This window comes from Flagellimonas aequoris, assembly GCF_003584165.1.
Lineage (GTDB): Bacteria > Bacteroidota > Bacteroidia > Flavobacteriales > Flavobacteriaceae > Flagellimonas > Flagellimonas aequoris.
The window spans coordinates 57,672-115,342 of the sequence record NZ_QXFJ01000023.1; the positions used below are offsets into that span (position 1 = coordinate 57,672).

The 57,671-nt window shown below is 44.3% G+C and carries 41 protein-coding genes and 1 tRNA gene (2 of these 42 cut by a window edge); 18 read left to right on the plus strand and 24 right to left on the minus strand.

The window, feature by feature from the left end; translation table 11 throughout:
• The 3 genes in view from D2U88_RS09010 to alaS are tightly spaced (each overlapping or abutting the next) and all read right to left on the minus strand, a layout consistent with a single transcriptional unit that may run on beyond the window.
• A protein-coding gene (locus tag D2U88_RS09010; RefSeq protein ID WP_119640023.1) for a DUF4230 domain-containing protein crosses the window boundary here: on the minus strand, positions 1-368 show its 5' portion. Its footprint begins 247 nt before the window's first position; the window shows 368 of its 615 coding nt (coding positions 1-368); it begins with the start codon at positions 366-368; the stop codon falls past the left edge of the window.
• Complete coding sequence (locus D2U88_RS09015; protein WP_119640024.1) at positions 369-1,349, minus strand: GSCFA domain-containing protein; 981 nt, start codon at positions 1,347-1,349, stop codon at positions 369-371.
• Positions 1,349-3,961: an alanine--tRNA ligase gene (alaS, locus tag D2U88_RS09020; RefSeq protein WP_119640025.1), complete on the minus strand. Its 2,613-nt coding sequence runs from the start codon at positions 3,959-3,961 to the stop codon at positions 1,349-1,351. Before alaS ends, D2U88_RS09015 begins: the two co-directional genes overlap by 1 nt.
• Before the next feature lie 102 nt (positions 3,962-4,063).
• On the opposite strand from alaS, the gene D2U88_RS09025 reads away from it, so the two are divergent.
• From D2U88_RS09025 to D2U88_RS09045, 5 genes are read left to right on the plus strand one after another with little or no spacing between them, the layout of a single operon-like run.
• The gene (locus D2U88_RS09025; protein ID WP_119640026.1) at positions 4,064-5,041 is read left to right on the plus strand and encodes a M23 family metallopeptidase; all 978 of its coding nucleotides are present in this window, start codon (positions 4,064-4,066) and stop codon (positions 5,039-5,041) included.
• On the plus strand, positions 5,041-5,370 hold the full coding sequence (locus tag D2U88_RS09030; protein WP_119640027.1) for a MerR family transcriptional regulator: 330 nt from the start codon (positions 5,041-5,043) through the stop codon (positions 5,368-5,370). Before D2U88_RS09025 ends, D2U88_RS09030 begins: the two co-directional genes overlap by 1 nt.
• Positions 5,371-5,390: 20 nt before the next feature.
• Positions 5,391-5,990 carry a LemA family protein gene (locus tag D2U88_RS09035; protein ID WP_119640028.1) on the plus strand — a complete coding sequence of 200 codons (600 nt, stop codon included), beginning with the start codon at positions 5,391-5,393 and terminating at the stop codon, positions 5,988-5,990.
• Between the two features lie 11 nt (positions 5,991-6,001).
• Positions 6,002-6,439 carry a TPM domain-containing protein gene (locus D2U88_RS09040; protein ID WP_119640029.1) on the plus strand — a complete coding sequence of 146 codons (438 nt, stop codon included), beginning with the start codon at positions 6,002-6,004 and terminating at the stop codon, positions 6,437-6,439.
• On the plus strand, positions 6,420-7,208 hold the full coding sequence (locus D2U88_RS09045; RefSeq protein ID WP_119640030.1) for a TPM domain-containing protein: 789 nt from the start codon (positions 6,420-6,422) through the stop codon (positions 7,206-7,208). Before D2U88_RS09040 ends, D2U88_RS09045 begins: the two co-directional genes overlap by 20 nt.
• Before the next feature lie 300 nt (positions 7,209-7,508).
• Here D2U88_RS09045 and D2U88_RS09050 read toward each other — a convergent pair whose 3' ends face one another.
• Together D2U88_RS09050 and D2U88_RS09055 are read right to left on the minus strand one after the other, a co-directional pair.
• Positions 7,509-7,871, minus strand: a complete 363-nt coding sequence (locus D2U88_RS09050; RefSeq protein ID WP_147378574.1) for a hypothetical protein — start codon at positions 7,869-7,871, stop codon at positions 7,509-7,511.
• Positions 7,872-8,280: 409 nt separating this feature from the next.
• On the minus strand, positions 8,281-11,070 hold the full coding sequence (locus tag D2U88_RS09055) for an outer membrane beta-barrel protein (protein WP_235855762.1): 2,790 nt from the start codon (positions 11,068-11,070) through the stop codon (positions 8,281-8,283).
• A 270-nt stretch (positions 11,071-11,340) separates the two neighbouring features.
• Between D2U88_RS09055 and D2U88_RS09060 the strand changes: the two genes are divergently transcribed.
• Positions 11,341-16,890, plus strand: coding sequence for an alpha-2-macroglobulin family protein (locus D2U88_RS09060; RefSeq protein ID WP_119640033.1), 5,550 nt, complete (start codon positions 11,341-11,343; stop codon positions 16,888-16,890).
• A gap of 10 nt (positions 16,891-16,900) precedes the next feature.
• Positions 16,901-19,273: a penicillin-binding protein 1C gene (gene pbpC / locus D2U88_RS09065; protein WP_119640034.1), complete on the plus strand. Its 2,373-nt coding sequence runs from the start codon at positions 16,901-16,903 to the stop codon at positions 19,271-19,273.
• Here pbpC and D2U88_RS09070 read toward each other — a convergent pair.
• Both D2U88_RS09070 and der read right to left on the minus strand, forming a co-directional pair.
• Complete coding sequence (locus tag D2U88_RS09070) at positions 19,270-20,844, minus strand: M61 family metallopeptidase (RefSeq protein WP_119640035.1); 1,575 nt, start codon at positions 20,842-20,844, stop codon at positions 19,270-19,272. The two genes, pbpC and D2U88_RS09070, sit on opposite strands and share 4 nt — an antisense overlap.
• A 53-nt stretch (positions 20,845-20,897) precedes the next feature.
• Positions 20,898-22,199, minus strand: a complete 1,302-nt coding sequence (gene der / locus D2U88_RS09075; RefSeq protein ID WP_119640036.1) for a ribosome biogenesis GTPase Der — start codon at positions 22,197-22,199, stop codon at positions 20,898-20,900.
• A 76-nt stretch (positions 22,200-22,275) separates the two neighbouring features.
• On the opposite strand from der, the gene D2U88_RS09080 reads away from it, so the two are divergent.
• On the plus strand, positions 22,276-22,779 hold the full coding sequence (locus tag D2U88_RS09080) for a GTP-binding protein (protein WP_119640037.1): 504 nt from the start codon (positions 22,276-22,278) through the stop codon (positions 22,777-22,779).
• 6 nt (positions 22,780-22,785) lie between these two features.
• Here D2U88_RS09080 and era read toward each other — a convergent pair whose 3' ends face one another.
• Positions 22,786-23,664, minus strand: a complete 879-nt coding sequence (gene era / locus D2U88_RS09085; RefSeq protein WP_119640038.1) for a GTPase Era — start codon at positions 23,662-23,664, stop codon at positions 22,786-22,788.
• The gene (locus tag D2U88_RS09090) at positions 23,657-25,018 is read right to left on the minus strand and encodes an alanine/glycine:cation symporter family protein (protein WP_119640039.1); all 1,362 of its coding nucleotides are present in this window, start codon (positions 25,016-25,018) and stop codon (positions 23,657-23,659) included. Before D2U88_RS09090 ends, era begins: the two co-directional genes overlap by 8 nt.
• 112 nt (positions 25,019-25,130) lie before the next feature.
• On the opposite strand from D2U88_RS09090, the gene D2U88_RS09095 reads away from it, so the two are divergent.
• The 8 genes from D2U88_RS09095 (at position 25,131) to D2U88_RS09130 (ending at position 35,957) form a co-directional block, all read left to right on the plus strand.
• A tRNA-Met gene (locus D2U88_RS09095) sits at positions 25,131-25,203 on the plus strand.
• Between the two features lie 197 nt (positions 25,204-25,400).
• A complete protein-coding gene (locus tag D2U88_RS09100) occupies positions 25,401-26,915 on the plus strand; it encodes a helix-turn-helix domain-containing protein (RefSeq protein WP_119640040.1) in 1,515 nt (504 codons plus the stop codon).
• Positions 26,916-26,987: 72 nt separating this feature from the next.
• The gene (locus D2U88_RS09105; protein ID WP_119640041.1) at positions 26,988-27,458 is read left to right on the plus strand and encodes a helix-turn-helix domain-containing protein; all 471 of its coding nucleotides are present in this window, start codon (positions 26,988-26,990) and stop codon (positions 27,456-27,458) included.
• A gap of 374 nt (positions 27,459-27,832) precedes the next feature.
• Positions 27,833-31,075, plus strand: coding sequence for a SusC/RagA family TonB-linked outer membrane protein (locus D2U88_RS09110; protein WP_119640042.1), 3,243 nt, complete (start codon positions 27,833-27,835; stop codon positions 31,073-31,075).
• A 30-nt stretch (positions 31,076-31,105) separates the two neighbouring features.
• Entirely contained in the window at positions 31,106-32,821 is a 1,716-nt protein-coding gene (locus D2U88_RS09115; protein WP_119640043.1) for a SusD/RagB family nutrient-binding outer membrane lipoprotein, read from the plus strand.
• A gap of 21 nt (positions 32,822-32,842) precedes the next feature.
• Positions 32,843-33,643: a hypothetical protein gene (locus D2U88_RS09120; protein ID WP_119640044.1), complete on the plus strand. Its 801-nt coding sequence runs from the start codon at positions 32,843-32,845 to the stop codon at positions 33,641-33,643.
• A 134-nt stretch (positions 33,644-33,777) separates the two neighbouring features.
• On the plus strand, positions 33,778-35,028 hold the full coding sequence (locus D2U88_RS09125) for an MFS transporter (RefSeq protein WP_235855763.1): 1,251 nt from the start codon (positions 33,778-33,780) through the stop codon (positions 35,026-35,028).
• Between the two features lie 83 nt (positions 35,029-35,111).
• Entirely contained in the window at positions 35,112-35,957 is an 846-nt protein-coding gene (locus D2U88_RS09130; RefSeq protein WP_235855764.1) for a glycoside hydrolase family 16 protein, read from the plus strand.
• Between the two features lies 1 nt (position 35,958).
• Here the strand turns inward: D2U88_RS09130 and D2U88_RS09135 are convergent, their stop codons facing one another.
• From D2U88_RS09135 to D2U88_RS09160, 6 genes are all read right to left on the minus strand, one after another.
• The gene (locus D2U88_RS09135; protein WP_119640047.1) at positions 35,959-36,141 is read right to left on the minus strand and encodes a CPXCG motif-containing cysteine-rich protein; all 183 of its coding nucleotides are present in this window, start codon (positions 36,139-36,141) and stop codon (positions 35,959-35,961) included.
• Positions 36,142-36,144: 3 nt separating this feature from the next.
• Complete coding sequence (locus D2U88_RS09140) at positions 36,145-37,470, minus strand: TolC family protein (RefSeq protein WP_119640048.1); 1,326 nt, start codon at positions 37,468-37,470, stop codon at positions 36,145-36,147.
• Positions 37,470-40,763, minus strand: a complete 3,294-nt coding sequence (locus tag D2U88_RS09145; protein ID WP_119640049.1) for an efflux RND transporter permease subunit — start codon at positions 40,761-40,763, stop codon at positions 37,470-37,472. The genes D2U88_RS09140 and D2U88_RS09145 overlap by 1 nt, the downstream gene beginning before the upstream one ends.
• Positions 40,760-41,896: an efflux RND transporter periplasmic adaptor subunit gene (locus D2U88_RS09150; RefSeq protein ID WP_119640050.1), complete on the minus strand. Its 1,137-nt coding sequence runs from the start codon at positions 41,894-41,896 to the stop codon at positions 40,760-40,762. Before D2U88_RS09150 ends, D2U88_RS09145 begins: the two co-directional genes overlap by 4 nt.
• 146 nt (positions 41,897-42,042) lie before the next feature.
• Positions 42,043-42,939 (minus strand): hypothetical protein, encoded by an 897-nt coding sequence (locus D2U88_RS09155; protein ID WP_119640051.1) that lies wholly within the window; start codon positions 42,937-42,939, stop codon positions 42,043-42,045.
• 137 nt (positions 42,940-43,076) lie between these two features.
• Positions 43,077-44,990, minus strand: a complete 1,914-nt coding sequence (locus D2U88_RS09160; RefSeq protein WP_119640052.1) for an ABC-F family ATP-binding cassette domain-containing protein — start codon at positions 44,988-44,990, stop codon at positions 43,077-43,079.
• 66 nt (positions 44,991-45,056) lie between these two features.
• On the opposite strand from D2U88_RS09160, the gene D2U88_RS09165 reads away from it, so the two are divergent.
• Complete coding sequence (locus D2U88_RS09165; RefSeq protein ID WP_119640053.1) at positions 45,057-45,458, plus strand: DUF983 domain-containing protein; 402 nt, start codon at positions 45,057-45,059, stop codon at positions 45,456-45,458.
• On the opposite strand, the gene D2U88_RS09170 is transcribed toward D2U88_RS09165, so the two are convergent.
• The 9 genes from D2U88_RS09170 to D2U88_RS09210 all read right to left on the minus strand — a co-directional run bounded on the left by D2U88_RS09170 (position 45,455) and on the right by D2U88_RS09210 (position 57,247).
• Positions 45,455-46,510: an NAD(P)/FAD-dependent oxidoreductase gene (locus tag D2U88_RS09170; protein ID WP_119640054.1), complete on the minus strand. Its 1,056-nt coding sequence runs from the start codon at positions 46,508-46,510 to the stop codon at positions 45,455-45,457. The two genes, D2U88_RS09165 and D2U88_RS09170, sit on opposite strands and share 4 nt — an antisense overlap.
• 119 nt (positions 46,511-46,629) lie before the next feature.
• Complete coding sequence (gene porN / locus D2U88_RS09175; protein WP_119640055.1) at positions 46,630-47,532, minus strand: type IX secretion system ring subunit PorN/GldN; 903 nt, start codon at positions 47,530-47,532, stop codon at positions 46,630-46,632.
• A gap of 26 nt (positions 47,533-47,558) precedes the next feature.
• Entirely contained in the window at positions 47,559-49,130 is a 1,572-nt protein-coding gene (gene porM / locus D2U88_RS09180) for a type IX secretion system motor protein PorM/GldM (protein WP_119640061.1), read from the minus strand.
• A 65-nt stretch (positions 49,131-49,195) separates the two neighbouring features.
• The gene (gene porL, locus D2U88_RS09185; RefSeq protein WP_119640063.1) at positions 49,196-49,852 is read right to left on the minus strand and encodes a type IX secretion system motor protein PorL/GldL; all 657 of its coding nucleotides are present in this window, start codon (positions 49,850-49,852) and stop codon (positions 49,196-49,198) included.
• A gap of 81 nt (positions 49,853-49,933) precedes the next feature.
• The gene (gene porK, locus D2U88_RS09190; RefSeq protein WP_119640066.1) at positions 49,934-51,310 is read right to left on the minus strand and encodes a T9SS ring complex lipoprotein PorK/GldK; all 1,377 of its coding nucleotides are present in this window, start codon (positions 51,308-51,310) and stop codon (positions 49,934-49,936) included.
• Positions 51,311-51,431: 121 nt separating this feature from the next.
• Positions 51,432-52,589 (minus strand): formimidoylglutamase, encoded by a 1,158-nt coding sequence (locus D2U88_RS09195; protein WP_119640068.1) that lies wholly within the window; start codon positions 52,587-52,589, stop codon positions 51,432-51,434.
• Position 52,590: 1 nt separating this feature from the next.
• Complete coding sequence (gene topA, locus D2U88_RS09200) at positions 52,591-55,074, minus strand: type I DNA topoisomerase (protein WP_119640070.1); 2,484 nt, start codon at positions 55,072-55,074, stop codon at positions 52,591-52,593.
• Positions 55,075-55,197: 123 nt separating this feature from the next.
• On the minus strand, positions 55,198-56,451 hold the full coding sequence (locus D2U88_RS09205; protein ID WP_119640072.1) for an LVIVD repeat-containing protein: 1,254 nt from the start codon (positions 56,449-56,451) through the stop codon (positions 55,198-55,200).
• A 67-nt stretch (positions 56,452-56,518) separates the two neighbouring features.
• The gene (locus tag D2U88_RS09210) at positions 56,519-57,247 is read right to left on the minus strand and encodes a hypothetical protein (RefSeq protein WP_119640074.1); all 729 of its coding nucleotides are present in this window, start codon (positions 57,245-57,247) and stop codon (positions 56,519-56,521) included.
• Positions 57,248-57,376: 129 nt separating this feature from the next.
• Here D2U88_RS09210 and miaB point away from each other — a divergent pair, with 129 nt between their 5' ends.
• Positions 57,377-57,671, plus strand: the beginning of a protein-coding gene (miaB, locus tag D2U88_RS09215) for a tRNA (N6-isopentenyl adenosine(37)-C2)-methylthiotransferase MiaB (protein ID WP_119640076.1). The gene runs 1,169 nt beyond the window's last position; 295 of the gene's 1,464 nt are visible here — the first part of the coding sequence; its start codon is at positions 57,377-57,379; its stop codon lies off the right edge, out of view.

Below are 57,671 nucleotides of genomic sequence, written 5' to 3' on the forward strand. Positions count from 1 at the left end.
TCAAAATCGGGGTTGATCTTGATCTCAGGTTCCGGAATGTTCGTAATCTTAACGGTCTTGTTCTCCTCATCCAGATCATAAGTGACCTGGGAAAGATCATATACTACCATTACCTCGGCATTTACCACCACCAAAGCTTTTTTCTGGGCCGTAACCAAAGGACCAAAAAGTTCGCGTGAATCTTTATAATTGTACACTTCCGCAAAATGCCCTTCCGTCACGACCAGCTTGGAAACGTTTTTGAGTTCCTGCTGGATAAGCATGGAATTCTCCTGCAAAATGGTCTTTTGCTCTCGGTCATCAGTACACGATCTATAGATCAAAACCGAAGCCAGGGCAATCACGGCGCCTATGAGTATTTTCTTCATTTATTCGAATTTCATGAAAGGATACCTTTCTTGAAGATACGTAATTTTTGTCCTGAGCGATTTTTTGAACTTCTGATGCGCCTCTGATCCTGGGTTAAAGGGTCGGTGTCGTAAACCTTTCCGAACGCTTTCGACTTCGTCCATAACAGGGTATTCTTCGGAAGAAATCCAGACCGCTTTGAACTTTTCCCAGATGTAATCCACAGCCAACGCATTGGGATGCAACAAATCTTCGGCATAAAAACGATAATCACGGAGTTCGTCCATCATGATCTCGTAAGCCGGAAAGTAGGACACACCTCTCGACTGCCCGCCCGTCCGGCAGGCGGGCGCTCGAGATGACACAATTTGATGCAATGCCGCAATCAGATGTGATTTGCTTTGTTGGTTTTCCACAAAACCGTCCTTCAGGTGCCTAACCGGGGAAATCGTAAAAATGAGTTTAGCGTTGGGATTTGTCTTGCCAATCAAACTGACCAGATTTTCCAAACTGGATTGGATGGCATCTACTGAAAGTAGTTTTTTAGTGAATTCCCTTTGGGGCACCTTGTGGCAGTTGGCCACTATTTTTTGGGAAGCATTATGCTCGTATACCCAAGCCGTACCCAGAGTGATGATGATGTGGGAAGCACTTTCCACCCATTGTCTGGTACGTCGCAACCTTTGGTTGAGCAGTTCCACCAAGGTTTTTTGGTCATCGGAACGCACCTCTGAATGTGCATCGAAACAACGCCAAATGCCTTCTTGACAAAACACTTCTTCCGGATGGTAAAAAGTACCTTCCAATGAACGTTTCACCAAATTTTCCAAAGCCAAAGGCTGGAATAACACTCCGAAAGGATTTTGGTATTGGGGAAACTGAAAGTACTCCAGCTTGCCCCCTATGTTTTCCACAAAACAAGAACCCAACAACAGCACTTTTCCCTGATAATCGATGGGATGATCTATTGGTTGTAAGGGTACTTTGGTCTGTAGTTCCATCAAGAAAGATATGCCTTCACTTTATCCAAAGCTTCTGGGATCCCGTCAGGGTTTTTACCCCCTGCGGTTGCAAAGAAAGGTTGGCCTCCACCACCGCCTTGAATGTATTTGCCCAATTCACGGACAATGGTACCAGCGTTCAGGTTTTTGGAAGCTACCAATTCTTTGGAAATATAACAGCTCAACAAGGCCTTGCCTTCACTTTCGGAAGCAAGCAATAGGAAGAGGTTATCCACTTGTCCTCCTATCTCAAAAGACAAATCCTTAATGCCGGCGGCATCCAAATCCACTTTTTTGGACAGGAACTGGATTCCATTGATTTCCTTCAATTCGGCTATTAGATTGTTTTTCAACCCTTTGGCCTTGTCCTTCAACAATTGCTCCACCTGCTTTTTGAGCGCGGTATTTTCATCCTGCAAACTAGCAACAGCCTTCACCGGATCTGGGGTATTGTGCAACAGGTCTTTGATCTCGAACAACATGCGGTTGTTCGTAAAGTAAAATTCCTTGACAGCATCGGAAGTGATGGCCTCAATCCTTCGGATACCTGCTGCCACGGCACCTTCGGACACAATCTTGAAATGCCAGATATCGCCCGTGTTCTTCACATGGGTACCCCCGCAAAGTTCAATGGATTGTCCAAACCGAATCGTACGTACGGTATCGCCGTATTTTTCGCCAAAAAGGGCCATGGCCCCATCTTCCATCGCTTGTTTGATGGGTACGTTCCGGTGTTCTTCCAAGGCCAAATGTCCATCGATACGAGCATTGACAAAGTTTTCCACTTTTCGCAACTCTTCAACAGATAATTTGGCAAAGTGTGAAAAATCGAAACGCAGGTATTTGGAATGTACCGCAGAGCCTTTTTGCTCCACGTGGGGACCCAGAATTTCTCGAAGGGCTTGGTGCAACAAATGCGTGGCGGTATGGTTGCAAGCTGTTCTCCAACGTTGCTTATGGTCCACTACCGCCTTGAAAGTCTCGTTTACATTATCAGGAAGTGATTCCGCAAAATGTACAATCTCGTTGTTTTCCCTTTTCGTATCCACAATATAGGTCACATCGCCGTTCGGGGCTTCCAAATAACCTTTGTCGCCCACTTGGCCTCCGCCTTCTGCATAAAATGGTGTTAGGTTGAACACCAATTGGTATTGATCCCCTTCTTTTTTGCTGGTTATCTTTCGGTATTTGACCAACTTCACATTAGCTTCAAGACTATCATAGCCGATGAATTCCTGTTCTGAATCCGTCATCAACACAGTCCAGTCATCCTTAGAAACCTCGGATGCAGCACGGGAACGGTCTTTTTGGGCCTTCAATGCCTTGTTAAAACCTTGCACATCCAACGTATATCCTTTTTCCTCCAAAATCAGGGAAGTCAAGTCGATAGGAAAACCGAAAGTATCATATAATTCGAAAGCTTTTTCGCCATCAATGGTCTTTCCTTTTGATGATGTAATGACCGAATCCAAAAGTACAAGACCTTGCTCCAACGTGCTCAAGAAAGAACTTTCCTCTTCCTTGATCACATTCTCTATCAGCTGTTTTTGCTCCTTCAACTCTGGGAAGGCAGTACCCATTTGTTCGCCCAATACCTTCACCAATCGATGGATAAAAGGTTGGTTGGTATCTAAAAAGGTAAAACCGTATCGGATGGCGCGTCTCAAGATCCTTCGGATGACGTAACCAGCTCCTGTATTGCTTGGCAATTGTCCATCAGCAATGGAAAACGAAACTGCGCGAACGTGATCGGCAATCACCCGAATGGCGATATCCGTTTTTTCATCCTTGCCGTATTTGTGTCCTGTAATGATCTCTATTTCACGGATCAATGGCGTGAATACATCGGTATCGTAATTGGATTGCACTCCCTGCAACACCATGCACAAACGCTCAAAGCCCATTCCCGTATCAATATGCTTTTCAGGGAGAGGTTCCAGACTTCCGTTGGCCTTCCGGTTGAACTGCATGAATACCAGGTTCCAGATTTCCACTACCTGCGGATGGTCCTGGTTCACCAAAGAAGCTCCCGGAATTTTTGCTTTCTCGGTCTTGGAACGAATGTCCACGTGGATTTCGGAACAAGGTCCGCAAGGTCCCTGATCGCCCATTTCCCAAAAATTGTCCTTTTTGTTCCCTTTGATGATACGGTCCTCGGGCACAATGGCTTTCCAAAGATCATAGGCTTCTTGATCCAATGGCAAGCCATCGTCCTCACTGCCCTCAAAAACAGAAACATATAGGCTATTCTTGTCTATGTTGTACACCTCAGTGAGCAATTCCCATGCCCACTGTATGGCTTCCTTTTTAAAATAATCCCCAATACTCCAGTTGCCCAACATCTCGAACATGGTGTGGTGGTAGGTATCCTTCCCCACTTCCTCCAAATCGTTGTGCTTGCCACTTACACGTAGACACTTTTGGGTATCGGCCAACCGTTTGTGCTTGGCCACGGAATTTCCCAAGAAATATTCCTTGAACTGGTTCATACCCGCATTGGTGAACATCAAGGTGGGATCATCCTTCATGACCATGGGGGCCGATGGAACGATCTTATGGTTCTTCTCTTTGAAAAAGTTTAAAAACTGGGCTCTAACTTCTTGGGATGTCATTGAATTCCTAGGGTTTTCTTAAATTTAACACTTAAAGCAAAACAATTTTTATATTTGTCTGTTTTGATAAAAGAGTGAGCAAAAATAGGATAAAATCCATTCATGTCTAAAGTTAAGTACTATTACGACCCGGACACCCTTTCCTATCGAAAGATCGAACCGAAGAAATCCAAAAGATACAGGAATGTCCTGCTATTTGTATTGGGTTCCGCCTTGTTCGGACTTCTTGGTCTTATCATCCTTTTGAACACCCGTTGGGTGAATACCCCCAAGGAACTTTCTTTGGAGCGTGAGGTTAGGAACTACGAATTGCAGTTCGATATTTTGAGCAAGAAGATGCAACAGATGGAGCAGGTTTTGGCCAATATCGAAGATCGCGATAACAATATTTATCGATTGTATTTTGAAGCCAATCCCATTCCCGAGGAGCAACGTAGGGCCGGATTCGGGGGAATCAACCGATATAAATCGCTGGAAGGCTTTAACAACTCGGAGATTATCATCGATGCCACCAAGCGGTTGGACATCATTCAAAAACAAATGGTGATTCAATCCAAATCTCTGGATGAAATCGCCAAATTGGCTGAAGAGAAGGAGAAATTATTAGCGGCCATTCCAGCCATTCAACCCATTAATAACGAAGACCTTACAAGGATGGCTTCCGGTTATGGTTGGCGTTCCGATCCTTTCACCAAGGCACGTAAAATGCACTGGGGCATGGACTTTACCGCACCAAGGGGTACTCCTATTTATGCCTCTGGAGACGGAAAGATCACTCGTGCCGACAACAAATCTTCGGGTTATGGCAAACATATCCGAATCGATCATGGTTACGGTTATATCTCCTTGTACGGTCACTTGAGCAAGTACAATGTTACCGTGGGCCAAAAGGTAAAACGTGGTGACCTCATTGGGTTTGTGGGCAGTACCGGGCGCTCCGAAGCACCGCATTTGCACTACGAAATCTTTAAGGACGGGGAACGCATCAACCCCATTAACTTCTACTACGGAAGTTTGACAGCAGAAGAGTTTGAGAACATGCTCAAACATGCCAATCAAGAGAACCAATCCTTGGATTAATGCACATAGAGCTTCCTGAAAAAAGATATTATGGCATTGGTGAAGTGGCCAACGCCTTTGGGGTGAACACCTCCCTGATCCGTTTTTGGGAAAAGGAGTTTGATGTGCTACAACCCAAAAAAAACGCGAAGGGTAACCGAAAATTTACACCTGAGGACATCAAGAACCTTCAAATGATCTACCATCTGGTGAAGGAACGTGGGTTTACCCTGGAAGGGGCCAAGACCCATTTGAAGGAAGAAAAGCAAAAGGCGCTTTCCACTTTTGAAGTCATCCAAAAACTGGAAAAAGTAAAGGCCGAACTCCTGAAAATTAAGGAACAACTATAAAACACTAAAACCATACGAAAATGAAAAAAGGCATCATCGCCATTATAGTACTGATCGTTATCGCAGTGCTTATTGGTGGTTGGTACGTAAGCACCAACAACAAACTTGTGGATATGAAGGGCCAAGCGACCAAGCAATGGGCCAATGTGGAAAGTTCCTATCAGCGTAGAAGCGATTTGATCGGGAACTTGGTAAAAACCGTGCAGGGAGCTGCCGATTTTGAACGTACAACCTTGTCAGAAGTCATCGAGGCAAGGGCAAAAGCCACTTCCACCACTATAGACGCGAACAACATCACCCCGGAGCAAATGGCTCAATTTCAGGAAGCACAGGCGGGCCTTTCCTCTGCCTTATCCAGATTATTGGTCACGGTGGAACGCTATCCCGATCTAAAGGCTAACCAAAACTTCTTGGAACTACAATCCCAATTGGAAGGCACTGAAAACAGAATCAATGTAGAGCGAAACCGTTTCAACGATTTGGCCGGGGAGTACAACATCAAAATTCAACAGATTCCCACCAATTTTGTGGCTAGCTTGGGCAATTTTGACCCCATGGCACTTTTCGCTTCCAAACCAGGAGCCGAAAATGCCCCCGATGTGAACTTTGAATTCAACTAAGCATGTCGAACATGTCGCACGTAGAGGAATTTTTGAGTGCCGAGGAAGAGCAGGACATCATCAATGCCATTGTTGAGGCCGAGAAGAACACTTCCGGTGAAATCAGGGTACATATTGAGGCCTCTGCCAAAATAGACCATTTTAGCAGGGCCCAACAAATTTTTCACTTTCTGAAAATGGGCAACACCAAGGAAAACAACGGGGTGTTGATCTATGTGGCCGTGGACGACAAAAAATTCGTGATTTATGGCGATAGCGGAATTGATCGTGCCGTGCCGAATGGATTTTGGGACACTACCAAGGATGTGATGGCCTCTCATTTTAAAAAAGGAGATTTTAAACAGGGAATCGTAGAAGGGGTTTTAATGGCGGGCAAGGAACTGAAGTCCCATTTTCCATGGAACCAGAACGATACCAATGAACTGAGCGATGCCATTTCCAAAGGGTAGTTTCATACTGGCATTTTTATGTGTCTCATTGGCTTGGGGACAGTTCACCATACCTGAAAAACCCAAGGTACAGACCAGTGTATACGATTATGTAAGCCTTCTGTCCAATTCCCAAAAAAGGGCTTTGGAACAGAAACTTATTCGCTATTCCGATAGTACTTCAACCCAAATTGTGGTAGCCATCATCGATTCCACCGAAGGTGAGGACATTACCTATCTTGGAGCGCAATGGGGCCACAAGTGGGGTATTGGTCAGGCCGACAAGGATAACGGAGTTCTGGTTCTTTTGGCGAAGGATGACCGAAGGATTGCCATCAATACTGGTTATGGAGTGGAAGGCTCCCTTACCGACTTGATGTCCAAACGCATCATCGAATCCGTCATCATCCCCGAGTTTAAAAAAGGAGACTATTATGCCGGTCTTGACAAAGGTTCCGACGCTATTTTTAAAGTGTTGACAGGAGAGTTCAGCGAGGACCGCACGTTTGGTAACTCTAAACGCTTCCCTTTTGAAGCGCTGTTCCCCTTTATCATTTTCATCGTGATCCTCATTATTCTTTGGAGCAGGAAAAACAAAGGTGGCGGAGGCAAAGGAGGTCGCCGGGGCGGTGGACTCGACATTTGGGACATGATCATTTTGAGCAATATGGGTCGAAGTTCTGGTTCTTCCGGTGGATTTGGCAGCGGTGGCGGCTTCAGCGGAGGCGGTTTTGGTGGCGGCTTCGGCGGAGGCGGCTTTGGAGGCGGAGGAGCCTCGGGTGGATGGTAATCGTCCTACCACGACGCCAACACCAAAGTATTGCAAATGGTAATTCACAGCTCCGAAAAAAATTGAAATTAAGTCATTGATAATTCGTTCAAAAAAAAATAGTACGATAAAAATCAAAAATCTATCTGAAAGTATTTTGTTGGAAACCACCTCGGTCAATTTAATAATCGGATTTATAATCTAAATTAAAAAAAGGAATGCCGTGCAATCTGGTTAATTGCACAGCACTCAAACTTGGGTCAATAGTTGAAAAAACTATTTTTATATCTCCAATTTTTTTAGCTGATTAAAGCTAATTCGTTATTGATTTAAAAGAAATGGGGTATAATCATGTTCCAATTTTTTGAGCATACTACTTTGAAAAGAAATTATTCTATTGTCTTTTTCAATAATGGGCAAAATTATTTTCCCATTACAGACAACAAAGTAAACTTGTTCGAATTTTGAATAATTCTTTTCGTATTGGACTATATCATTAACGTTCAAATCTCTAGCTTCGTTCATAGTTAACACTTCATAGTCCAAGTTACATCCTTCTACCATTGTATTCTTAAGAGACATGAAGTTTTCCTTGAAAAAAGTCAAATATTCTGGTTTTGATTTGACATCTTCACCTAAATCTAAATATTCATCGATTTTGTCAACTTCGCCAGAGATAATCAATTCATCTATAAAGTTTTTGACTAGAGATTTAGGTTGTTGTTTAGTACAACTACTAAACAATATGTAAGTAAAAAAAATACGCTTGCTTTCATATTAACATCCTTTATTGGTTATTGGGGCCGCACCTCCATTTTTGTTAATGCAATCCTAGTATTCATCATAACCCAAATGTATGTTATTACAAGTTTTGCATCGTTGCATATGCAAAAAAGACTAAATCCATGAAAATGAAACATCCGTAGGCAAAACCTACTGATATACCGATTTGAATACGGTTCAGAATTCGGTTAATCGGTCTACATTTACAGTTTAAAAGATTAAAAATCACTTATTTAAATTTTAAGGAGAGGACCTACCGCAAGAATACAATCCATAATATACTTTCCTCCATTAAAAAACTCACAAACAATCAAAACCTTATAAACCTAGGACCTCCTCCTTTTTCCGGGGCACCTTTACCCCCAAAGGAATCGAACTTGATGGTAAGGCTTCCCATAAAGTAACGTTTTAGCACGGTTCCCTGATAATCCTGGATGAAATCCTGTCCCGTGGTTCGCTGGGAGTTGATGTTCTGGTTGAGCAGGTCAAAGGCCAATACTTTCAAAGTAGCCTTCTTTTTGAACATTTGAAGTCCCAAGCTCATGTTCCAAAAAATGGCATCCTTGTCGAACCCAGCGCCCAAATTACCGTTATAACTGTAGGTAATGTCATTCCCCCAGACCAAATTTTCTGGCCAAAAGGTCGTCAATTTAAAGGCCAGGTTATGGGTAATGTAATCAATGTTGGCCACATTGTCGAGATTGTAACGGGTAGCGTTGATGCCCAATCTGTATTCGGGCTCCAATTCTATCATCTCTTTGTAGTTGAACATAAGACCGATCCTAGGATTTAGGTTCAGTGTTTTGGCCTCCAACCTACTTCCATTGGTAAATCCGACCTGTCTACTGATATTGGCATATGGGTTGATGGTAAACTTCAAAGTGTATAGGCTATCCTTTTTGATCTGTTTCGAATAACTTATTCCGGCCCATCCTCTATAGTTTCCTGCCACATTTTGATAGTTGGTCGTCCGGATAAAGTTCTCATCCGTCGTTGTACTGGAAACAATCTTGTCCTTTTCAAAGGTCATTCCAGAGTACAAGAATATTCCCGTACGGTCTTTCCAATTGTAATTGTTGTAGTTCAGGTAGAGATTATGGGTAATCTCAGGACCCAAGTTGGGGTTACCCACAATAATGTTCAACGGATTGCTCACATTTGGAACAGGCTGTAATTGGTTTACCGAAGGTACATTCAAATTGGTGTTATAATGGGCACTAAACCTTTTGCCGTTTCCAATATCGTAGTTGGCGTACGAGTTGAACAAAAGATTGCTATAATCCTTTGAAAAGGTAGTTGATTGAATGAAATCTTCGTTGTCCAAGCCAATCTGCTCAATCCTTGCCCTAAGGTTGAATCGGAACTTTTTTCCGTTGGATCCAAATCCGACTTCTGGAACATGTTTGTCCACGTTGAAATTAAAATCGGAACTTAAGGAGGAATTGAAGACGTAGTCCCCGGTTACCTCATCAAAATCCGAAACAGATCGTTCGTTGCTCTGTTCATTGTTGTTGTAGCTATATCTAAAATCCAGATAGAGGTCCTTGTTCAAGGCATGTCGGTAAGATGCACCCAACTCGTAGGAATCATTGGCATTATCGATGGTGGTTTGCTGATCTTGTACCTGTTCGCTTGGATTGTCCCCAAAAATACTGCGTTGCGCATTCAGAAACGACTCGGAATCGTTCACCCGATTGTTGTTATCAAAATAAACCCGGGCATAACTCCCCAAGGTATCCAGTTTTTTCATAATCTCGAGCCGATTGCTAAAGGTTCGCTGGAAACCGTCAGTGGTCTGCAGACTGGTACTACTGTTGATCAAATTCCCATCTTCATCGGTAGAGACCGTATTATCCGAATCCGTTGAACTGGTATTGTTCACGCTCAAACTGGGCTGAATGGTAATCCTTGTGGTCTTGTCCACATCAAACTCCAAATTGGCGGACCCTTGATTGGAAATGGTGGAGCCTACAAAACTGGATTCGGTATCGGTAAAATAACTTCCATCGGGCAAAATGTTCTCCCTAGACGTTTTTTCATTGTTATAGGAATCGCTGTAGGCATAAAAATAGTTGCCATCAGTCTTGTACTTGCCCTTATCCTGATCGGCATAGCTTGCCCCCAAGGTAGAAGATGTGGTAATGCCCTGTCCAAATCCAAAAGAAAGGTTTCCAATGGCAAATCCTCCATTATTATTAAAACTAAAGCCTCTTCCACGGGAATTGCCTACCATCTCATAGATTTCATCGAACGAGAATCCCGGGTTATTGATGTTGTTGGAACTTCCCAGTATGCTGATCCGTTGGGTATCGTTGAAATAGTTCAGCAGCCCATTGGCCTGATATCGGTCATCCGTTCCATAACCTCCTGATAATCGCCCCATATAGCCTTTATTTTTGTCCTCCTTGAGGGTTAGGTTGATGGTCTTGGTCTCGCCATCCCCTTCTTCCCCCACAAACTCCTGCTCCTTGGTCTTGGTATTGGTAATCTGAATCTTACTGATGACATCTTTGGACAAGGTTTTTGTGGCCACCTTTGGGTCCGTGCTAAAAAATACCTGTCCGTTTACCAAAACCTGGTTCACCTCCTTACCGTTGACCGTAATCTTTCCATCACTGTCCACTTCCACTCCCGGCAGCTTTTTTAGCACATCCTCCACGGTTGCATCGGGCCTGACCTTAAAGGAGTCTGCATTAAATTCCAACGTATCTTTTTTAATGGTGATGGGAACCCGTTCCCCGATCACATCGATGCCCGCAAGCTGTTCCACTCGCTCTTCCAGCTTTATAACACTAAGGTTGACTTCGGGTTTAAGCTCCACTTCCTGGGCCACGGATTGGTAACCGTTGGACGAAAAGGCCAACCGGAGTCTTTTGTACGCGGTCTTTCCTTCCAAGGCAAAAAATCCATCCGCGTTGGTGATAGTGTAGGTGACCAAAGTGCTATCCTTAATGGTCTCGGCATATACCGTTGCCGCTTCAATGGGGTTTCCCGTAGCGGCATCCACAATTTTGCCCTTGACCAAAAATTCTTGGCCGGACATTGAAGAAAAAGAAAGAAAGAGGGAAACAAAAACGAGGTAGAAGTAAATTCTTTTCAAATGGCAGTTTGTTTTTTGATTGACTTAGCAGTGAACCAAAGTATTGCATTGAAATTTTAATAGCGATCCTTTTAACGAAACTTTGAGAAAATTTCAATGAAAATTAACCAAGAGCTTAAAAAAATCACAAAAATGATATGTCGGGCATCCATTGTTGAAAAAACGTTCGTAAATCCTAACACCCCATTTATCAACTTACCGGGTCCCCGTACCTATTTTTGGCTATATTGTTGTACCATTTCTATAATTTAATTAATTACACTTTTTGCCATGTCCCGGTTTTTAAAAATTACCCTGTTTTCCTTCCTGATTTTAGTCGTATCCTGTAAAAAAAAGGGAGAGGTCCCCGAAACGGACAATCTTTTCAAGTTCAAGGATTATATCAGTTACCATACCCATGGCAACCAAAGTATTTCGACCCCTATCACCATTGCCCTTGCCCAACAGTTGGAGCAATTTGAGCTCAATCAAGAGCTTCCCAAGGAATATTTACAGATATCACCAAAGGTGGATGGCAAGTTGATCATCGAAAATGGTCGGGAACTGACCTTTCAGCCTTCGGAATATTTAAAACCGAACACGGAATATGTGGTCACCCTGTCCCTCAACAAATTGTTTGAGAACATTGACGGTGATTTTAAAAAATACACCTTCAGTTTCAAGACCATCGCGCCCAACTTCAAGATCAACCTGGGAAGCCTACAGTCCTATAGCAAGGAATGGCAATACTTGACGGGTACGTTGGATGCTTCGGATATTTTGGATGCTTCAAAAATGGAGGGCATTCTCTCCGTAAAGCAAGGGGATAAAAAAGTTCCCGTAAAATGGGACAACGCCTCGGAGAATGCCCAATATTTCAGCTTTAAGGTCGATAGCATCTCCAGAAAAACGGACGATAGCGAACTTACCATTGAATGGAGCGGAAAGGTGCTCGGTATCGATAATGAAGGTTCGGAAAATTACACCATCCCCGGATTGAACAAATTTGTGGTCGTGGATGCCAAAACATCCTCGTCTCCCAATGCCGTACTGACGCTGAATTTCTCGGAACCCCTAAAACAAAATCAAAACCTGAATGGATTGGTGACCGTAGAAAATGCGGAGAGCCTTCGGTACGAGATCAATGGTAATGTGTTGAGGGTCTACCCCTCCAACCGTATTCTGGGAGAGGTACGGGTAAATGCTTTCGAAGGAATCAAAAGTGAATATGGCTTTACCCTCAAGAACACCTTTTCTGAACTGGTTTCCTTTGAACAATTGAAACCAGCGGTACGATTGATTTCCAAAGGGACCATTTTGCCCAATGCGGCTTCCACGCCCATCTATTTTGAGACCGTAAACCTTTCTGCTGTGGAAGTGCGTGTGATCCAGGTGTATGAGAACAACATGTTGCAATACCTGCAGAACAATAATCTTACGGAGAGTTACAGTCCCGATCTAAGACCCGTGGGAAGAAGAGTGGCCTACAAAGTAATTCCTTTGGCAGAAAATGGGGAGGAAAATAGCAGCTATTGGAAGGCCCATGCCCTTGATCTGTCAAGCTTGATCAAAGTCCACCCCGGCTCCCTGTACCGCGTTGAGTTCAGCTTTAAAAAAGAGCATACCACCTATGCCTGTGATGGCTCTGAAACCGCAGAAGATCAAACGGAAACCTATACTTCCAGTACAGATGAAGAATCTTTGGAAGAACGGTATTGGGACAATGAAATTTATTATTGGAGGGACTATGAGTATGACTGGGAGAATCGTGACAATCCTTGTCATCAGGCCTATTATAATTATGACAGGGTTGCTTCCACCAATCTTTTGGGCAGCGACCTTGGCTTGATCGTAAAAAAAGGGAACAACCGTTCCTACCATTTTGCGGCCACCAATTTGTTGACCACCAAGCCCGAGGCCAATACCAACATCAAGCTCTACAACTATCAGCAGCAATTGTTGGGAGAGGTGACTACGGATGCCTCTGGATTTGCGGTATATGATGGGGAAAAGAGCGTGGCATTCGCCGTAGCTGAAAAGAACAGCAATTTTGCCTATGCCAAACTGGCTGATGGCAATGCACTGTCCTTAAGTACATTTGACGTTTCTGGCGAAGAATTGCAGCGGGGCCTTCAAGGGTTTCTGTATACCGAAAGAGGGGTTCACCGTCCTGGGGATGTGATCCATCTGACCTTTGTTCTGGACGATAAAGGAAACCCATTGCCCAAGGGTCACCCTGTTACTTTAGAGGTGAGTGATGCCCGCGGAAAGTTGGTGCAGCGCAATGTGTTGACCGAGGGGACCCTTCCTGTTTCGGAAGGATTGTTTGCCAAAAAAGAGGAAAATTTCTATTATTTCCCCATTCCAACACAAGCCGATGCCCCAACGGGAAATTGGTCGGCCAAAGTTATTGTGGGCGGTGCCCAGTTCAACAAATCTCTGAAAGTGGCCACGGTAAAACCCAACCGTCTAAAAGTCGATTTTTCTTTTGATGACGAAGTGTTGAAGGCCAACACGAACAACCGTGGCAAAGCCATTGTTCAATGGTTGCACGGCGCTCCGGCCCGAAACCTCAAAATTGATATCAATGCTAACTTGAGCAAAGCCTCCAACGCCTTCCCAAAACTGAAGGATTATGTTTTTCTAGATCCTGCGCGCGATTTTTATGATACCGAACTACAATGGATTTCTTCCAAGTTGGATGCGAACGGTGAGTTGGACATCAACGAAAAAATTAATGTGAATGGCAATGCCCCCGGTATGCTTCAAGCAACGTTCACCACCAAGGTGTTTGAAGGTGGCGGGGATTTTTCCATAGATGTGTTCACCAAAAACGTAGCGCCCTATCCTTATTTTGTGGGATTGCGTTCCCCAGAGGCCAAACAATATGGTTCTTTTATGACCGATGAGAACAACACCTTTGGCGTTATTACCGTGGACGACCAAGGCAAGCCATCCGGTAACCGAAAACTGAAAGTACAAGTCTACAAAATTGAATGGCGTTGGTGGTGGAACCGTGGGTACGACAACCTATCCCGATATGAAAATGCCTCTGTTCACAGTCCGTTCAAGGAAATGACGGTTACAACTGGAGCCGACGGCAAGGCCAACTTCAACCTAAATGTACCCGATGATGACGGTGGACGTTTCCTTATTCGAGTGATTGATGAAGCAGGACATGCCACAGGACGTACAGCTTACTTTTATCGCAATTGGTGGAAAAGGCCATCGGGAGATTCTGAAAGTTCCAAGATTTTGGTATTCTCGGCAGATAAGGAGAACTACAAATTGGGAGAACAGGCTACCATTACTTTCCCTTCGGATAAAGGTGGAAGGGCCTTGATCAGCATCGAAAACGGCACCGAAGTCGTGTCCCAACAATGGATCGAGACCACTGCTAAGGAAACAAAGGCCACCATTCCCATTACGGCGGAAATGGCTCCGAATGCTTACATCAACATTTCTTTGTTGCAGCCACACGGACAGGCAACCAACGACCTCCCCATCCGATTATACGGGGTCGTGCCCTTATTGGTGGAGAACCCGGCTACATTGCTGGAACCCCAAATTTCGATGCCCGAAGTACTGGAACCCGAATCATCGTTTAAGGTTACGGTTTCCGAGGCCAACAAAAAACCCATGACCTATTCTTTGGCTGTAGTGGATGACGGACTTTTGGACCTGACGCGATTCCGTACACCAGACATCCATGCCTCCTTTTATACAAGACAAGCATTGGGGGTAAAGACTTTCGATATATTTGATGATGTGATGGGTGCCTACTCTGTGAGTGTGGACAACATCTACGCCATTGGTGGAGGTGGCATCGGGGCTGGGGCCAAAAACCGCAAGGCCCAACGTTTCAAGCCTGTGGTCACCTATTTGGGTCCCTTTACTCTGAAGGCTGGCGAAAAAGCATCCCACACCATTGAAATGCCCAATTATGTAGGTTCTGTACGTACTATGGTCGTTGCCGGTAACTTGAACAGTGCTTATGGCAATGCCGAAAAAACCACTCCGGTGCGTAAACCTTTGATGGTGTTGACGTCCATCCCCAGAAAATTGTCCCCTGGAGAAACCGTGACCATTCCGGTTACCGTTTTTGCCATGGAACCCAAAGTAAAAAATGTGAAGGTTTCCATAGATGCAGGCAAGGCCTTGGAACCAGTGGGGGAAACAACCAAGAACATTACCTTCAATTCTGTTGGGGAACAGATCGTGAATTTCGACTTTAAGGTGAAACCTGCCTCTTCCTTCCAGACCATTTCCGTGACAGCCAGTGGCGCAGGGGAAAGTGCGAGCAGCAAAACCGAAATCGATGTTGAAAACCCGAACCCTATCACCACTAAAAGCGATGTATATACCATTGATGCCAATGGTAGTATGACCATTCCTTTTGAAACGTTTGGCACTTCGGGGACCAATGAGGCCTTTATCGAATTCTCCACTTTGCCTCCTATGGATTTCAGCAAGCGATTGGATTACCTGTTGAGATATCCTCATGGTTGTGTGGAACAGACCACCTCGGCGGCTTTCCCACAATTGTTTTTGGCGGATGTGCTGGACATTACCTTTGAAAAGAAAAAGGATATCGAGAAAAACGTAAAGGCGGCCATCAAAAAATTGGGCGATTTCCAAACCCCGAACGGCGGACTCAGCTATTGGCCTGGTTATGGCCATGCCGATGATTGGGGCACCTCATACGCAGGTCATTTTATGCTGGAAGCCAAACAACAGGGCTATCAGTTACCGTTGACGTTCTTGACCAATTGGTTGAAATATCAAAAGACGGCAGCGCGTCAATGGAGCAATCAAAGTTCTGGTTATAACGATGATATTTCACAAGCGTATCGCCTGTACACCTTGGCTTTGGCGCAACAGCCTGAATTGGCAGCCATGAACCGTCTTCGCGAAGCCAAAAACTTGAGCAACGAGGCCAAATGGCGCTTGGCAGCGGCATACGCGTTGGCCGGAAAAAAAGAAGTGGCCCAAGAGATTGCACAAAAGGCAAACATCAACTTTACACCCAGAAATTATGATTACCGAACCTATGGTTCCGTTTTCAGGAATAGGGCCATGGCAATGGAAACCATGGTGATCTTAGGGGATTCCAAACAAAGGGATTTGTCCATTTCCCTTGCCAAGGACCTTTCTTCCCAAAGTTGGTACAGTACGCAGGAAACAGCATTTGCCTTATTGTCCCTTTCCAAAATGGTGATGAAAAACGGAGGGAAATCCATCGACCTTACCTATACCAACAACGGTAAGGAAGTTGTGGTAAAAACCGATAGGGCCATTGCGCAACGAGGGCTCACCATTACTTCATTCAAAAATGAAATACAGGTAACGAACAAACAGGGAAATACCGTTTATGCCACCATGACCCAGACTGGAAAATTGCCAGTGGGACAAGAGTTGGCACAACAACAGAATCTGAACCTCAACGTAGTTTACAAAGATGCCTTGGGGAATACACTTGATGTTTCCGAATTGCGGCAAGGAACGGAATTCCAAGCGGAGATTACCGTATTTAACAGCTCTAACGACTACATCGACAATCTAGCATTGACGCATATTGTGCCCAGCGGTTGGGAGATTGTGGACACTTCCTTTGCGAGCGGGGACAATCCGAATGCAACAAAAGCGGATTATGTGGATACCCGTGACGATCGCACCCATTTGTATTTTAACCTTGGGGCTAGAAAATCGGCCACTTTTACCGTTAAACTCAATGCTTCTTTCCTTGGCGATTATTATTTGCCGGGAGCCCAAGTAGAGGCCATGTACGACAACAACTACCAAGCACGAAACAAAGGAAATTGGATTAAAGTGGTACAGTGATGTGTTTGGAATGAACAATTTTTGGGAACGGTTAAAAAGGTTTGCATATAGACATAAGATCAAGTTGGCCATTTTCATGGCCTTCTTGGTCTTGTGGTTATTCTGTTTGCCTAAAAATCTGTTCGAAGACCCTACCTCAACCGTGGTAAACAGTGCTGATGGTTCTTTGATCGGGGCGCGGATTGCCGATGATGGTCAATGGCGCTTTCCCGAAATGGATTCGGTTCCCAAACGTTTTGAGGAATGCATCCTCCTTTTTGAGGATGAATATTTTTACCAACATCCCGGTTTCAATCCTATCTCCATTATAAAGGCCATCGGTCATAACCTGACCAAAAAATCCCGAAGAGGCGGCAGTACCATCACCCAACAGGTCATCCGGCTGAGCAGAAAGAACAAGTCAAGGACCTATGCGGAAAAAGCCGTGGAAATCTTTATGGCCACCCGATTGGAATTGAGGTACTCCAAAAAAGAGATTTTACGACTTTATGCCTCCCATACTCCCTACGGTGGTAATGTAGTAGGGCTGGAAACCGCGGCTTGGCGCTATTTTGGTATTCCAGCAGACGAAATGAGTTGGGGTCAAGCCGCAGCCCTTGCTGTATTGCCCAACGCGCCCGCCCTCATATTCCCGGGAAGAAATGAGCAGATATTTCTTGAAAAAAGAAATCGGTTGTTGGAAAAATTAAAGAACAAAGGCATTATTGATGAAACGACCTATGAACTGGCCATAGCAGAACCCCTTCCCCAGAAGCCCGTTCCCTTACCAGATGTGGCCCCCCACCTTACGGAACGCATCCGAAACGAACATTCCGGGGAACGTATAACAACTTCCATTGATAGGGCCTTGCAACAACGCTTAAACCTTTTGGCCGAAAGGCACTACCACCAATTAAAAGGCAACGAAATCCACAATTTGGCCATATTGGTGCTCGATGTGGAAACCCGAAAAGTGTTGGGGTATGTGGGCAATTCCCCTTCGGGAAAAGAACATGCCAATTATGTGGACATCATCACCAAGAATCGAAGTACAGGAAGTACCTTAAAACCATTTTTGTTTGCTTCCCTATTGGATGAAGGACAGTTGTTGCCGCATAGTTTGGTTGAAGACGTACCGACCGTGATCAATGGGTACCATCCCCAAAATTTTGACAAAAAACATGTGGGTGCCGTATCGGCCAGCAGGGCCCTTTCCCGCTCCCTGAATGTTCCAGCCGTACGATTGCTACGGGAATATGGCCTTCAAAAATTCTATAACAAACTCAAAAAAATGAAGTTGGAGTCATTGGACAAACCATCCTCCTATTATGGCCTTTCCTTGATATTGGGAGGTGCCGAAAGTTCTCTTTGGGAAGTAACCGAATCCTACGCGGCCATGGCTTCCACTTTGAACTATTTCGTGACCCATTCCAGCACCTATCGCACCAACGAATTTGTAAAACCTTCATACCTGTCTGAAACAGAAATCGATTTGGGAACCCCACAATTTGACCCTCCCATTTTTGGGGCCGGGGCCATTTACTCCACCTTTCAATCCATGTATGAAGTGAACCGCCCCGAAGGGGATGAAAACTGGCATTTTTTTGATTCGTCCCAACCCATTGCCTGGAAAACGGGCACCAGTTTTGGATTTAAGGATGCCTGGGCCGTTGGGGTAACGCCCAAATATGCCATTGGGGTGTGGGCCGGCAATGCCGATGGTGAAGGAAGGCCCGGCCTGACCGGAATCACAGCAGCCGCCCCTCTTTTGTTCGATGTTTTGGATGCCCTTCCCCATAGCGGATGGTTCCAAGAACCTTTTGATGATTTGGTGGAAGTGGAAGTCTGTTCGCAAAGTGGTTATCGGACTTCTGTCTTTTGTGACGATGTAAAAAAAGAATACGTGCCCACCCATGGCACCCGAAGTGGCCCCTGCCCTTTCCACCAACAATTGTTTTTGGATGCTTCGGAAACCTATCGGGTAAACTCGGAATGTTATCCTTTGGAGAACATGGTGGCCAAAAACTGGTTTGTGCTCCCGCCCACAATCGAGTACTATTATGCGCTTTCCAATCCCAATTACAAGGAATTGCCCCCTTACATGGCCAACTGTTCTGAAATGGAGAACCAATTGATGGAATTCATCTATCCGAAAGCAAATGAAGCGGTATTACTGCCAAAAGATTTAGGCACTAAAACGAAGGACATCCTATTAAAACTCGCCCATCAACAAAACAATGCCACTGTGTATTGGTATTTGGATGATACCTATATGGGCAAAACGGAAAACTTCCACGAGCTTATTTTGGACATTGAGCCCGGGGAATACGTGCTAACCGCTGTTGACAATTCGGGTAACCGAATCCAACAAAAACTCGAGGTGCTTTTGGCCTCTGAGGATTAATCCTTTTTTGATTTTCCCAACCAGGAATCTAAAATAGCCTTTTGGGATGCATTCGGGTTTTGGATGGGAACAAGGGAATAAACTTCCTTCAATGTTCCATCATCCTCTTTGATCTGTTCTTTCCTTAAACTAAGTCCTGCATAACCTAAATATGTGTCATAATCCAACCGTTTTGCTGTGTACACATATTGAAACAACTCTGTCATAGGCGTTCCAGTAATCGACACGCATGCATCCCTGAACTCTGCATCTGTAAATCCTCTTCCTTTTTTTAGATAGTATTCATGGTACATATGACGCATTACATCATCCAAGGATTTTTGGTTGTTTGTGGCTTGACGTATCCCAAAATCCATCAAAAGACCTACAATGGGCCCTTTGATATAGTAAGAAATACTCTTGTTGGGATCCTTACCGCTTTTCCCAAAAGGACCTTCGTGCCAAGTCTCAAAACTGGATTCGATCAACGATTGGTAATCTTTTCCTGGATTATTCTCAAACTGGGTAATACCGGCAGCGATATCCTGAAGAAAGTCATCTTCAGAGAAAATCCCGGCTCTTCGCACCATTAAACCGGCATAGTAAGAGGTAAGTCCTTCACTGATCCACAATTGAGTGGTCTTGCTTCCGTTCTGGTAGTCGAATGGACCAAGTTCAAAAGGTCTGATACGTTTTACATTGTAATGATGGAAATACTCATGGGACAAAAAGTTCAGCATGCGTTGGTACCCTTCCTGTGAACCCATTTGTCCCCCATCAAAACTAACGGTGGAACTGTTCAAGTGCTCGATGCCGCCCCTGCCGGGACCTATACCAATAAACGTATATTCTTTATAGGGTATGTGGCCAATAATGTCCGAAGCTACCTGTATTACGGACTTTAAATCTTCCATTAGTTTTTTTTCATCAAAATCCCCCATTTTGTGTCCCCAAAACCTATGATTGATTCCGTTAATCTTGAAATCTGGAAGTTTTTTCAAATCGCCCATTAAAAGGGGGGAATCCAAAAAGCTATCAAAATTATCCGCCCTGAACACTGCCTTTTGGGAATCTTCTTCCACAAGTTCAAGTCCCGTGGCCACATCGGTCCAACCATTGGACTTTTCAATGGTAACCGTTATTGGCACATTCCAATTGCCTTCTGCATATAAAAAAGAGTTGACTGGTATGATGTAGGCCCTATCTTCATCCACATAGCTGTTTGCCACAAAGGTTCGGTCCGTAAAGACATCATATTCCAACTGAACCTTTTGTCCTTTGACACCGGTCAACATCCATGTTGCAGGCTGTGAGTCATCCAAAGACTGTCCTGAAAGCACTTTGAAATTTTTCACCCCTTTATAATAATCCATCATCTGGTAATAGCCTGGCATCCAATTTGGGAGATGCAAGGCGACAGTGTCCGTTGGCCAATCCAGCAGTTCCATGGCCACATGGTACGCATGCGTGTTGGGGTCTGAAACCGAAACTGTAAATTCAAACTTTGGAAGAGAGTTTTTTTGCGCCACAAGTGGGAAAGACAACAAAAAAACAAATAGAATCAGGGATTTGTTAAGACTGAGTGTTTTCAAAGGAATGGTTATTTGGTTTTGTGCAATACTATTTGGTCTTCTTGATTACAATTCTATTTTTTCCGCATAAAGATGGTAACCGGCACCCCTGTAAAGTCGAAATTTTCCCGCAACTTATTTTCCAAGAACCGCTTGTAGGGATCCCGCACGTATTGTGGCAGATTGCAGAAAAATGCAAACTGAGGATACGGTGTTGGCAACTGGGTACAGAACTTGATCTTTACGTACTTGCCCTTGTACGCCGGGGGCGGGGTATGCTCAATGATGGGCAACATGATATCGTTCAATTTTCGGGTAGGCACCTTCTTTGAACGGTTTTTGAACACTTCCACTGCGGTCTCGATGGCCTTATAGATGCGCTGCTTATTCAACACTGAAATAAAAAGAATGGGCACATCTTCAAAAGGGGAAATGGCTTCTTTGATCTTGGCCGTATATTCTTTTACGGAATTGGTGTCCTTTTCCACCAAATCCCATTTGTTCACCAAAATCACGATACCTTTATTGTTACGTTGGGCCAGCCAAAAAATATTCTCCACCTGTCCGTCAAAACCACGTGTGGCATCCAACAACAAAATACAGACATCGCAATGTTCAATGGCCCGAACGGAACGCATCACGGAGTAAAACTCCAAATCTTCCTTCACCTTGGATTTCTTTCGGATACCTGCAGTATCCACCAAATTGAATTCAAATCCGAACTGATTGTATTTGGTATCAATACTGTCCCTAGTAGTACCCGCAATATCGGTCACGATGTATCTATCTTCCCCGATCAATGCATTGATAAAGGAGGATTTCCCTGCATTGGGACGACCCACCACAGCAAAACGGGGCAGTTCACTTTCTTCATCCTTGATATCGGGTAACACCTTCACTAGGGCATCCAGCAATTCCCCGGTACCACTGCCGTTGATGCTGGAAAGCGGAAAATATTCCCCCAATCCCAGAGCGTAGAATTCCACTGCGTCGGCCATACGTTGGGCATTATCCACCTTGTTTACGGCCAAAAAGACAGGCTTATTTACCTTGCGAAGCAATTTGGCCACATCTTCATCCATCCCGGTCACGCCCGATTCCACATCCACCATAAAAATGATGGCATCGGCTTCCCCGATGGCCAGTTCCACTTGCTTGTCGATTTCCTTTTCAAAGACATCATCACTGCCCACAATATATCCACCGGTATCGATCAAGGAAAATTCCTTGCCGTTCCAGTCGCTTTTTCCATAATGGCGATCACGGGTAACGCCGCTCACGGCATCCACGATCGCTTCACGGCGACGGATCAATCGGTTGAAAAAAGTGGATTTGCCCACATTGGGCCTCCCTACGATAGCTACAATAGCTCCCATCTGCATTAAATTTTGGCAAAAGTACCATTTATTATGAAGAAAAAATGATACCTTTTTTTATCATTTTCAAACTGTTATGAGCGACCTGACCAATGAGATTGTTTTAAGACCTCGTTTCCATGTTTCGTTGAGGACCGATATGGAAGCATTGAAACATAGCTACGACACACTAAAAAAGGATGGTTTTTTGATCGATAGGCTCGATGAGCATGTTTTTATTAAGTTCCGGAAGGCGGATACCAATTTTTGGACGCCCCAACTCCATCTTGAGCTTTCATCGTATGAACAGGGCGTGAGCAATATCCGAGGGGTTTTTGGTCCTAACCCTACCCTTTGGACCTTTTTCATGTTCCTTCATTTTGGGGTGGGCACCCTTTTTGTGATATTGGGCATTTTTGCCTACTCCAACCATTCATTGGGCAAGGACATTACTTTTTTGATGGTGGGAATGTTCTTTTTGGTATTGCTCTGGTTTGCCCTATATGCTTTTGGCCGATTGGGAAAATCGAAGGGGGAAGGACAAATGGAACAACTTAAAACGCTGTTCAGGGAAACCGTTGCCGGGTTTCAAAAAATTTAATCCCAACTACCCGTTATAACCGAATCGCCTTAACTGTTGTGCATTGCTCCTCCAGTTTTTGTTGACTTTCACATACAGTTCGATATGCACTTGCTTGGCAAAGAATTTTTCAAGATCCTTGCGGGCCTCTACCCCAACCTTTTTTAGGGCACTCCCCTTATGACCGATAATGATTCCCTTCTGCGTATCTCTCTCTACCATAATTACAGAACGGATTCTGATAATATCCTCATCTTCCAAAAACTCCTCGGTTTCCACTTCCACGGAATAAGGAATCTCTTTTTTATAGTAGAGCAAAATCTTTTCACGGATGGTCTCGTTCACAAAAAAACGTTCGGGCTTGTCCGTTAACTGATCTTTAGGATAATAGGGTGGCCCTTCGGGCAACAATTCCAAAATGCGTTCGAACACTTCCTTTACATTAAAATTCTCCAAAGCGGAAATGGGATGGATTTCCACATTAGGCAACTGTTCTTGCCAATATTGTATCTGTTCTTCCAAAACCTGTTGATCGGAAGTATCAATTTTATTGAGGAGCAATAACACAGGAATCTTGCTGTTTTTGATCTTTTTGAAGAACTCTTCGTCCTTTAAAGCTTTTTCTCCAATCTCTACCATGTATAACAGCACATCGGCATCCTCAAAAGCGGATTTCACGAAATCCATCATGGAGGTCTGCAATTCGTAGGCTGGTTTAATGATTCCGGGGGTGTCGGATAAAATCATTTGAAAATCTTCCCCGTTCACGATACCTAAAATACGGTGCCGGGTGGTCTGCGCCTTGGAAGTAATGATAGAAAGTTTTTCACCCACAAAGGCATTCATCAACGTGGATTTTCCCACATTCGGATTTCCGATGATATTTACAAAGCCCGATCTATGCACCTTTCTTCATTTTTTGAAAATATTGTTTGGAGGCTGCGTTTACCTTGGGCGAAAGATACAACACCGCGATCATATTCGGTATCACCATTAAGGCATAAGATAGGTCGATAAGATTTTTTACGAGTTGTAAGGAGGCCACCGCTGCAAATACGATCATGACCACGAAAAACACATTATACCATTTGCCAATTTTAGGGTTGGTCAAAAACGAGAGGCTCTTCACCCCGTAATAGGAATAGGTAAACAGGGTTGAAAGTGCAAAAGCGGCCACGATGACCATCAACAAGGTATCCCCGATGCCGTACAATGTTTTTTCAAAAGCGGACATGGTCATGGTGATACCACTACCATCTTCCAAATACGCTCCGCTCAAAATAATGACCACTGCGGTGAAGGTACATACCATAATAGTATCGATAAAAGGGCCCAACATGGCCACAAGGCCTTCCTTGGTCGGCTCATCATTACGGGATTGCCCGTGGTACATGGGGGCACTTCCCAAACCGGCTTCGTTGGAGAACATGGCCCTGCGCACCCCGATGATCACCAATCCCCAAAAACCGCCGGTTACCATGGTATCAAAATTCCAAGCTTCCACAAAGATCATTTTTAGTGCAGGAAAAATATCCCCTGCATTGCTGGCCATTACAAAAATTACGGCCAACAGGTAAACCCCCACCATAAAAGGTACAATGGCGGATGCCACTTTTGCGATTTTGTTCAATCCACCAAAAATGACCCCGGAAGTAACGATAGCCAAAAAGAACCCAATGGCCAACTTCCAATTGTACTCGCTGGTGACCAACAAGGTTTCGTGCGGTTTGACCACACCCATAAACGCTTCGGTAAACTGATTGGCGGTAAACACTCCCAAAAACCCGAACATTCCGCAAATACTAAAAAATACGGCCATGGGTCTTGCCCAATTTCCCATTCCTTTGGTAATGTAGAACATGGGCCCCCCTTGTAGTTTACCCTCTGAATCCGTGCCGCGGAACATAATGGCCAAGCTACCGGAGTAAAATTTGATGCCCATTCCCAAAAGTGCCGTCATCCAAATCCAAAATACAACGCCCGGTCCTCCATCGTGGATGGCAATGGCCACTCCAGATATATTGCCCAAACCAACCGTAGCCGCTACCGCAGCCGATAGTGCCTGAAACGAACTTACATCCCCTTTGGCATTCTTATCATCGTACTTTCCTGACACTACCGCGAGGGCATGCCCAAAGTAGCGATAGGGAACAAACTTGGAATAGAAAACCAAGAAGAGGCCTCCACCGATCAGAAGGATGAACATGGGCCATTCCGTATAAGGTAAAATGGTAGTGAGAAAATCGTTGATAGCTTCCATAAAGTCAAAATCCCGAATTTATGGATTTTAGGTTGTTTAGCCCCAATGAAACAGGAATATTGCTTTTAGTTTGGAAATGATCAGGAAACCTTTGTATATTTGCCGTCCACATCGCGGGGTAGAGCAGTAGGTAGCTCGTCGGGCTCATAACCCGAAGGTCACTGGTTCGAGTCCAGTCCCCGCTACAAAGCTTAAAAAAAGAAGGCCGAGACATTTTTCTCGGCTTTTTTGTTTTGTAAAAATTCATATACGCTTTATCCCATTTTTTTGAGATTTGGCGAGTAAACTATTATCGGGGCTTACCTATTTTAATAGTCCGTTAACGAATTTAACATTTGTTTTTCATAAATTGTTAACAAGGTTAATTCATCATCAATCAAAAATGAGACAATTCTTCAAAAATATTGTCTTAATTCTGCTATTGCTCTATGTGATTTGTTTGCATGGGAATACCCCCAACGCAATAAATGGCAAGGAATTTTACAACCTCACTTTCCAAGACTCCATTGAATGGGCAGATTACTATTTCAACATTCATCGGTATGAAAAAGCAATTCCGATCTATGAAAAGAATTTGGATGAGTCGGATGTTCGGCAAAAAGTACATACCCTAAAAAAATTATCTCTTAGTGAGGCGGCCATTCACAAACCAGAAGAATCCGTAGCCTATATTTATGACTATTTTAGAATAGAGTTTCATCCCAATTTTCTATCACACGAAGGCTTTGATGAAATTCGGGAAACCGAAGAATTCACTAAACTGTCAGGTGCCGTTTTACCAAAAATTTCAGCGTGGTCCGTATTGTACTTCTTTGTTTCCATCATTGGGTTTTATGTCATGTTCGTGCTCTTGTTAAACAAAAGCATTGACCTACAGGCCAGAGTACTGATTTCCTTGTTTGTTTTTATCCATTCCCTGTTCATTTTGAACATTTGTTTGAACAATACCAATTATGTTTTTGAATTTCCCCATACCTATTTAATGTCCACCTGGTCATCTTTTCTTTATGGCCCCTTACTGTTCCTATACTTTAGAAGGGTCTCAAAATCCAGCGAGCTCAAACTCTCGGACCTATGGCATTTTTTGCCAACCCTAGGTCTTGTAATTTATATGATTTTATATGTTTATGCCTTTACCGGACCTGAAAAAATAGACCAGATGTTGGACAGGTTACAGCAAGGACTAAACCCAGGGGACTCAACAAAATTGACATTAATGGTCGTTATAAAAGCTATCTCTTTGGCCATCTACGCCTATTTTGTTCATCTGATCATTACCAAGAACAAAAAGGGACTCGAGAAAAAAACAAGAATCTGGCAAAAAAACATGTATGGCATACATGTCAGCTATGTAGTGATCTATCTGGTCTATGGGCTCTACATTATTGCCGGTAAAAACAGTGGATTTCTTTTCCATGCCCCTATCGTTTTAATGAGCACCATGGTACTTTATATCGGGTATGCCGCCAATGTGCAGCCCAATGTGTTCAGTGGACAGTATGCTTATACAAACCCATTGTTCCCAAAATATGTTAAATCCGGGTTAACAGAAAGTCTTTCCCAAGAACTGAAGGAAGACCTCCATGAGATCTTTAATAAAGACAAGTTGTATCGAAGGAACGATATCAGCCTAGACATGGTGGCACAGAAATTGGGGACCACCCGCCATAATGCCTCTCAGTTGATCAACGAGCACTTTAACATGAGTTTTCATGAATTTGTGAACCACCATCGCATCAACGATGCCAAAGAATTGCTCAAGAAAGAAAGGGAACGCAATATCATCGACATTGCCTACGAGGTCGGCTACAACAACAAGGTGTCCTTTAACAAAGCCTTTAAAAAAGACACCAACCTAACGCCAAGCCAATATCTTGTACACATGAAAGCGAGGTAAACTCTTATCGGGAACACCTAAATTAACAAGGATTCTTCCTAACTAGTAGTCATCAATCAAAATCATCGAGCAATGAAAAGACTACTAATACAAATCGTTTCCAGGTACTTGGGTGATGAAACTCCCAAGGTAGTCCCGGAAAGGCCCAAAAAAAAGTACAAGAAATCGGGTCTTACCCAGGCCCAGGCCCACACCATCAGGCAAAAGATCAAAAAGGCCTTCGATGAGGATCGGCTATACCGTAACAACGAACTTGGTCTTGATGATTTGGCCAACCACATCCAACACAATAGGTATAAGGTTTCCCAAGTCATCAACACCTATTTTTCCAAAAATTTTTATTCCTTTCTGAACGATTACAGAATCAAAGAAGCAAAATATCTTCTTGAGAACAATCCACAGTTAAGTGTAAAAGCCATCATGTACGAAGTAGGTTTCAATAGCAAGAACAGTTTTTACTCCTCCTTTAAGAAAATCACCGGGCTTAGCCCAAATGATTATAGAAGCATCGCCGCTTACGAGTATGATGTTCAAATGGCATAGGCAACAGTAAACATTCCAATTTCTCTCTTCAATTCGGTAAGGAAGACCTCTTGAAATTCAAGAGGTCTTTTTGCTTTGGGACTAATCAGTTGACAATGAATCTGTAAATGTTAAAAAAAGTACTCCCCCATGGGCATCCCTTTTTTTGGGGTACTCGCCGTTTTAAAAGTACCTATTCCAACACATTAATGGATTGATTTGTTATGCAATTGTAAAGGTAGGGCGGTGAGAGGCCTTACTTCTAAAAAAACAGAATCCATTAAGTTTTGTTCTCTTCCCAGAAGTATTATTTGAATTAGCTATCATTTTTCCTTACTCCGCCCACCTTTCTCAGTTGCCTGACTCAATTCAATTACTAACAAAACTTTATTCGTATGAAAGTAAAGAAACTGTTTGGAGCGTTGTTGGCCATATGTCTATCCATGGCCTTTGCCTATGCTCAAGAAAAAACGGTCACCGGAACGGTCACCGACCAAGATGGTGTTCCATTGCCCGGAGTAAACATTATTGTTAAGGGCACAACCAATGGCACACAGTCCGATTTTGATGGCAACTACCTCATTGGGGTAACTACGGGTGATGTACTCGTTTTTTCCTATTTAGGGCAAAAAACCATGGAGCGGAATGTAGGTACCGAAAACGTCATCAATGTGCAAATGCAGGAAGATGCTTCCCAACTTGAAGAAGTTGTGGTCACCGCACAGGGTATCGTGAAGGAGAAACGCTCTTTGGGCTATGCGGTCACCACGGTCGAATCAGAAAAAGTAGAAGCTCGACCTGAAGCTGATATCGCTAGGGTACTGAACGGCAAGGTTGCGGGGGTCAACATTACCTCCAATAACGGTCTATCCGGTTCGGGAACCAATATTATTATCAGGGGATATTCATCGGCCACGCAATCCAATCAACCTTTGTTCATTGTTGATGGGATTCCGTTTGATTCGGGAACCAACACCCAAACCAACTTTTTGGACGGCAATACCGAATCGAGCCGTTTTTTGGACCTGGATCCCAACAACATCGCGAGCGTGAGCGTACTGAAGGGCTTAAGTGCGACCGTGCTTTATGGTAACCGGGGCCGCAATGGTGTAATCTTGATTACCACAAAAGGAGCCGCAACAGGAGATGCTCCGACCAAGACCGAGGTGAACGTGACCCAGTCAGTTTTCATGTCGAATGCTGTACTGCCTAAATTCCAGCAAAATTATGGAGGCGGTTTCCACCAAGGTTTTGGGTATTTCTTCAGTAACTGGGGGCCCCGTTTTGATCGAACCGATGATGATGGTATTGCCAGTGCCGGTCAATATATAGGTACGGGATCTAATGGTGAAGCTATTTTAAGACACCCCTTCAATTACATGGCAGATCCTACCTTAATAGCCGGTTTTGAAGATTTATTGGATGATGAATATCCATATGTTCCCTATAACGGGGTTGAAGAATTCTTCAGAACGGGATATGTGTACAGCACCTCGGTAAACGTTCGGGGAGGTTCTGAAAAAGTGAGCTTCAATGCCAATTACGGCCGAACGGAGGATATTGGAGTTACCCGTGGCAATAGGTTGTTACGAAACAACTTTAGCTTGGGAGGCAATGCCAGACTATCCAATAATTTTACGGTTTCCGGGGTTTTCAACTTTGCGAGGACAGGTTACAAATCTCCTCCAAACGCCGTGAGCACAGGTAGTGGGGCAGCCTTTAACGGTTCCGCCATTTTCGGGGATGTCCTTTACACCCCGATCAGCGTTGACCTTACCAACATCCCCTACCAAGCTGCGGACGGTCGGAGCGTGTACTATCGTTCTGGAAACGACATCCAAAACCCCTATTGGACCGTTGCCAATTCCAAGACATCGCAAGAGACCGATCGTTTTACAGGTAACATGTCCATGAGCTATGCGCTCAACGATTGGATGAACCTTACCTATAGGGTGGGGCTTGATACCTATACAGAATTAAATTCCTACGGGCAAAACAGAGGCGGTGTGGATGGTCCTACCTTGGGTATTTTGAGAACGACTTCCGTGAGAAACTCCATTTGGAACCATGACCTGATCTTAACCGGGGAAAAGAATCTTTCAGATGACCTGAACCTCGCCGCCACCTTTGGGGCCAATAGCAGAAGGGACACCTATGCCCAAGACGGTATAGAAAGTCAAGGGCAATTGGTGTTCGGGGTTTTGGAGCACTATAACTTCACCACCCCTTCTTCGGTAAACTCATTTTCAGGGGCCAACCTCAACCAAAATTTTGAGGAGAATCTTGTAGGTATCTACTTGGATGCCACGTTGTCCTATAAAGATATGCTCTACTTGAATGTGGTGGGCAGAAATGACTGGTCATCCACCCTGGAAAGGGAAAACAATTCACTTTTCTATCCCGGAGCAAGTCTTTCCTTCATTCCCACGACTGCATTCCCATCCATACAAGGAAATGTACTCAACTATGCCAAGGTCCGATTGGGATATGGTTCGTCTGCAGGCTTCCCAACCCCCTTCAATACAAGGGATGTATTGACCTTGGGAGCTAGGACCTTTGTGGATGCCAATGGCAATGTGGTTTCGGGCAACTCCGTTTCCGACGTACTCGGAAATAGGGACCTGTCCCCAGAAAAAGTACAGGAACTGGAAATTGGTTTGGACACGAAGTTGTTCAACAGGTTGAATTTAAATGTGAGCTTGTTCAAAAAGTCAACCACGGATTTAATTACCAACCGTACCCTGGACAGTTCCACGGGTTTCCGCTCCACTTTTGTAAACATAGGGGAAGTGGAGACAAAGGGTGTTGAAGTGGATTATGACCTTAATATATTCAGGGAAAGCGAATCTGGTTTTGGATTCAATCTGGCTGGAAACTTCACAGCCAATGAGACCATTGTAACCGACCTTGCCGAAGGAACCAATAACATCCTATTGACTTTTGCGGTTTCTGGCGAAGCCGCCAACTACGCCGTGGAAGGAAGGCCTTTTGGTGTATTCTTGGGCTCCACCATTCTAAGGGACGACAATGGTAACAAGGTCGTTGGGAACAATGGGCAATACTTGGTGGACAACAACATCACCGAAATCGGAGACCCCAATCCAGACTGGACCACGGGGTTGATCCCTACCTTTACTTACAAAGGTTTCTCATTGTCGGCAAATCTCCAATATAGGCACGGTGGGGATATCTATTCCGTGACTACGGCAGGTTTGATAGGGCGTGGGGTTGTAGATCCCGACAAACCCATTGATCGGGAATCCAACTATATCCTTCCGGGTGTTTTTGCCAATGGCAGTCCCAACAATGTAGCCATTAGTTCTACGGAATTTGGTTTCAACACATTCTTCGCAGGAGGTATCAATGAAGTGAACATTTACGATGGTACCACTATTAGGCTACAAGAAGCTTCATTGGGTTATTCCCTTCCGAAGAAATTATTGGAAAAAACGCCATTCGGAAGCATGTCGTTTACACTATCCGGTTCCAACCTATGGTATAAAGCGGTGAATTTCCCCGATGATGTTCGGTACGATACCAACTCATCCAGTACCGGTGTCGGTAACGGGCAAGGAATTGATTTCTTCACCGGACCATCTACCCGAAGATATGGACTTACCGTAAGGGCATCATTTTAAAAACTGCTAACACGTTTTAAAAAACATATTATGAAAAAAATATCAAAGATAATTTGTCTCTTGTTTGCCGCCCTGACTGTTTTGGTAGGCTGTGAGACCACCGCGTTGGATGTTGTTGAGAGCCCCAATGCTCTCAACCCATCACAAGCGAGCGTAGACTTCTTTTTGAATCAGATACAACTTATGACGGCCCAGATACATTCTGGGGAAGAGGGGCGCGCCGAAAACGGTCTGAGCCAATTCGGCATGGAACCTGTTCGTATGCAACATGGGTTTGGTCCTACTTATCGGGAAAACTATGACCCCTCAAACTTTGACAGGGTTTGGGACAATGTTTATGCCAGGGCCTTGATTGACATCCGTACCATGAACCCATTGGCAGAAGAAGCTGGACAATATACCCATATAGCAATAGGACAGATCTTGGAAGCATACATTATGATGTCCATGGTCGATTTCTTTGGCGATGTGCCCTATTCCGAAGCCGCAAAGGGCGGAGAAGGCATCCTGAATCCAAAATTGGATACTGGAGCATCCATTTATGCCGCCGTAGATCAACTCTTGATCGATGCTATTGCCAATCTCAACAAGGATGAAACAGCACTTCCACTAAATGATCTTTTTTATGATGGTGATGAAGGCCAATGGATCAAGGTGGCCAATACCATGCGCCTAAAATTGTACTTGCAGACGCGTATTGCCAATGCTGATGGATTTGGGGCTGGAGTTTCCACCGCTCGCATCAACGAGTTGATCAGTGGCAACCAATTGATCTTGGATTCCTCGGATGATTTCTTTTTCCAATGGGGAACTAACAATGCCTCTCCGGATAGCAGACACCCCTATTTTGATGCCAATTATGATGGTGCGGGTCCAAGCTCAGACTTCTATACCTGTAACTATTACATGAACCTGATGGCCAACCAATACAATGAGCCCGATCCAAGAATACGGTACTATTTCTATCGCCAGCAAAGTGATTTTTCGGGTGCAGATGTAATTACCAAGGAATGCGTCACCGAGGTTTCCTTGCCATCTTGGTGGGATCCCAGCGAACCCTACTGTATTGTACCTGCCACCAATGGATTGGGCGGTTATTGGGGAAGAAACCACTTGGATAATGATGGTATTCCCCCGGATGATGCCTTTAGGACCTTACACGGAACCTATCCGATCGGCGGTCCTTTCGATGACGATTCCTTTAGGAATGTCTCTGGATCCGGGGCTGTGAATGAAGGATTGGCCGGAGCGGGAATCTCCCCAATATTGATGTCTTCCTATACGTATTTTATGTTGGCCGAAGCGGCGTTGACGTTGAACACCACCGGGAATGCACGTGACTATTTGGAAACCGGTATCAGGCAATCTATCAACACCGTGGTTAATTTTGGGGCTCCACTTGCCAGCGGTACAGGATTTGAACCCTCCACCACTGCCATTGACAACCATGTGGCCGAAATCCTAGCCAATTATGATGCAGGGAACGATACTGACAAACTACGCATCATTGTTGAGCAGTATTTCATCGCCTTGTGGTGCAACGGAATCGAAGCCTATAACACCTACAGAAGAACAGGGCAGCCAGATAATCTGACCCCTGCTTTTGCCCTACAGGACCCGGGTACTTTCCTAAGGTCGATGTGGTATTCACAGACCGCTGCGGACAGCAATACCAATATTACCCAAAAGGGTGCACCGGACACCCCTGTGTTCTGGGACACCAATCCTGAAGGTTTCGTTCATTGATAAAATTTAAAAATGACAAATATGAAAAGTACTTTTAAATATATTTTCGGTCTTCTACTCCTGGTACTTGCTATCGCAGCCTGTGAGGATAAGGACAAGAACCCGCTCAACGTATTCGAATTGGACGACTCCAAGGCCCCCTATGTTCGCATCAAGCTGGATCAGACCATAGTGGCCAAGGGCGACTTGGCTTCCTCAACCTTTTCGGGCACCGTGGATGATCCCAGTGACAATGTGGCTTCTTGGGAACTTAGTGTAAGTATTGAATCGGGTGGGGTGGCCACCGATACCGTTGTCCTGACCACCGTTACCCAATTTCCAAGTGACATTTCCATCCCCTACACGGATATTGCCAGTGCCTTGGGTATTACGGTAGATGATATTTCAGGTGGGGACTTTATCCGCTTCTTGGGTAAATCAACCGGTACCGATGGCACTGTGACCACTGTAGACAATTATAGTGCGAACGTAACAGGGCAACCAGAACAGTTACAGGCTTTCAACTTTATCGTTTTGGTCAAGTGTTCGCCTATATCCGATGCAACCATTGCAGGCACATGGGTCATTGAGATGCAGGACCTTTATGGCGATGGGTGGGATGGTGCCTTTGTCACCTTCGAGATTGATGGGGTGACCACCAACTATACCTTCACCGCTGGCGATGCTGCTACGTTTAATGTGGATGTACCGGCAGGAACCAGCCAATTGGTGATATCCTATACCAGCGGCGCCTTTGAAGAGGAACACGTATATACCATCCAAACACCAGATGGCGATGTTCGGGGACCTTTTGGTCCCAATCCAAACCCGTGCATCAACTGATACTTTGTGTAACTCAACCTAACAAAGCCCCGTTCCAATGGAACGGGGCTTTTGATTTTTTGTAACAGATTTGGTAAATCCATATAGAATAATGTAAATATGCTTGCAAGGAGATTGGGTGTTACCTCGTACCTTTGCCGTCTCGCAACCACAACCTAAAGAACAACTATTTGGACAACCACTCGAATCAAACCAATAAAAAGGCATTATTGTCCCTCGCCATAGGAGGTTTTGGCATAGGTCTCACGGAATTTGTGATTATGGGAATTCTACCCAATATTGCCGATTCCATGGGTATTTCCATTTCCAAAGCGGGGCATTTTATTGCCATTTATGCTCTGGGGGTGGTTATCGGCGGTCCTTTCATGGCCAGGATTACGAGCAAGCTTTCTCCAAAGAAAACACTGTTGTTCCTCATGGTTTGGTTTACGGTATTCAACACTCTATCCTCTTTTTCGGGCAGTTATTGGGTGATGATGCTTTTTCGGTTTTTATCGGGAATGCCCCACGGTGCCTTTTTTGGTATCGGGGCAGTGGTATCGGGATATTTAGCCAAACCAGGTAAGGCGGCCCAAGCTATGGCCATCATGTTTTCCGGTCTTACCGTGGCCAACATTCTTGGGGTTCCTCTTGGCACGTATATCGGTCAGGAATGGCATTGGAGTTTTTCCTTTATGCTGGTCGGTATAGCAGGAGTGGCTACTCTTGCCAGTCTTTACTTTTGGATGCCGAAGCAATCCTTGGAGGAACCCGATTCTTCTAGTACCAGTAACACTTCAGAAGGAATTAAAAGTAAGAAGCTATGGGCCCTGATTGCATTGACAACCATCGGGTCTGGGGGCTTTTTTGCTTGGTACAGCTATATTGCACCTTTGGTCATCAACATTGCCAACTTGCCGGAGACCACTGTAGGTTATGTGATGATCGTGGCAGGCATGGGTATGTTCGTGGGCAATTTTATGGGTGCTAGGATGGTAGAAATATTTCCTCCTGTAAAATCGGTTGTCATCAGTCTTTTTAGCATGACCACCATCCTGTTGATCAATTCCCTTCTTGCCAGTAATACCATTGCCGTGTTTGTCATCAGTTTTATTGTTGGCATGATTACGTTCTCCGTGACCGCACCCATTCAGATAGCCATTATAAAAGCTGCCAAGGGTGCCGAAAAATTGGGGTCTTCCATGAACCAAAGTGCCTTTAACATGGGCAACGCTTCTGGTGCCTATTTTGGTGGGCTCCCCATGGTTTTTGGCCTTCCAGTTACCTATGCGAGTGTGGTCGGAGCCATTCTGGCCTGCATTGGGGCCGGTATCGGAATCGCGATTTTGTACACCCAAAAGAATGATGCATCCAAGAAAAAAAGCGAGGAATCTCTTTGTGCTTAGTTACATCATTTCATGAACCTATTCCGATTTCACCATAAATAGTATCTTTAGGAATAGGCAACCTTTATCCAATACTTATCGGTTTGAAAGCAACATTACTTTGGCCAACGTTCCTTCTTTTGGGAGTTTTGTCCCTATCCTCCGAGGAAGGCAAAAAAAACGTTATTAAAAAATCAGATTCCATATATACCACCGTGGTCTTTTCAGATGAATTTGATTATTCAGGGAGTCCCGATACCCATAAATGGCACCATCAAGTGATCCCGCCCGAAAATGGTGGCTGGTACAACGATGAGTTGCAACATTACACGGACAGGATCAAAAATTCAGAGGTCATGGATGGCTCCCTCTTTATCAGGGCTTACAAAGAACCTTACACCATTGATGGTTCCACCAAATCCTATACCTCTGCCCGGTTGAACGCCAAATTTGAGTTTACCTATGGTAAAGTAGAGGTGCGAGCCAAACTCCCAACTGAGGACGGTACTTGGCCGGCCATCTGGACGTTGGGCGCCAACGTGAACGAAACGGGAAATTATTTTGGCGACCTATTCGGCAAAGTAGGTTGGCCACTTTGTGGGGAAATCGATATTCTGGAGCAGACCGGATGGGACAAGAACACCACTATTTCCCATTTTCATTGGGGAGACCTTAACACCAAGGAATATAAAAATGAAGGGGGTACGTTATCCTTTCCCGAATCTGAGGATGGGTTCCATATTTTTTCCATGGAATGGACGGAAAAAAGCATCAAGACCTTTGTGGATGGCAATTTGGTATATGAATTGCTCAATGATGATGACAAACCCTTCAACCATGGTCATTATTTGATCCTAAACCTTGCTATAGGCGGTAATTTGGGTGGAGAGGTGTCGAATTCCTTAACGGAGGCTAGCTTTGAAATCGATTACGTAAGGATTTATCAATAAATTATTGACCCAACTCCTTGGCTTCAAATCCCACTAGCTCTTGGTTTTCAAACCTTGCCGTCACTTCAATGGGATTGCAGCATACTTCACAATCTTCCACATAGGTCTGTCTCGACACGGAAAAGTCCAAAAGAAACGAAATTTCTTCCCAACAATACGGACATTGGAAAAAATGCTCGTACATGGCCTAAAATTCTACATTGAGCAGTTGACCGCTTACCTGCAACATAACCAGTTCGGCCAGTTTTGCATTGTACTTGGCCTGACTCTTGGCAAGTTCGGCATTCAACAAGTTCAATTGGGCCTGCCTAAACTCAATGGAAGTCACCCGACCCAATTTGTAGCGCTCATCAGTACGGTTAAAATTGTTCTGGTTGGTCTGAAGGTTCTTTTCCTGTACCTCCAACACATACAAAGCATTGGAATAACTGTCCCATGCATTGCGGATATCGCGTTCCACCTCCAACGCTATCTGCTTCTTCGCAAGCTCTTGGTTCGCAAAGTTGATCTTGGCATTCTTGATACCCGTTATGGTACTTCCACCATCAAAAAGGTTCCAGGACAAATTGATGGACCCGGTAACCCCTGTGGAGGTATTCTGCAAGGTAAAGGCCAAAGGACTATTGTTGTTGGACTCGTTCCAACCATAGGTACCGGTAAGACCTATGGTGGGCAAAAACCCGCTTCTGGCCACCTTAATGCTGTAATCGCTAATGTTGATATCCTTTTCCACAATCTGAAGTCTGACGTTGTTCATTTTAGCCTCGTTGTACATGCTTTCCATTTGGAGGCCAGGAATAAAATTAACGGTGGTATCGGCCACAAAAAGTTCCGTAAGGTCCCTGTTCAAAATCAAATTCAAGTCGCGCATAGTGTTACGAAGTAGCTGTCTGGAATTCAATAAATTGATACTGTCCGTATTGATATCCACTTCGGCGTTCAGTACGTCCAGCCCGGTATTCTGTCCATATTCAAATTGATATTGGGCCCTTTTTAGCCGATCCTTTGAAATTTCCATGGCCTGTTCCAAGGTATGGGTGTTTTCGGTCAAACGGGCCACTTCATAATACACTGTGAACAATTGAAGAATGGTATTTTCTATGGTCTGGCGAACCTGAAGTTCCGTTTGTTGGGATCGCTCCTGAAAACTTTTGTAATTGTAATGCCGACCCAATCCATCGAATAAGACATAGTTCACGTTTACCGAGGCATTGTACCGACGGGTCTCCGCTCCTTCTGCGGTCCTGGTGTCGCCATTGGCCAATACCCCTTCGGAGTTTTGCTTATCAATGCTTCCACCTGCATTGGCAGTCACTGTTGGTAGATAGCCCGAATTCAGGATATTGGCATTATTATCGCCAATTAGTTTGGCGTTCTTGGCCACCTGTATGCTCAAGTTGTTCTCCAAGACCATATCGATGGCTTCTTCCTTGGAAAGTACCTGATCTTGCGCATGCACATAAAGACCAAAAATCAAAAATAACAGTAATGTATATTGACGCATCTTTTTCATTATCGTGTGGTCTCTTCTTCTATTGAGGTTCCGTGTTCTTCAGTGTTCATTCCATTTTGGCTCAGGCCATTGCTACTGGGGAGGCTTTCCTTTTCCAACAAAATCTCTTCATCCCGTTCCCTTATGGCCCGCTCCACCTCCTCTGGTGTCACTTTCTCCCCTGTCCACAGTCTTTTTGCCAAGACTTTTACGCTGTTTCCAAAGGAAAGAAACAAGGGAAGCATCAACAACGTGAGAATCGTGGCAAACGCAATTCCGTAAGCAATGGATATGGCCATAGGCTTTAGGAACTGTGCCTGTCTACTTTTTTCCAAAAGTAACGGTGCCAAACCTGCAATGGTGGTGGCAGAGGTTAGAAATATGGCCCTAAAACGGGAGCGTCCGGCTTCGTATAATGCTTCGTCAAACTTTAAACCATTTCTTAGGTTGATGTTGAACTTACCAATCAATACCAATCCATCGTTCACCATGATCCCGATAAGGGCAATGATTCCCAACATGGAAAGGATGTTGATGGGAAAACCATGGATCCAGTGTCCCCAGGCCACTGCCGTTAAACTGAAGGGCACCAAAAGAATCAACAATAATGGTTGGCTAATGCTCCTAAAGGTAAAGGCAATGGTAATAAAGATGAGAAACAAAATCACCGGTCCCACAAACCCCAGGGAACCAAAAAGTTTATTGGCCTCCCTATTCTGTCCTTCATAGGATGGGGAAATGGAAGGATATTTGGACACTATCTCAGGCATCACCTCGCTCCTGATCCATGCCATGGCATCGGTACCACTAGTAGTCTCAGGGTCGGTCAGGTCTGAGGAAACTTGGATTTCCCTTCGGCCATCCAAGTGGTTGATGGCCACATCCCCACGTTCAATGGTATAGGTGGCGATTTCGGTAAGCGGTATCCGGTCGCCGTTAGGTGCCACGATGCGCATTTCATCCAAATCCGTGATGGAAGATCGATTCTCACGGTCATAACGCACCCAAACCCTAATCTCATCCTGTCCCCTTTGGAAACGTTGCGCCTGTGTCCCAAAAAAACCAGATCTCACCTGGTTCATGACGGTTCTTAAATCCAATCCCAATAAATAGGCATTTTCCTTGAGTTGCAACCGTATTTCCTTGATACCTGCTGGGTCGTTATCCGTAACGTCCTTCAAGTTGGCATTGTTGAGCATGGCCTGTTTCAATTCGTCCTTGGCCGCCTTCAATTCCGCAATATTGTTCCCTAACAGAGATACCGAAACCGGGCTACCTCCAAAATTTCCTCCAGAACCGTATATCAAACTTTCCACACCGATCACTGGCCCCACAAGCTCCCGGAGCCTACTGGTAACCATATCGGCGCGAATATTGTCAGGCCTTTCCTCTCCCGGCAAAAGATTGATTTCCAATCTTGCCGCAGAGGAACCTGGTCCCAAATTTTTGATCATGTTCACAAAGAGCATTTTGTCCATGCCCTTTAAATATTTTTCGGTGAGTTCCTCGTTCACAATATGTGCCTTTTCCTGGATCAAACTGATAATGGAATCGGTCACCTTTTCATTTGTTCCATTGGGCATACGGAGCTGAATGGAAATCTGGTCGCTGGCCACCATGGGAAAGAATGCGGTTCGTACCACTCCCCCTCCAATAGACCCAAAGGTGAGTACCAAGGCCATAAAGAAAAGGGCAAACGTCAATATTTTATATTGAAGGGTAAACCTTAGGGCCGGACCATACCATCTATCCCGCATAAAGGACATGATGTTATCCCCAATTTTATTGATGACCCGTAACTTGGCAAAAACTTGGGCAATCCCTGTTTTTGGGGAACTGTCCTGTTTATGAAGCGCCTTGGAGTGGGCCAAGTGTGCAGGCAGTATAAGCAGTGCCTCGACCAAGGAGACAATTAGGGTCAAGATTACGATAACCGAGACTTCCCCAAAAAATTCCCCAATACGGCTGTCCAAGAACAAAAAGATGGAAAATGCCAAAACGGTGGTAATGATGGCCGATAGAATAGGGGGTATCACCTCCATAGTCCCATCAATAGCTGCCCGAACCGGAGGTTTACCATCTTCGTAATGCTGATAGATATTTTCCGCGATCACAATCCCGTCATCCACCAAAATACCGATCACAATGATCATCCCGAACAACGATAACACATTGATGGTTACATTGAACATGGGTGCAAAGATGAACATACCCAAAAAGGCGATGGGAAGTCCAAAAGCTACCCAAAAGGCCAAGCGGGTGTTGAGAAAAAGGGACAGGAATGCCAAAACCAAAAGCATCCCCATAATGGCATTATCCCTCAACAATTCTGTACGTTGGTTCAGTGTTACCGACCTATCGTCGATTACCTGCAACTGTACATTGGTGTATTTTTCGTTGAAATCCTTGATGTATTCTTTCACATTGTCCGAAGAGCCCAACAAATCTTCCGTATTGGTACTGGTAATGGTGATGTTCACCGCCAGTTCCCCGTTGAAGTATGACGCATTGGGTGTTTCAGAGAAACGGTCACGGATGGTGGCCACATCCTTCAAACGAACCGTGCGGCCATCACTATCTCCACGGACCACAATATTGGAAAGTTCATCCCCGTAATACGAACGGTTATTGGCACGGATAAGGTACTCTTCCGTATCCGTCTTGATATTACCGCCCGTAACCAATATGTTATGGTTGGCTACGGCCTGAGCCACTTCACTGAAGGAAAGGTCGAACGCCAAAAGCCTATTCTCATCTACGGCAATCTCGATTTCCTCATCCGGGTACCCATCAATCTGAATTTGGGAGATTCCGTCAATGGCCCTCAGGTCATTTTCAATTTGACGACCAATCTGCTTTAAGGTTGCCAAGGGAATATCCTTCCCACTTATGGCAAAACTTATGGTAGGCCGAACGGCTTCCTGTTTGGCCACGATCAAGGGTTCCATTCCAGTGGGAAAAGTGGGCACACGATCCACTGCATTTTTCACTTCCAAAAGCATGAAATCCACTTCCCTGCCTTTCTCTATCTCCACGTTGATGGACCCGCTGTTTTCCCTAGAGGTGGACGTTACCCGTTCCACGCCTTCCAACCCTTTTAGGTTGTCCTCTATCTTTAGGACAATACCTTCCTCAATCTCTTGCGGAGATGCTCCTGGATAGGTAATGGTGATTAAGATATTCTTGGATTCCGAAAGCGGGAAAAAGGAGGATTTTAAGGACAACATCCCCACAATCCCGAACACGACGAATGCCAATATAAATATATTGACCGCCATGTGGTATTTTATAAAATACGAGATAACCTTTCTCATGGTTGGGCTTTTGGGGATTTGCTTTCATCATACACTTTCACCAACATACCCGCATAGGCACCGGACAATGGCTTGGAAACTATAACTTCCCCATCAGGGACATTTTTGAGCACTACCGTCTTATCCGTAAAGTAAATGGGGTCCACGTACATCAAATCCAAAATGGAATCCTTCACCACAAAGATCTGGTCATTATCCAGTAATAGGGAACGGTTGATCTCAATGGCATTGGCTTCTTCCCTCGCCTCAAGGCTTGCTTCAAGATATTGGCCTTCTTTCAGGTCGTCGCCATCCACTTCTATGGATACGGTTATGGTCTGGGAACCTTGGTCTACCCTTCCATTTACACGTGTAACCTTACCCGCATATTTATTGGTCCTATCCAAATTGTAGAGTTCTACTTCCTTGCCCACTTTTAAGAAATCCCCATAGGTTTTACTTACGGAAACTTCAAGTTCATATTCGCCTATATTGATGAATTCCCCAAGCTTTTGCCCGGACCTGATCAAGGTACCTTCAGTGACCAAGGCTTCGGTAAGCACCCCATTGAAAGGAGCCGCAATGGTATATTTTGAAAGACGTTGTTCCAAATTCTTTACATTGTAGTAGTTGGAGACAATCAACCTTCCTGTTATAAAGAATTTTTCCTTTTCCGAACTCATTTCGGGCAAGGGGGGAGTGGTTTTTTCAATGTCGAAACTATTCAGATAGTCCTGCCACTTTGGATAAATTTCGGGATAGTCCAACCTAAGGTCGGGCATAATGGAGGTAAGCAAATTGTATAGACTGCTCTTTGCCGATTGTACGGAAGCATAATATTCATCGGCATCAATGCGAATAAGCGTTTGTCCAGCAGTATACTCCTGCCCAGTCCTGAAAAGCTTACTCCCAGGACGGAACACGCCCTGCACCTCGGAGTAGAGCTCTACTCGCTTTTTGGCTTTCAAGTTTCCGTTTGCGGGCACTACAAGGGGAACCGTTCTATTTTTAACGGTATCCACAAAAACGGTCTTGACCACTTTTGGGGACTGTGGCCTTCTATTGTCCTTACTGCCGGCAATCAAGCCAGCAAAATACAAGGAAGCCAAAATGATGATGCCGCCTGCAACGGCGGAGATGATGAGCTTTCGCATGAGTCAGTTGAATTAGTCGCTGCAAAACTATTCGCTACATTTTTTACAATGGTTAAAGAAATCTTAAAATGTTTCCTTAAACATACAAACAAAAAAGGGGATACATCCCTGTATCCCCAAACCAAACAAACTAAAGTAATAACTAACTACTCATTATTTTCATTGTTTTCATCGTCCTCGAATTTGGTATCCGCCATTCTTGAACGATCAAACTCAATACTGTTAAACCTAGGATTAAGCGATTTATCATCTGTATCGAACACCAAAAACTGCTTGGTGTCCATGGCTTTCAGGCCTGTGTAAGAATTGAACCTATTGTTCTGAAGTTGCAAAATCTGCAAGCTTGCCAATTGTGAAAATTCCACGGGAATCTCACCACCCAGTTGGTTATTGGCCAATACCAGTTCCTTCAATTGGCCCAAATTCCCTATTTCTGCTGGAATCTCGCCTTCCAGGCTGTTCTCAAACAAACCAAGGGCTTGCAACTTGGAAAGGTTCCCGATCGATTTTGGGATGATTCCCTTCAAGTTATTGCTGGACAAATTGAGTTCCTTCAAGTTTTGGATGTTGCCAAAGGTTTCAGGAATAGGTCCGGTCAAAAAATTGTTGAACATGGAAAAAACTTCCAAATTCTTAAGCTGTCCTATTTCTTGGGGTATCGCCCCTTTGATCCTGTTCATTTCCAAACGGAACTCTTTCAAGCTTTCAAGCTTCACGATATCCTTGGGAAGTACACCGGTGATATTGTTGAAGGCCAAATTTAAACGAGTCAGGTACTTTAACTTACCAATACTTTCTGGCAAAACTCCATCCAAATTGTTCATGAAAAGGGTTATTCCTACAACATGTCCTTCCTTGACCTCAATACCTTTCCATGTTTCCACAGAGGCATCAAGGTTCCAAGTCACCTTCCACTGCTCTCCTTTGGTACTATTATAAAGGTCTATCAGTGCATCCTTCTCCCTTTGGGAAACTTGTCCGTTTGCTAGTGACAATCCAACCGAGACTGTCAATAAAAAGAAGAAAATAGCCAATCTTTTCATCCAAATACTTATTTATATGCAAGGAATTTACTTACAAAGTAATAAGAATATGAAAAAACTTACAAATTAAATCGGCGAACTGACAGGATTTTGTTGTGAAGCCGTCCAATTCTGTGGTCAGATACATAAAGTGCTGATTATCCTATGGCTTCCAGCTCGTTGGAGATGTTTTCCCAATCTTCCATATGGGCCTCCAATTCTTTCTTTTTACCCTGATATCTGTCAAAAAAACCAGGCTTGGCGATGGTAGTGTCGTAGTCCATGAGCAGTTCATGGTCAATATCGGCAATTTCCTTTTCCAACTGGGAAATCCTTTTTTCCACACCGCTCAATCTGTTCTTTAGCGACTTCAATTTCTTTTGGGTATGGTAATCGTTCTCTTTGGTTTCCGGTTGAAGTTTTTCCTCTACCTTCTTCTCCCCCTTTTCAATTTTTCTGAAGTCATCTACCTTTCGTTGTTCCAGATAAAAGTCAATATCACCCAGATATTCCTTGATGTTGCCATCCTTGAACTCGTATACCCGATCGGTCAGTCCTTGGAGAAAATCCCTGTCGTGGGATACCAAAATTAACGTTCCTTCAAAGTTTTGAAGGGCCTGTTTCAACACATTTTTGGATTTGATGTCCAAGTGGTTGGTAGGTTCGTCCATGACCAGCACATTGAACGGCTGCAACAACATTTTGGCCAACGCCAATCGGTTGCGTTCCCCTCCGGAGAGGACCTTAACATACTTTTCCACATCATCGCCACGGAACAAAAAAGATCCCAAAATATCCCTGACCTTGCTCCTATTGCTTTCATTGGCAGCATCGATCATGGTATCAAGAATGGTCTTGTTGCCATCCAAATATTCCGCTTGATTTTGGGCAAAATACCCCAATTGCACATTGTGCCCTGTCTTTACATTGCCATGATAGTCCAGTTCCCCAACCATGATTTTGGCCAAAGTAGTCTTGCCCTGTCCGTTCTGCCCAACAAAAGCGGTCTTGCTCCCACGCTCCACCAACAGGTCTACCCCTTCCAACACTTTTTTGGAACCGTAATGTTTGGAAAGGTTTTCCACCTCGGCAACTACTTTTCCTGGGGTTACGGACACTGGAAAACGAACGGTCATGACACTGCTGTCCTCTTCATCCACCTCAATGCGCTCCAACTTGTCCAACTTTTTAATGAGCGACTGGGCCATGGAAGCCTTACTGGACTTGGCCCTGAACTTTTCAATCAAGCGTTCGGTCTGCTGGATCTGTTTTTCTTGGTTTTTTTGGGCACTCAACTGTTGCTCCTTGATCTCTTTCCGCTGTTCCAAAAACTTGGTATAAGGCTTGTTGTAGTCATAAATCCTGCCCAATGAGATCTCTATGGTGCGGTTGGTCACATTGTCCAGGAACATTCTATCGTGCGAAACGATGACCACGGCCCCTGAGTAATTGTTCAAAAACTGCTCCAACCAAATGATGGATTCAATATCTAAGTGGTTGGTAGGCTCATCCAACAACAACACATCATTGCTTTGTAAAAGGAGTTTGGCCAATTCAATACGCATTCGCCATCCACCTGAAAAGGTATCGGTAAGTTTTTCAAAATCCTCCCTTTTAAAACCAAGCCCCAACAACACCTTTTCGGTATCCCCTTGATAGTTGTAGCCGCCCAAAATCTCATAACGGTGGGTCACGTCGTTCAGGTCTACCATCAATTGGTGATAACCTTCACTTTCATAATCGGTACGTTCTGCTAAAGCGGTGTTGATTTCGTCCAATTTCAGTTCCAGTGACTTGATCTCGGCAAAAGCTTGGTACGATTCTTCCAGAACCGTTCTTCCTTCTTCAAAGTCGATATCCTGCTTCAAGAAACCGATCTTGATGTCCTTTTCCATGGCAATGGTACCTTCATCCGGACGCATTTCCTTGGAAAGCAATTTAAGCATGGTGGATTTACCGGCCCCGTTTTTCCCTATCAGACCCACCCTATCTCCCCCATTCAAACGGAATGAGATTTCTTCAAAAAGGTATTCGCCCCCAAAGGCTACGGAAAGGTTGTGAACATTTAGCATTTTATGTGACCTGAATTACATAACAAAACTTGCAGTATCTTTACTTTTGCGTAAAAATCGGTGCAAATGTTAAAAAAAGGAACCAAACTCTACAGCATTTTAACAGGAAGTTGCCCTAGGTGCCATGAGGAAAGCATGTATCAGACCTCTAATCCCTATGCACTTTCCCAAATTTTTAAAATGCACGAGCGGTGTTCACACTGTGGTTTGAAATACAAGATCGAACCTTCTTTCTTTTACGGTGCCATGTATGTGAGCTATGCTGTGGGTATTGCTTTTGCCGTTGCCGCTTTTGTGATTTCCTTCCTCTTTATCGGAACTTCTTTGAAGACCGCATTCATTTCCATTGTGGCCACTTTGGTGGCTTTCATGCCTTTGATCATTAGATTGTCCCGAAACATTTGGATCAATTTCTTTATCAAGTATGATTCCCATGCCGTGGAACACCATCACCCTGTAAAAGGTTAATTTCCGTAGTATTTTTTCGTGAAGCGCTGAATATCGATTTCAGGGTCGAGTGCTACTCCTTTTTCAATATAGTCGAACAATTGTCCAGAGGCATAGGGAGCAATGAGCACTCCTCTGGAACCAAATCCGTTCAACACATAAAAATTATGATGCTCGGGATGCCTGCCTACCAAAGGCCTGCGATCCACCACCGTAGGGCGAATGCCTGCCACATGGTCCACAATATCAAAATCGCATTTTAGAAAGGTGACCAATTTTTCCAGAAGTTCGTTCTTAGATTCCTCAGTAGGTTCATTGGTCTTGTCCTTCCATTTGTAAGTAGCCCCTACCAAGTACTTGTCCCCGCCCATCGGAATGGTAAAAACAGACGATTTAATGACATTCCCTTCTCGGAATTCCGGTGCGGAGATGACCAAAAGTTCCCCTTTGGTCCCGTTCAGCGGAAGATATCCAAAATAAGGGTCGTCAGTAAGGCCGTATCCACATGCACAGACAATCTGTTTGGCCTTTATGCCCAGATATTCCACATGGTCTTCATGATGGGTGAGTGACGAAAATTCGAAGGTTGAACGATCAATGATGCCCTTATCCCCCAAATAGGCACCATAAGCCTTCACCAGTACGCCTGTATCTATTCTTCCCGTGTGTTTTACCTCTCCAAAGCCAAAAGGGGCGTCAATGGCAGGATTTTGGTTTGGAACCACAACAGGGGAGAGAAAATGGTCCAATCCCGGACGGTCGGCAGCCTCGAACCAACTGTTTTGCTCCTCGATGGAGGCAAATTTGCGGAGTACATGAAGGGGATGGTCCAATTTTACCCCCAGCTTTTCCTCCAATCGTTCATAAAACGGTTTGCCCCATTCCAATTGATCCTTGGCCTTCCATGCCATGGTGAAGCGTTTCAAAATTACGGGGTTGTAGAGTCCGCCCGCCACTTGGGATGCCTGTTGCGAACGATCCGCAATAACCTTAAAGGTTTTGCCTTCTCTTTCCAGTACTTCACAAAAGGAAATCCCGGCCAATCCCATACCTACCACTATATAATCCAACATAGATCAAAATTAGCCATATGTGCCTTGCTGACCACATGGGTCAAGAAAATTTTTACAAAAAAAACGCCGCACTAGTGTGCGGCGTAATTTGTAATGAATTGGAAATTTGTTTTTATAGGCTAGTAAGCCCACATATCCTGCTCTCTGTCCCTAATGGATTCTTTAATCCTTTGGGCCTCAAGCAATTGGAACAAGGCATTGTCAAAAATGTAATCGTCGATTTTACGATCTTCATGTACGTTTTCCTCTTTGTAGATCACCCCGTTGAAACGTCTTGCGTTCAACAGCATGTCAAAGGAAAGGGGTCTTGCAGAGTTTCTCTGGTTGTACACCTTGGCCTCGTGCAAAATTTGCCTGGCCGCAGGGAACCAAACCCAGAACAATTCAACTTTGTTGGAATTTGGATCTACAGACTCGTCGTCAATAAAGTTCACATCGGGAGCAACGGGTGCAATCCCCAACAAACGATATTTAAGCTCTCCCTGGCGCTTATCAAAATACCAGATACCTTTTATGTGGTACTCCTCAATGTCCGCAGCGGTAAGATCCCTTTTATTGATAAACTCAGGGGAAATTTGCTCACCGGCATTCATTTGTTCGTAACCAAGGTCCGTGGTATCGATTTTGCTCAAGGTCGCAGAAAGATCTTCCAGTTTCCTTTTTTCGGTGAAATAGGAATCCGTATAAATTTCTGTGAGCTTTCCATTTCTGATGTTCTTCATCAGAACGTGGTATAAAGACCTTCTGTCTGCCCCGATACCAATGGTATCGGTGGGGTAGTACAGCGGAAAGTTGACACGCTCGTCCAGGTCGATGATCTCCCAAACGGTCTTGGACCAAAGGATATCCCTATCATCCACGTAACCGTACTTAAGGGGCTCATCGGCGTCCTGCTCTATTTGAGCTTCGGTCTTTTTGCCAATATCACTGGGCAACTTGGCATTCAAGATGTTTGCCTGACCCATCATTGATACGGGCAACACGCCCAACAATCCGATTATTAATGCATTTTTCCAATTCATGATCACTTGTATACTTTTATACTTTATTAGTTTGTAAGCTCAACCACAACAGGAGATACTTTCTTCAACTTGTAGCTCTTGTTATTGGTGATATACGCTTGGATATCAAATATCTGGATGGCATCGCCCCTACCAGCTCTTCTAAGAGCAGATTTGGCCCTTGCATCCAATTTATTTCCGCTAACCACTACGGTAGGCTGACCAGGAACTTTGAACTTGAATTCGCTAACGGCAAGGTTCAAATCGAAATCGAAGTCTTCCAACATGGCACTTACAGTGGAAATCTCAAGGTTGCTCCTTGGCATCTGGATGCTACCAGCCTCACCACGAACGGTACCGCTAGGTCTTGGAATATCCTTGATACGGAACTCTGACTTGGTAGAGATACCTTTACCATCTGGCAAAGTACCGGAAGCGGTGATGGTCACCGTTCTACCTGTACCTGGGTTCATGATGTAGTTGCTTCCGCTTCTTCTGGTCAAACCAGCGGCAGACGCCGTTACTTTGTTATCAGGAATACCAGGAATGGAGATGGTCATTGGGTTGGCCACACCACGGTATACCACATTCATCTTATCCGCAGAGATAACCGCTGCATTAGGCATGGAGATGGTGGCAAAAGTGTTGTTCACTTCCACAGGCACCTCGTTACCGTCCTGCATGTAGGTCATGGTTCCTTTGATGGTATGGTCACCAGGGGTACCGGCACTGATCAACATTTTGATACCACCAGCTTCCAAAGCGTAATCTGTCCCTTCTTTCAATGGTCTACCATCCAAGGTCAATTCAGCTTTTACCGGAGTAGAGGTCTTGTCAGTCTTGCTAACAATGATCTTACCATCGTATTTTTCACCAGCGTAGTATGCTGTTTTAGGAGCGGACAATGTACTTGCAAAGTTTGTAAGGGATACAGCAGCCGTAAGGTTACCTTCCAAAAGGTTTTTCAATACCTCTTGTTCGGTAGTTTTAATATCGGATTGCAATTGGGTCAACTTGGTCAAAGAGGCTACTAATGGAAACCCTTCATAATGATAGTTGATCCAATCTTGACGGGTACCATCCCTTTTCTTCACTTTTCCGTCGGCATCACCAGTTGCGAAACGAGTCTTTACAGCTTCCTTAACAGCAGTAAATTTATCTTCGGGCAACGTATTGATCACACCTTCACGGTAATCATTGATCTGCTTCATGAACTCTTTTCCTTCTGGGCCTAAATTATCGCCTTGGAAGAATTTTTGGTCCAAGTAATCAGATTTGTCCATGACCACATAATCCTTTGGATCTTCAAGATCCTTGGTCATTGCTTTCTTCAATCCTTCCAAATAGTTGTAGTACGTATCGGAAAGTTCTTTGATCTTTTGAGCATCTTGGTAAAGTTCACCGTACTCTTCAGCATTTTCCTCTGCCTTTGTGCCCAAGCTGGCCAAAAAGTCAGAATTGCTTGCATCCATGTTCGTGTTTGAAGTTTCCAGCTTTTCGTTCATAAGTCCGAAAGCTGCAAGAACCTCCTTGCTCATATTCAGGGCCAACATCGCGATGAAGATCAAGTACATAAGGTTGATCATCTTCTGACGTGGTGTTTGTTTTCCTCCTGCCATGTTTTCTAATTAGATTTTAAAATTAATTTGATTTGGGTTTGTCTTTTGTTGATCAAAACTTCTAATTAGTTTCTACCACCCATGGCGGAAAGCATACCTCCGTAAACTCCGTTCAAAGAAGATAGGTTGGTGGCCAAAGATTCCATTTGATCTTTCAAGGCACCTGCATTCTGTACCACTTCCTCGTTGATGGATGCTTGACGGCTAGCGCTTTCCAACTGTACTTTGTACAAGCTGTTCAAAGACTCCATTTGAGCGGCAGCGTGTGACAACTCTTCAGAGTATTTTTTGGTGTGTTGGATAGCATCTGTAGTAGGTGCGATATTTTTAGCGGCACCTTCAAAACTCTTGATGCTTTCGCCCAAGCTAGAGAATAGATTGGCATCGATATTGGCTTCTTTAAGCAATTCGTCCAATTTTCTGGAAAGGATACCTTCTGCTTCCTTAGCATCTTTGGCATCTTGCTTTTTGCTGGCGGTTTGTTGACCACCTGCCAACTCTGGGTAAACCAAAGCCCAATCGTATTCGTCATCTACTGGTTCAAATGCACTGATAGCAAAGATCAATGCTTCGGTAATAAGTCCAACCGCAAGAAGAAGTCCACCTGTAAGGGGTCCAAACTCCCAGTGAAGGATCTTGAACAATGCACCAATAATTACTACCGATGCTCCAAGCCCGTAGGCCATGTTAAACAATTTTTTTGTTGATTTTGACTGTGCCATAATTCTAGTTTTAATTAAGTTATATAAATAAGTATTTGGTTACAAACTTTGATTTATATAATGCTCTCGATAAATTTTTATTTATAATCCACTCCTTCCGTTGGTCGAGTCTTCCTCTCCCATGTAATCCTGTACCGTTCTGAAGCCGATATAGCTCCTTGCAGAATCTTGGTACTCATAGTCCCTGGTGCTCACTTGAAGGAAATAAGCAACATCCTTCCAAGATCCACCTCGTATTACCTTTCTTTTGTTCTGGCCCGATCCCACGTTGGGGTTCATGGTTGAAAGATAATCGTATGCGTTTTGGTCAAAACTGGAATTGGTCCATTCCGAAACGTTTCCTGCCATATTGTACAAATTGTAATCGTTCGGTTCAAACGATTTGGCCTCCACGGTATACAGTGCTGCATCCGCGGCATAATCACCACGCTGTGGCTTAAAGTTGGCCATGAAACAACCGGTATCACTGATTACGTATGGACCACCCCATGGGTAGGTTCCACCTTCAATACCACCTCTTGCGGCATATTCCCATTCGGCCTCTGTTGGCAATCTGAACTGGTTCACGAACTGTTTGCCTCGGGATTTTTGATCGTCATTCTTGAATTTGGTCCTCCAGTTACAGAACGCTTTGGCCTGCATCCAGTTTACACCCACTACAGGATAATCACTGTAGGCATCGTGCCAGAAGTAGTCATTGTGCATGGGTTCGTTATAGGAATATTCAAAATCCTTGATCCAAACTGTGGTATCGGGATAGATCTCCAATTCTTCATGTCTGATAAAATCTTTACGTCCTCCAGTCTTGGCCCTAGCGGCCGCTTCAATGTCCATCCAGTTGTACTTGTACTTCAACTTGGTCACATCAATGGACCTTAGGCCGTTATAGCTTTCTTCTTCAGGAAGATAAATGGAATCCATTACTTCGGAATAGTATTCATCTGGATATTCGGAAGTATCCCAGATCAAATCCACATCCTTGTTCAATGCCCTTCCTTCATAGCCTGTTTCACCAAGTCCGGCATAGTTGTCGAGCATGTATTTGTCATAAGCGGAAAGCTCGGTGGTGTCAGTATCCTTAAAAGCATACTCTCCGATACCTTCATCTTCCGGTCCAATGCCAAGTTCATCGGCCAAGATGGCCAATCTGGTCCTTACAATGGAATCCTTTACCCACTCCACAAACTGACGGTATTCGCTGTTGGTGATTTCCGTATCGTCCATATAAAAGGAACGAACGGTTACCGTTCTTGTCGGAGCGTTCAATACTTTCGCCTGATCCTCCTCAGCCTTACCCATTACAAAGGCGCCGCGGGGAATCAGTTCCATCCCATAGGGTTTTTCTGGATGCCATTGTTTTCCACTGACCCCAACTAGTTCACCTTTTGACCTTGATTTAGAGCCACAACTGCTTAGCAAAAAAACAAGTGCTAGAGATGAAAAGAATAGCTTTCTCATACTTTAGGTTAAATTATCGATTCAAGATTTTAGACTGTGAAACACATTTTCATTACTCTCAAAACTGATTTTTGAATAAATTATTGTGCAAACACAACCAATGCTCAAAATTTTAATTTGTTCAGTTAAAGCCTTTCCTGTAGGCTTTGAACCACCTTTCTGGAATAATTTGGTTGCAAGCATCCAAATAGTCCTCTTCGGTGCATGGTAATAACGCCACCGAATTTGTTTTAGTATGTTCAGCTAAAATTGATGGAACCTCTACCCACCAGCGTTCCGTAACATGGCTCTTGTAGAACACCAGTTCTTCCGAATCGGTGGGCACGGTAAATTTTGTGAAGTCTTCGCTCTTGGAGCTGGGCTGTTCCTTGATCCTGAAACTCAGCCCTTCTATAAAATACCAAATGATCTGGGCAATCATTTGAAATGCCTGGTGGGAGTTCTCCCCTTCGTAGATACCGAAAAGAGAAACCCTATCGCTAATACCGGCGTACCGGGCAATGGCACATATCTCCCTTCCCGTGAAACCATTTGGGGAAAAGTTCTTGGACATTCCTATTTCGGCGGCCCTAATGGCCCTAAGGTCCAAGCTTACGATATCGCTACTCCGCAATACAGGTTCGGCCAATCCTATGTTGTTGGCAATCTCTCCCAAACGGTATGCATCAAAGAACAATCGCTCCATAAGATCCATCTCTTCCTGCGCATTGAAATAGCTCTGGTAACCAATGTTGGAAAAGTTGAAAAGATTGTTGGGCTTATCGGTAATGATCTTGCTCATATAGGAATGCGAAGAGATCAATTCCTCATCCTCGCCAAAATCAAAACGGCTATCAATGGATACCAAGTTGACCATATCCTTGATCTTATCAAAGGCCCTGTACGTGGGATACGTAATGTCTTGGGTAAGACCGATCACAATTGGAATGATATTTTCTTCCAAAAGCCCGGCCACAATTTCCTTTACCACAAAGTAGGTGTCCTCCACGGAATCACCTTCCTCTACATCCCCTATATCTATTATGGTAGAGTTCCAATTGCCCATCATGAGCTTGTATAATTGGATACGCACCTCGTCCAAATCGAGTTTCTCAGGTTTCTTTTCAAAAGCGTTCCTAGATTCCAGGACGCCGAAAATGGCGACGTCGGCCTGGGCGAAGACGGGAAGTCCGTCCTTTTCCGTGTGCATGAAAATGTTCTTGCCCAATGCCTGTTGTGGCAACAATTCGGAATGAGCCAATACCTTGTCCGAAACAGGGATCAAAAAGTCGAACGCCATACTATTTCTTAGCTTTTGTCTTGGCTTTTTTCTTTGGTGCTTTCTTTTCGAGCAGGGCCTTGGCTTCTTCCAGTGTCATCTTGGCGGCATCCACATCTTTGGAAAGCTCCACTTTTACCCTACCTTTTATAATATTATGTCTTCCCCATCGGGCCTTTTCGATCCTAATCTTTTCCTCCGGCCACTCTTGGACCACTTTCTCGGCCTCCTTTATTTTTTTGTCCTCGATCAATTCGATCACATCGGCCTGTGACAGATGATCAAAGTCGTATTTTTTGTTCACGTTGATGAACATGCCGTCCCATTTGATGAAAGGACCAAACCTTCCCTTTCCCTTAGTCACTTCCTTACCTTCGTAAGTGGCAATAGGCGCATCGGCTTTTTCTTTTTCCTGGATCAATTCAATAGCTCGTACCAAATCTACATCGAAAGCACTTTCGCCCTGATCCAACGAGATGAACTTTTTGCCAAACCGAACATAAGGTCCATACCGGCCAACATTCGCCTCCACTTCTTCACCTTTATGCACTCCAAGCTTTCTTGGCAATTGGAAAAGTTCCATGGCTTCTTCAAAAGTGATGGTACCAATGGACTGTTCGGGCAGCAAACTGGCGAACTGCGGTTTTTCTTCCTCGTCCACCGTTCCTATCTGAACCATCGGGCCAAAGCGGCCCAACCTTACGGATACCTGTCGCCCCGTTTTGGGATCTACACCCAATACCCGTTCCCCACTAGCACGCTCAGCAGTTTCCTCAACCTCCTGTACGTTCGGATGAAAATCCTTGTAAAAGTTTTTCATCATTTGTTGCCAATCCTCTTCGCCGGCGGCAATCTCATCAAAATCTTCCTCTACCTGAGCGGTAAAATTATAATCGAGAATTTTGGTGAAATGGTTCACCAAAAAATCATTTACGATCATTCCTATGTCCGTGGGAACCAATTTTCCTTTGTCGGATCCTACCATTTCAGAGAGTTTTTGTTCCGAGAGTTTCCCAGATTCCAAAACCATCTGAACATATTTTCGCTCCGTTCCTTCAATACTGCCTTTTTCTACATAGCCCCTATTTTGGATAGTGGAAATGGTAGGCGCATAGGTAGACGGTCTTCCGATACCCAATTCTTCCAACTTTTTCACCAAAGATGCTTCGGTGTAGCGATACGGCGGACGGGTAAATCTTTCTGTTGCTGAAATGTATATGTTTTGAAGGTTTTCGCCCACACGTAGTGCAGGCAGCATACCTTCTTGCTCCTCCATATTGTCCTCGTCGTCAGTCCCTTCAAGATATACCTTAAGAAACCCGTCGAACTTAATCACCTCTCCATTAGCAGTAAACTCCTCGTTGTGGGTACTGGCCTGGATCTTCACATTGGTACGCTCCAGTTCCGCATCACTCATTTGTGAAGCAAGCGTTCTCTTCCATATCAGCTCATAAAGTTTGGACTGGTCCCGCTCCAATGATGGGGACTGCAACTTCATATCGGTAGGGCGAATGGCCTCGTGGGCCTCTTGGGCACCTTTGGTCTTTCCTGTAAAGTTTCGCACTTGGCTATACTCATCACCATAACTCTGTACAATCGCATCCTTAGCCGCAGAAAGGGCTTCATTGGAAAGATTGACACTGTCCGTTCTCATGTAGGTGATCAAACCGGCCTCATAGAGTCGTTGGGCCACCTGCATGGTACGGCTCACCGAAAAATATAGCTTTCGCGATGCTTCCTGTTGAAGTGTTGAAGTGGTAAATGGAGGTGCCGGAGATTTCTTGGCCGGTCTTTTGGCCAAATCCGCAACGGAAAATTCGGCGCCAATGTTATTTTTCAAAAATGCTTCGGCGGCGGCCTTGTTCGGGAAGGTATTGTTCAATTTGGCAGCAAAAACATTCCCTCCATCCGTTTTGAATTCCGCCTTTACACGAAATGATGCTTCAGGGCTGAATCCCTCGATTTCACGTTCGCGTTCCACGATCAAACGCACGGCAACGGACTGTACCCTACCTGCCGAAAGCCCTGGTTTTACCTTTTTCCAAAGCACCGGGGAAAGTTCATAACCCACCAATCGGTCCAAGACCCTTCGGGCCTGTTGTGCATTGACCAAATTATAGTTGATGTCCCTGGGATTCTCAATGGCCTTTTGTATGGCCGACTTGGTAATGGAGTTAAAAACGATGCGTTTGGTCTTGCTCTTGTCCAATTTCAGCTCTTCCGCCAAGTGCCAAGAAATAGCCTCTCCCTCGCGGTCCTCATCACTTGCTAGCCAGATAACTTCTGCTTTTTGTGCAAGGTCCTTGAGTTTTTTCACCAAGGTTTTCTTCTCTTTGTCTACGGTATATTTTGGCTTGAAATCGTTCTCCACATCCACTCCCAATTCCTTTGAAGGAAGGTCTACGATGTGGCCGAAACTTGACTCAACTTGATAATCTTTTCCTAGGAATCGCTCTATGGTCTTTGCCTTTGCAGGGGACTCTACAATAACTAAATTCTTTGGCATGCACAGGGTTTTGTGGTAACAAAAGTATATCAATTTTTCGATTTTGGGATTTTTGTGTAGACCATATCAAAAAAATATCCCGCTGAAAACGGGATATTTGGGTTCTTCTTTTAGGATATTCTTTCAATTTAGACCAATCTGACTCAACAGTTTAATGTTATTGTTCAAATACTCATATTGGTATAGGACCCCGTCGCCTACCATAATTAAATGACTGTCGAGAGGAATCACATCAAAGGTGACAATATCCTCAAAATGGTTCAATTCCTGAAGATCATGGATATCGGTTTTATCGTAGACCTTCAACCCTGAAGCTCCATCACAAACAAAAAGTTTTTCGTCCTTGATACCCAAACCATATGGGCCATCCAAAGGATAGGATTCTGCAAGTACAGGACTTTCTATATTGGTCAAGTCCACAATGAACAGCCCGCTTTCCGTTGCGCCACACCAGTTACCGCCTCGTAAGGTCACATAAGCATAATCACCATCGACCACAACGGGATCACAGGCCGTTCCATGTTCAAATTCTGAAACCAATGTTGGAGTAGCTGGCGAAGTAATGTCATAAATGTACATACCCCTCATACTGCCCAAAAACAAATAGTTGCCTTGATTGAAAATGGTCTCGATGTCAAATCCAGCATACACATCTTCCAAATCTTGGGGATTGTCCAAATTGGAAATGTCAAAAACGTTTATATTGTGACTGTCCACAGCATATAAATATTGATCCACAATCTTGAAGCGGGCCAACGAGCCCCCTTGCCCGGTGCCACTATCGGAAGACTCAGCGGCTGCCAAACCATCCATCAGCACAAAACCACCGTTTCTTTGTTCCACTTCAGACTTTAATCTTCTTTCGGTTGTGGTCTCCCAACCTACTACTATCTCGGTATCATAGTCATAATCCTCATACTCGAACAAGTCAGCCTCCATGGGAAAGAACACGTTGTTGTACAATACATCCTCCAATCGATTTACTAACTGTATATTATCGATATTGGAAATATCGAGTACTACCAAATCCATCATGCTGTCCGCAAATAGGTAATCATTCTTTATGGAGATATCGATGTTCCCGGGAATATTGATAAACCCGACCTTTACAGGCTGTTGGGGATTGCTATTGTTGATGACATGGATGCCACGGTATTTGTCGTTGATGAAGATATAGTTCCCATAGGCATATACCTTTCCTGATTCTTCAATGGGTTTGGGGGCAATGATGGTGACACTGGCATCAAATTCAGCCTTGCTCATGACCAATGGCCTGGCCACAATATATTCGGCATACCTATCATCCGAATCATCATTGGTACAGGAAAGAAACAACAGAAAGTTTAAAGAAAATAAAAGCAGAATAGTCTTTTTCATAGTAGTTTGTGTTTTAACCACATAGATGGAAATTCCTTAAAAAGTTGCGCCAAACGCACCCCAAAATTTAGGTATCCATAGATAGGCCTATGGCCTCCTTATATATGAAATAGGCAGGCACCTTGCTAAACATGGCCGTGAACAGCACACCTACAAAACATAGCAGTATGCCCAATTGGGCAATAATAGAGGTTACAAATACTAATAGAAAAATGATGAGCCAATTTTTATTGCCCAAGGCAAAACCGGCCTTCACAATTTCCGCTGATGTCAATTCCTTATCAAAAGCAAAAAAAGCAGGGAACAACGACATGGGAACCATCAAATAAATAATGCCCAATCCACAGGCCAGCATACCCAAGAAAGATAGGCTAATCATTAAGACGGAAAGTAAAAGTGCTTTTACCACATACTCCTTTTTGAAATAGAAAAAATAATCCTCCTTGCCCATTTCATTCAAATCGTATTTTCGGCATATCCTTAAAAATGCAGCATTCAAGCACAAAGTAATAGTCATGGAAAAAATAATAAATACGGGCATGACCAATAGCATGACACCTGACATTGCCGCGGACACATCATCATAATCCATCATTTCTGGATCCGTTATGCCCATGGCCACCATAGGACCATACATGATAAAGTAGAAGGGAACCATAGCAACCAAGGTTATCATAACAGTGATGAAACCTTGTAACCATACTTTTTTGAACAATTCGATGGAATTGTTGAACACGCGACCAAAATCGACCGGAACACTTTGGTCTATTCGCTTAGAAATATTGATGTAGTCCATGTTGGTTGTGGTTATGATTCTGTCCTCAAGATACCATTAACCCCCCATTCCTCAATATAATCTTAAAAAATACTGCCATATTGTCACTAAAATGGAATAAGCACTATCTTTGCACCCCATTGAAGCAATATGATCAAGGACGAAAGCGTAGAGAAAATAATAGACGAGAGCCAACAGGGAACTCCATTGGCACTTCAACATAATGATAAAAACACCCGCAAGCTTTACATTGAAAGTTATGGGTGCCAGATGAATTTTTCCGATAGCGAGATCGTGGCCTCCATCTTAGCCAAGGAAGGTTTCAATACCACTCAACTCTTGGAAGAAGCCGATTTGGTTCTGGTAAACACCTGTTCCATTCGCGAAAAGGCGGAACAGACCGTGCGCAAGCGTTTGGAAAAGTTTAACGCTGTTAAAAAAATCA

What these genes read in the sequence shown, in the direction of transcription:
- D2U88_RS09015 (WP_119640024.1), bottom strand. Translation starts at nt 1,349, where the DNA reads ATGGAACTACAGACCAAAGTACCCTTACAACCAATAGATCATCCCATC.
- alaS (WP_119640025.1), bottom strand. Translation starts at nt 3,961, where the DNA reads ATGACATCCCAAGAAGTTAGAGCCCAGTTTTTAAACTTTTTCAAAGAG.
- D2U88_RS09025 (WP_119640026.1), top strand. Translation starts at nt 4,064, where the DNA reads ATGTCTAAAGTTAAGTACTATTACGACCCGGACACCCTTTCCTATCGA.
- D2U88_RS09030 (WP_119640027.1), top strand. Translation starts at nt 5,041, where the DNA reads ATGCACATAGAGCTTCCTGAAAAAAGATATTATGGCATTGGTGAAGTG.
- D2U88_RS09035 (WP_119640028.1), top strand. Translation starts at nt 5,391, where the DNA reads ATGAAAAAAGGCATCATCGCCATTATAGTACTGATCGTTATCGCAGTG.
- D2U88_RS09040 (WP_119640029.1), top strand. Translation starts at nt 6,002, where the DNA reads ATGTCGCACGTAGAGGAATTTTTGAGTGCCGAGGAAGAGCAGGACATC.
- D2U88_RS09045 (WP_119640030.1), top strand. Translation starts at nt 6,420, where the DNA reads ATGCCATTTCCAAAGGGTAGTTTCATACTGGCATTTTTATGTGTCTCA.
- D2U88_RS09060 (WP_119640033.1), top strand. Translation starts at nt 11,341, where the DNA reads ATGTCCCGGTTTTTAAAAATTACCCTGTTTTCCTTCCTGATTTTAGTC.
- pbpC (WP_119640034.1), top strand. Translation starts at nt 16,901, where the DNA reads ATGAACAATTTTTGGGAACGGTTAAAAAGGTTTGCATATAGACATAAG.
- der (WP_119640036.1), bottom strand. Translation starts at nt 22,199, where the DNA reads ATGGGAGCTATTGTAGCTATCGTAGGGAGGCCCAATGTGGGCAAATCC.
- D2U88_RS09080 (WP_119640037.1), top strand. Translation starts at nt 22,276, where the DNA reads ATGAGCGACCTGACCAATGAGATTGTTTTAAGACCTCGTTTCCATGTT.
- D2U88_RS09090 (WP_119640039.1), bottom strand. Translation starts at nt 25,018, where the DNA reads ATGGAAGCTATCAACGATTTTCTCACTACCATTTTACCTTATACGGAA.
- D2U88_RS09100 (WP_119640040.1), top strand. Translation starts at nt 25,401, where the DNA reads ATGAGACAATTCTTCAAAAATATTGTCTTAATTCTGCTATTGCTCTAT.
- D2U88_RS09105 (WP_119640041.1), top strand. Translation starts at nt 26,988, where the DNA reads ATGAAAAGACTACTAATACAAATCGTTTCCAGGTACTTGGGTGATGAA.
- D2U88_RS09110 (WP_119640042.1), top strand. Translation starts at nt 27,833, where the DNA reads ATGAAAGTAAAGAAACTGTTTGGAGCGTTGTTGGCCATATGTCTATCC.
- D2U88_RS09115 (WP_119640043.1), top strand. Translation starts at nt 31,106, where the DNA reads ATGAAAAAAATATCAAAGATAATTTGTCTCTTGTTTGCCGCCCTGACT.
- D2U88_RS09120 (WP_119640044.1), top strand. Translation starts at nt 32,843, where the DNA reads ATGAAAAGTACTTTTAAATATATTTTCGGTCTTCTACTCCTGGTACTT.
- D2U88_RS09135 (WP_119640047.1), bottom strand. Translation starts at nt 36,141, where the DNA reads ATGTACGAGCATTTTTTCCAATGTCCGTATTGTTGGGAAGAAATTTCG.
- D2U88_RS09140 (WP_119640048.1), bottom strand. Translation starts at nt 37,470, where the DNA reads ATGAAAAAGATGCGTCAATATACATTACTGTTATTTTTGATTTTTGGT.
- D2U88_RS09145 (WP_119640049.1), bottom strand. Translation starts at nt 40,763, where the DNA reads ATGAGAAAGGTTATCTCGTATTTTATAAAATACCACATGGCGGTCAAT.
- D2U88_RS09150 (WP_119640050.1), bottom strand. Translation starts at nt 41,896, where the DNA reads ATGCGAAAGCTCATCATCTCCGCCGTTGCAGGCGGCATCATCATTTTG.
- D2U88_RS09155 (WP_119640051.1), bottom strand. Translation starts at nt 42,939, where the DNA reads ATGAAAAGATTGGCTATTTTCTTCTTTTTATTGACAGTCTCGGTTGGA.
- D2U88_RS09160 (WP_119640052.1), bottom strand. Translation starts at nt 44,990, where the DNA reads ATGCTAAATGTTCACAACCTTTCCGTAGCCTTTGGGGGCGAATACCTT.
- D2U88_RS09165 (WP_119640053.1), top strand. Translation starts at nt 45,057, where the DNA reads ATGTTAAAAAAAGGAACCAAACTCTACAGCATTTTAACAGGAAGTTGC.
- D2U88_RS09170 (WP_119640054.1), bottom strand. Translation starts at nt 46,510, where the DNA reads ATGTTGGATTATATAGTGGTAGGTATGGGATTGGCCGGGATTTCCTTT.
- porN (WP_119640055.1), bottom strand. Translation starts at nt 47,532, where the DNA reads ATGAATTGGAAAAATGCATTAATAATCGGATTGTTGGGCGTGTTGCCC.
- porM (WP_119640061.1), bottom strand. Translation starts at nt 49,130, where the DNA reads ATGGCAGGAGGAAAACAAACACCACGTCAGAAGATGATCAACCTTATG.
- porL (WP_119640063.1), bottom strand. Translation starts at nt 49,852, where the DNA reads ATGGCACAGTCAAAATCAACAAAAAAATTGTTTAACATGGCCTACGGG.
- porK (WP_119640066.1), bottom strand. Translation starts at nt 51,310, where the DNA reads ATGAGAAAGCTATTCTTTTCATCTCTAGCACTTGTTTTTTTGCTAAGC.
- D2U88_RS09195 (WP_119640068.1), bottom strand. Translation starts at nt 52,589, where the DNA reads ATGGCGTTCGACTTTTTGATCCCTGTTTCGGACAAGGTATTGGCTCAT.
- topA (WP_119640070.1), bottom strand. Translation starts at nt 55,074, where the DNA reads ATGCCAAAGAATTTAGTTATTGTAGAGTCCCCTGCAAAGGCAAAGACC.
- D2U88_RS09205 (WP_119640072.1), bottom strand. Translation starts at nt 56,451, where the DNA reads ATGAAAAAGACTATTCTGCTTTTATTTTCTTTAAACTTTCTGTTGTTT.
- D2U88_RS09210 (WP_119640074.1), bottom strand. Translation starts at nt 57,247, where the DNA reads ATGGACTACATCAATATTTCTAAGCGAATAGACCAAAGTGTTCCGGTC.